Raw genomic sequence first — 57,671 nt, forward strand, 5'->3', positions numbered from 1 at the left:
AAATGTGTTGAGGCGCAGCGGTTGCTATACCGGTTGGGGGTAGAGCACTGTTTCGGTGCGGGCGGCGAGAGCTGTACCAAATCGAGGCAAACTCCGAATACCAATCGTTCAGGCAGCTAGTGAGACGGTGGGGGATAAGCTTCATCGTCAAGAGGGAAACAGCCCAGACCACCAGCTAAGGTCCCTAAATTGTGGCTAAGTGGCAAAGGAGGTGGGAGTGCATAGACAACCAGGAGGTTGGCCCAGAAGCAGCCACCCTTAAAAGAGTGCGTAATAGCTCACTGGTCAAGCGCTCCTGCGCCGAAAATGAACGGGACTAAGCCATGTACCGAAGCTGTGGACAGGAAACTGTGGTAGGGGAGCGTTCTGGGTGGGGCGAAGCATCAGCGTAAGCAGGTGTGGACTGCCCAGAAGTGAGAATGTCGGCTTGAGTAGCGAAAACATTGGTGAGAATCCAATGCCCCGAAAACCCAAGGGTTCCGCCGCCAGGTTCGTCCGCGGCGGGTGAGTCAGGGCCTAAGGCGAGGCCGAAAGGCGTAGTCGATGGACAACGGGTGAATATTCCCGTACCGTGTGTGGATTGTGCTGGGGGACGGAGGAGGCTAGGCCAGCGAGATGTTGGTTACTCGTGTAAGCGTTCAACGCTGTGAGGGACGGTGAAAACGTCCTGAGCCGAGGCGTGAGTCCGAGGGACTACGGTTCCGAAGTGGTTGATGTCAAACTCCCGAGAAAAGCCCAAACACGTTAAGCACATGCCTGTACCCGAAACCGACACAGGTGGGTTGGTAGAGGATACCAAGGGGCGCGAGCTAACTCTCTCTAAGGAACTCGGCAAAATTGCCCCGTAAGTTCGCAAGAAGGGGTGCCCCCGCGAGGGGGTCGCAGTGAAGAGGCTCTGGCAACTGTTTACCAAAAACACAGGTCTCCGCTAAGTCGCAAGACGACGTATGGGGGCTGACGCCTGCCCAGTGCCGGAAGGTTAAGGAAGTTGGTCAGGAAACGAAGCTGACGACCGAAGCCCCGGTGAACGGCGGCCGTAACTATAGACTTTTTGTAGTTACGTAAAAAAATCTGGCTATATGCTGGAAAATCCGGTGTATCTGATACTACTCGCTCTGATGGATGCAGGGCAGTGACAATGTACTCAGTGCGGACAATCAGCAGGAAAGATGCCAATGGATTCCAGACTCAAACCCATACCGCCTGAGATTGGGTATTATCTGGCAGGGTTTACCGATGGTGAAGGAAGTTTTAATATTTCCTGCCGTCCCCGCTCGGATTACCTAATTCCTTGGAAAATCTCCGTTAGCTTCAATGTATCTCAGAAAGACCGGGTAATTCTGGCTTTATTTAAGAGATACCTGGGATGTGGTACTTTGCGTGGTCGCCCCGATGGGGTTTGGTACTACGAAGTGACCCAGCTCCGAGCCGTAGTTGAGAATGTGATTCCGTTTTTTGAGCGGTTTCCCTTCCTCTCGGCAAAAAAGAAGCGAGATTTTAGCAAGTTCAAACAGATTGTGGCTTTGATGCAAAGACAAGCCCATTTGACTGAAGGCGGTTTGCGAGAGATATTGTCTATTCGGGAAGGGATGAATGACGGTGGTAAACGCCGTTACACCCATACCGAAATTCTGGAAAGTCTAGGCAAATCCTCAGAGACTATACGCCAGACATCATCTACGGATGGTGATGATATAGTCCGGTCTTCATGGTGACATGAAGGACTGGTGGGGGTAACTTCACCGGTCGCACTTGAACCTAATTTTTAGGTGGGTGTAACAAAAACGAACGGTCCTAAGGTGAATTGGTCGCCTTAGTAAAACTGAACCATATGCGGGAATATCCTCGTACAGCTTGGCTCTACTCGTCTAGTTAGGCACGGAAGTGATTTTTTAACTTCAGTTGTGCTGTTACGCTAGGCAGTTAAAATGAGCGAGACAGGGGGACAATCCGCAGGAAAGACCTGGAAAGCAATTTCCAGGAATCCCCAGAGACTTAATGTTCAGGTACGGCTAATGAATTTGGAAACGCAGTGGGTCGTTGGTTTTGTGGATGGGGAAGGCTGTTTTCATGTGAGCATTAATCCTCACAAGGAAATGGCGGTTGGGTATCAAGTGTTACCCGAATTCACTGTCGTGCAACACCAACGGGATGTGCAGGTGCTTCATGGCTTGAAAGCCTATTTTGGCTGTGGGGTGGTGCGGGTCAATCACGGTGACCGCATGGCCTATCGAGTCAGGAGTATCGAACATCTTGCTCAACGGATTGTGCCTTTTTTCCTCAAGCATCCGTTAAAGACGAGTAAAAACATAGATTTCCTGAAGTTTCGGGATGTGGTTTTACTCTGTCAGGCGGGTGAGCATTTGACGGAAGCAGGCATCATCAAAATTCAGCAGATCACTGCCCAAATGAATCGCAGTCGTACAAGATAAAGTCCAGCTTTGTTGGAAACAGCAAGGACAAACTGAGCGAAATTCCTTGTCGGGTAAGTTCCGACCCGCACGAAAGGCGTAATGATCAGAGCGCTGTCTCGGAGAGAGGCTCGGCGAAATAGACTTGTCCGTGAAGATGCGGACTACCTGTACCTGGACAGAAAGACCCTATGAAGCTTTACTGTAGCCTGGAATTGGGTTTTGGCTTGCTTTGCGTAGGATAGGTGGGAGGCTGTGAAGGTGCCCTTGTGGGGGTGCTGGAGCCAACGGTGAAATACCACTCTGAGCAGGCTGAGATTCTAACCCTGACCCGTGAGCCGGGCGGGGAACCGTTTCAGGTGGGCAGTTTGACTGGGGCGGTCGCCTCCTAAAAGGTAACGGAGGCGCGCAAAGGTTCCCTCAGGCTGGTCGGAAATCAGCCGTAGAGTGCAAAGGCATAAGGGAGCTTGACTGCAAGACCTACAAGTCGAGCAGAGTGGAAACACGGCCTTAGTGATCCGACGGCGCCGCGTGGAAGGGCCGTCGCTCAACGGATAAAAGTTACTCTAGGGATAACAGGCTGATCTCCCCCAAGAGTCCACATCGACGGGGAGGTTTGGCACCTCGATGTCGGCTCATCGCAACCTGGGGCTGTAGTCGGTCCCAAGGGTTGGGCTGTTCGCCCATTAAAGCGGTACGTGAGCTGGGTTCAGAACGTAAATCATTGCGTCACTGTGCAGTAATGTGCAGTAGCAAACCGACTAAAATCGGTAAAACCTTATTCTGGGCACCGAACCCTGGGGTAAGGCCATACCGAGGGTAAGTAGGATACCTGTACCATGTCGAGTCCAGAGGTATTGAGTTACATTGCTGGTTTTTTGGATGGGGATGGGTCTATCAATGTGCAGTTGGTGCGTCGTAAGGACTACCGGCTGGGCTATCAGATACGACCCAGTATTACCTTCTTCCAAAAACAAAAACATCGGGCGTTTTTAGAGTGGTTGCAATCAGTGTTTAGCGTAGGTTGCATCCGGGAACGCAAAGATGGCATGAGCGAATATAGTGTGGTGGATGTCAAATCAGTTGAAAGGATTTTGACGCAACTTCAACCCTATATTCGCTTGAAGCAAAAGCAATGTGATCTGATGTTGGAAATTGTGGCGGAACTGAAGCACTCTGCCCGTTTGTCCCCTCAGGATTTTTTGGCTCTGGCAAAAAAAGTGGATGTTTTTGAGGAGTTGAATGATTCCAAAAAACGTACCATCAAGTCTAGCCAAGTGGCGGAGTTTATGCGTGTACGGCATATCCTAATCCCGTAGAGACTGAGACCTAGGCTGGGCTAACCCCTCAGCGTAAGTCGAGAAGCCTTGTGGATCAAGGTATTCAAATGTCGGCTCCTGTTTTCGTTAGGGGTGAGAAACAGGATGAAGATATAGTCCATGCCCGTAGTGATACGGAGAACCATGCGTGAGACAGTTCGGTCCATATCCGGTATAGGCGTTGGAGTATTGAGAGGAGCCCTCCTTAGTACGAGAGGACCGGGAGGGACGCACCGCTGGTGTACCTGTTATCGTGCCAACGGTAAACGCAGGGTAGCCATGTGCGGAGTGGATAACCGCTGAAAGCATCTAAGTGGGAAGCCCACCTCAAGATGAGTACTCCTAGGTCACAGGCAGACGACCTGTTGATAGGCATCAGGTGTACGTGCAGTAATGCATTCAGCCGAGATGTCCTAATAGACCGTATCACTTGTTCATTGGGTGATTGACTATCTATCCCTATGCAGTTTTCAGGGTTTGGTTCAACTTTCCTGGTGTCTATGGCGCGGTGGAACCACGCCGATCCATCCCGAACTCGGAGGTGAAACGCCGCTGCGGCGAAGATAGTAGGTGGGTAACTGCCTGTGAAAATAGCACGATGCCAGGAAAATCTTCCCAAAGCCCTCTGGAGCGATTCAGGGGGTTTTGTTTTGGGTAGATACGGGTAGCTTGGCGTTAGGTTTTAGCCTTTTTGACCTGGTTTTTTATCAAGAAAGCTCAAGAAGTTTCTGGATCCCTTAGCTAGAGAAATTCATGGGGTTCCCCGGCTCACCCAGCCGTAGGTAGAGCAGAATTGGCAGAAGAATTAGGAGCATCAATACCACCGATAGAGCCGCTCCCAAAGGCCAATCCAGGGTTTTGAGAAACTGATTTTGCACCAGATTTCCCACCAGCAAACTCCGGGCACCACCCAAAATATCTGGGGTGACAAATGCCCCCACCGCCGGGATAAACACCAACAAACACCCCACGCCGATCCCCCGCATACTCAGGGGAATCAATACCCGATAGAGAATTTGCCAAAAATTTGCCCCTAAATCCTGCGCCGCCAAGACTAAATTAAAATCAAATTTTTCTAAGTTGCTATACAGGGGCAAAATCATAAATGGTAGATAGCCATACACCAGCCCAATCCAGACCGCCAATGGGGTAAACAACAGGTTCAATGGCTCGGAAATGATATTTAACCCGAGTAATATAGAATTAATCACCCCCCGTTGCCCCAAAAGTACCATCCAGGCATAGGTGCGTACCAGGAAATTTGTCCAAAAAGGGATGATCACCAATAACAAAAATACAGTGCGCCAGGGGCGGGGTTGGGTCACCAGCCAAAGTGCCAGAGGATAGCCCAACACCAGACACACCAGGGTCGTCCCCAAAGCTAACCCCAAAGAACGGAGCAAAATCTCCCCGTAGGTAGGGTTGAGCAAACGGGCATAATTTTCCCCCGTCCACTGCCACAGCACATTGCCATAGCCCTGTGAGGTGAGAAAACTATAGACCACCAGCAACCCCAGGGGCAGGAGGAAAAACAGCCCCAGCCACAGAACAGGTATGACCAGCAAACCCCGCCACACCCACCAGGAGCGATTCAACCTGCCTCCGTAATTTTACTGAGACGCATTTCCAGGAACCACAGATGACCCTTTTTAGGATAACCCTAGGCTGTGGCTAAATAGCGTTGTACCGTCGCCCGCAACTGTTCCGGGGTGGCTGGTTTTTCCATCACCTCATTCGCCCCCGCCAACCGTGCCCGTGCCCGGTCTAAGATGCCGCCATTAGCCGTCAACAGCACAATCGGCGTATCCTTCAGCACCGGGGATTTCCGCAGGAGCGAACAGACCTCCAAGCCATTCACCTGGGGGAACAACCAGTCCAGGAAAATCACAGCCGGACGGGTTTTGATCAACGTCCCCAACCCCCGCAACGGGTCTTCCAGGGTGACCAAATTAAACTGATCCCCCAGCGCCGCCGCCACATTTTGCAAACACGCCGGGCTATCATCCACACAGGCGACCACCGGTTTGGGTGCGGATTCCGTCACCTCAGGCAAAACCGGCGCTACATCCTCTAGTTCCTGGAGCCGGAAGTAGCCCTCCCGCACCAAAGCCAACAGGGACTGACCCACCAGGGGTAGCTGTGCCCCCGTCGCCACCGCCAAATCCCAGAAGGTGTGTTGCCCATCACACAACCGGGACAGGGTGAGATAGGTTTGGGCGTTCACCCGCTGTTCCAAACGGCGTTTTTCATGAAATTGGGGTGCCATATCCGGGGAAGTCGCCCGCAAACCCACCTCCTGCCACTGTTGCCAAACCTGTTCCACCCGCCGCCATTCCTCAGTTACCACCAAGAGGAGCAATTCCCCCGGCAGTCGGGCTTCCCCATCCCAGTAGCCCCGCACCTGACCGACCCCCATCTGCGCCAGGGTCACCGCCTGTGCCAAAGCAAACAAAACCTCCGTCACCGCCCCCCGGATCACCTGCTGGGCTTGCTCCTGGGTAATCTGCCGAGCCTCCACCGCCTGGGTCAATACGTCATACTCCCAAGCCGTCTCCGGCGCCCCCTGCACCCCCTGCAATGCTGGGGCAAACTGACCGGTCAACCGCCGCCACCGCCGATACCGATGCTGACCCCCGGTCGCAAATAGTAAACGTCCCCCCAGGAAAAACAACGACCACCGCTGACGGCTATCCCCCAACTGCAACTCCCCCGATAGGCGGTGCGTCTGCATCTTTGTCCACACGTCCGATAGGTGGGTCACTCTAAATGTTTGTCCTGACATTTCTGGCTTCTCCGAAGGTTGTTTCCGTAGGTTTACTGGCTCTACTGGTTGTATGGTAACAACTTTTTCAACATTTGGCGACATTTCTTAACAATTTACTCCTTAAAATGGGAATAGAGTCAGATTATCACGTCTTACAAAGGGTTACAACCCCGATTTGTACGACATTATACCTAGCTACAATCTTTATTTTGTATGTATAAGTTATTTATTTTATAGCCACAAAATTTACAAAAGCCATGCTCATCCCATGTCCCCAACGCCCCACCATCTCCCGATTTCAGTAAACATACCTAAGTATTTACCCGCACACGGAGAAAATTTATCCAATGCCGACCTGGGAAACCTTAAGTTTTTCCGTAGTATCCCGGAACCTCCCAAAATCTAGTGGTAAGTAGTCTGTTACAAATCCTTAACCTTACGACCGCACCGGCACCAATGGGCATTCCCCAGGAATCTTTCTTGATTAAGGAACAAAAATTTTCCAGAACCAAGGACGGGGACGGTGCCCTGCGACGAGCAGTGAGGAGTGAGAAGTGAGAAGTGAGATTCCCCAGAACCAAGGACGGGGACGGTGCCCCTGCGACCGCTAACTTTGAATTTATGAATTGATAGAGATACCCACAATTATAACAACAATAAAAGCATAATATAAATACAATATACAGCTTTTCCTGAAATGTTTACTTTTGTTAAGTTAATCTCCAACCACTCCTGGGCACGTGTTAGCTTCAAAGGCAGTTCGGTTCTAACGGGGAGCAGTCGTTAGAGGTAACGGGGAAAGTCCGGTGGAAATCCGGCGCTGTCCCGCAGCTGTGAGGGGAAATTTCACTCCCTAAGTCAGAATGCCCGCCGAGCGGTAAACCCAGAACATACAACATCTGCGAGGTACGGATGAGGAACGATTTACGGTCTTGCCGTCGGTTTTGGTTAGAAATTTTGAGGTTGTAGCGTCCCCTTGGCGCATTTTGAGGGGTGTTTGCTGGTGTCATGCTGACCCTTAGTCTGATTCCCAGATTGAGGTAATTTGGTATTTAACGCCAGTTTTGCAATGTGCCCCCAATTCTTCTGGAGTTTGGATGGGTTCTGGATAGGAACCTGGTTAATTTTGGCTGGCAATTTACTGAAATTTAGGACAATACATCATGACATTGGCTACAGCAACTTTGGGCTATCCCCGCATTGGTAAAAATCGGGAACTCAAAAAGGCATTAGAGGCTTTCTGGGGTCAAAAATCCGATGAAGCCACCCTCCGGCAAACGGTGCAACAGATCAGGTTAGCGAATTGGCAGACCCAAAAAGATGCTGGAATTGACCACATTGGCATTGGGGATATGTCGCTCTATGATTGGGTGTTGGATTGGATTGGGCGTTTGGGATTGATTCCCCAGCGGTTTCAGCATTTAGCGGGACTTGACCAGTACTTTGCGATGGCACGGGGACGGGAGGGGATTCCTGCCCTGGAAATGACCAAGTGGTTTGATACCAATTACCACTACCTGGTGCCGGAAATTGCCGCAGATATGGAACCCAAGGCTGATTTTGCCGAATTTTTGGCGGTTGTGGATCACGCCCAAAGGGTTCTCGGTTCACGGGCGGTGCCGATGATTCTTAGCCCCGTCACGCTGTTGTGTCTGAGTCGCCGGGAGGGGGATTTCCTGGCGCATTTGCACCGTTTATTGCCGCTGTACCGGGAATTGTTGACCCAGCTTGCCGCCCGGGGCACGGCGGAAGTGCAGTTCCATGAACCGATTTTGGTGACGAGCCAAGGGGTAGGGTTGCGTACAGCGATTGAGACCACCTATACCGAACTGGCGGCTGTCGGGGTTCCCATCCAGGTGATGACCTATTTTGATGACCTGGGGGATACCTATCCTTGGGTGGTGGCATTGCCGGTGGCGGGGATTGGTTTGGATTTCACCAGGGGCAGAAATTTAGAATTACTACAAAAGTACGGTTTCCCCAGCGATAAAACCTTGGGCGTGGGTTTGGTGGATGGGCGCAATATCTGGAAAATTCGTCCCCAGCGGGTGATGCCGATCCGAGAAGCAATCCAAAAAGTGACGAAAAATCTCCGCCTGCAACCCTCAGCTTCTCTGCAATTTATCCCCTACTCAGCCCAGCGGGAAACCAATTTACCGGCACCGCTTCGTCAGGTTCTCAGTTTTGCGGAGCAGAAATTGGCGGAAGTTGTCCTGTTGGCGCATGGGGGGGAAGGCAACGCAGAGAAACTCGCCTGTTTAGAAGCACAATGGCAGGCATTTGCCCAGTTTAGTCCGGCTAATCCGACGGTGCGGGAACGTCTGCATCAGGTAACCCCCCAGACCCTAGAACGTGCCCTGCCCTACGAGCAACGCCGACCCCTGCAACCCCAACTGCCCCCCTTGCCCACCACGACCATTGGTTCCTTTCCCCAAACCTCGGAGGTGCGCCAACTGCGGGTCAAGCGGAAGCGGGGGGAAATCACCCAGGCGGAATACGAAGCGGCGATTGATGCGGAAATTGCCCGGTGCATTCGCTATCAAGAGGAGGCGGGGTTGGATGTGTTGGTGCATGGGGAATTTGAACGCACGGATATGGTGGAGTTTTTTGGGCAACAACTCGCCGGGTTTGCCTTTACCGAGCATGGCTGGGTGCAGAGCTATGGCAGTCGGTGCGTGCGTCCCCCGATTATTTACGCTGATGTAGCGCGCCCTCAACCCATGACGGTGCGGGAGTTTCGGGTTGCCCAATCCCTCACCCAGAAAATCGTCAAGGGGATGCTCACGGGACCGGTGACCATGATCAATTGGTCCTTTACGCGGGATGACCTCCCTCGGCGGGAGCAGGCACTGCAAATTGCCCTAGCGTTGCGGGATGAGGTGGCGGATTTGGAGGCGGCGGGTGCCAAAATGGTGCAGATTGATGAACCGGCACTGCGGGAAGGGTTGCCCCTCAAGCGGGAGCGTTGGGATGAATACCTGTCCTGGGCGGTGGATGCCTTTCGGTTGGCGGCGGGGGTAGCCAAGCCAGAAACCCAAATTCATACCCACATGTGCTACTCCGAATTTGGCGACATCATGCCCCATATTGAACGACTAGATGCGGATGTGCTGTCCATTGAAAACAGCCGGAGCAATAACGAAACGCTTTGGCAAATTACGCGTGCGGGCTACAAGCACCAAGTGGGGAATGGGGTTTACGATGTCCACAGCCCAGTGGTGCCTACGGTGGCACAAATGGTGCATCAACTCAAAAGCGGCATCGCCCACCTACCACTCCAGCAAATTTGGGTGAATCCCGATTGTGGTCTGAAAACCCGCCGTTGGGAGGAGGTGATCCCGGCTCTGAAAAATATGGTGGCGGCGGCAAAAATCCTCCGGGAGGAGACCCATGCCACCCCTGAATGACCTCTGGCAGGGCAATTGCGGCTGTTGGCATCACCATTTCATCCGGGAACATTTCTTACCATTGGGGTACATAGCTTGGGACGGATTTCGCACCCAGGGGCGGGGGTTGGTGGTCTGTGGGGTGTCCCTTCCCCAACCGGAATGCTGGGACTGGCGTTGGCGGCGTGTTGGGTATGTCCTCCGATTTGTCCCCCTCGCCCGGATTCCCGCCTGTCTGTCAACCCTGCACGTGCTACCCGCCACTGTCCCCGATCTCCTGGCTAGGGTTCAGCAGTACCATCCAGGCGAGCAAATGCTCCTGGTACTCCACGCCAACGGGGATACGGGTATTTATGACCTGCAACGGTTGGCAATTGCGCCCGAGGAATGCTACCGCCAGGTACAACGGCGCTGGTCGGAATTTTGCCTGGAACCCCATCAGCACGGAGGTTTTTATGGACGATAGCGACTGGCAACAGGATTTCATTAGCAAAAATTTGCTGATCCTGGGCTACAACGCCTGGCTGGGCTACCGCCACAGTGGTCGGGGGGTGCTGGTCACCAGTACAAATGCGCCAACGGTGAGCATGGCTGGGGAATCCTTTGCCACCTACTTTGTGCAACGACCCCATTTGGCGGCGTTTTTGAATGCTTGGTTAGCCGCGCCAGACACGGCGATTTTACGCCACCATTTTATGAATGCCCACATTTTGGCGGTTGTGGATGGGTATGATCCCACGACGGAAGCCGTATTCCTGTTGGAATCGTTTAACCAAGTGACGTTTTTTTACCTCAGAAATCTGCCCATCCCGCCGCCCCAATGCTATGAACAGGTGTGTAAAAACTGGGAGGAATTTCACCCGGTTACTTGCTCTTTGCCGTAGCAATTTTAATCCTCTACCTTGGAGACAGAACTATAGCAATCCTAAATGAGAATAGAACAGGGGTCGCAGGGGCACCGCCCCCGTATTTGGTTCTGCGGAATTTCCGTTCGTTAATCAAGTAGGATTGCTATACACAACCTACAAAGGAGATTGCCATCGCAAAAAAAGCTCAGGGATGGGGTTTGGTTAATTGAATTAAGGTAATTGGGTTGAGGGGTTGCCAGCGGGTCAAATCCCCAACAGACAGGGAACGGGAAAGGCGAATATCCAGGGCGTGATACGACCAGTCCTGTTGTTTCGCCCAGCTTAAAACCAGTGCCTGATGTTCTTGGGTCGCCAATGCTAAAACCACGATTCCCCTTGGCGGTAAACGGGTATCTAATGCCTCTAAAATTGCCCTTAAATTGCCGCCACTTCCACCAATAAACACCCGGTCAGGATTGGGTAAATGAGTAAAAATTTCCGGGGCATTGCCGGTAATGACGGTGATATTAGGCACCCCTAACTGTTGACAGTTTTGGTGAATTAATTGCACCCCCATCGCATTTTTTTCAATGGCATAGACCGAACTTTCAGGTAGTAAACGGGCGATTTCAATGGCTACCGTACCTGTACCTGCTCCCACATCCCAAATCGTTTGCCCATCTTGTAACTGTAATTCTCCCAAAATTAAACTGCGAATTTCCTTTTTGGTCATCAAACCCAGCTGGTCGGGAAATCCATGAAATAGACCATCAGATAATCCTAATACTGGTAAAAAATTAGTATTTAATAATCGGGATGCCTCCCGCAGAAGTACCACGATATTAAGTGTATTTCTTTGATCATTTAACGCTTCATCGAGGGAAAGTAATTCAATTTTTTCATCCGCACTGCCCAACTGCTCACACACCCAAATATGATAAGAAATTGGTAATTTTAATTCTTGAATCACCTGGGCAATGGTGCGGACATTGTGGGTGGGGTCAGTGAGGATAGCAATTTTAGCCACCCCTTGTTTGAGCGGGGGGATTAAATTCTCCCAGGAACGACCATGAATACTCACAATTTGGGCATCCTGCCAAGGAATTTTCAAGCGACTAAACGCCAACTGGATAGCACTGACGTGGGGATAAAACCGGAGCGATTCCGGCGGAAAATGGCTGAGCAATAACCGCCCAATCCCAAAAAACAAAGGGTCACCGGATGCCAACACCACCGCCTGTTCATACCCCTGTGCCAAATGGTTTTTTAAGTCCTGAATACCCTGATTAAGATGCTCCCAAGGCAGATGCAGGGCTGGATGTGTCGCAAAATGGGCTAAATGCCGGGGAGTGCCGCATAAAATTTGCGCTTGATTCAGGGCAATTTGGGCATCTTGACTCAGCGAGTCCGCCCCTTCCCAGCCCAGACCAATGACATGAATGACCGCCGCCAAATCACGCCCACAAATCCAAATCCGTCACCGCCCCCAAATGACTGCCCGCCACCAACTTGGCATACTTCGCCAACACCCCACGGGTGTAACGGGGAGCCGGGGGTTGCCATTGCGCCCGCCGTTGTGCCAATTCCTCATCCGAAACGTGCAAGTGTAAACGGCATTCCTGGGCATCAATCGTGATCACATCCCCCTCCTGTACCAGGGCAATCGCCCCGCCCACCGCCGCTTCAGGGGACACATGACCCACCACCAGCCCATAGGTACCGCCGGAAAACCGCCCATCCGTAATCAACCCCACCTGATCCCCCAGCCCTGCCCCGATGATCGCCGACGTGGGGGACAACATTTCCCGCATCCCCGGTCCACCTTTTGGTCCCTCATAGCGGATCACCACCACATCCCCCGCCTGAATGCGCCCGGCGAGAATCGCCGCCAAACAGGTTTCCTCCGCATCAAACACCCGGGCTGGTCCCGTGATCGAGGTGCGTTTGATCCCCGAAATCTTGGCTACCGCTCCCTCTGTCGCCAAATTGCCCCGCAAAATCGCCAAATGCCCCTGGGGATACACCGGGTTGTCCCAAGGACGAATCACCTCCTGCCCCGCCGGGGGGTCATCCGGCACCGTCGCCAACTGCTCCGCCCACGTGCGCCCCGTAATCGTCAGACAATCCCCGTGCAGTACCCCGTGATTGAGCAAAATTTTCAACACCTGGGGAATCCCCCCCGCCTGGTGAAAATCCACCGTCACATACCGCCCGGACGGCTTCAAATCGCACAACACCGGCACCCGCTCCCGCATACGGGCAAAATCATCCAACGTCAAGGGCACTTCTGCCGCCTGGGCAATCGCCAACAAATGCAGTACCGCATTGGTCGAACCCCCCACCGCCATCACCGTGGCAATGGCATTCTCCAGCGACTTACGGGTAATCAACTGCCGGGGCAAAATCTGCTTTTCAATCGCCTCCACCAACACCTTGGCTGATTCCGCCGCACTGTCCAATTTTTCCCCATCCTCCGCCGCCATCGTCGAAGAATACATCAGGCTCAACCCCAGCACCTCCGCCACCGAGGACATGGTATTGGCAGTGTACATCCCGCCGCAGGAACCCACTCCCGGACACGCCCGCCGTTCAATTTCCAGTAAATCTGCCTCACTCATTTTCCCGGCACTGTAGGCACCCACCGCTTCAAACGCACTCACAATCGTCAAATCCTGCCCCTGATAATGCCCCGGTTTAATGGTTCCCCCATAGACAAAAATCGCCGGGATATTCAGGCGTGCCATCGCCATTAATGCCCCCGGAATGTTTTTATCACAACCGCCAATCGCTAAAATTCCATCCAAACTTTGCCCCAAACACACCGTTTCAATCGCATCCGCAATCACTTCCCGGGACACCAAAGAGCATTTCATCCCTTCCGTGCCCATGGAAATCCCATCGCTAATCGTAATCGTGCCAAACATTTGGGGCATGGCATTGGCTTGCCGCATCGCCGCTTCCGCTTGCAGGGCTAAATCATTGATCCCGGCATTGCAGGGGGTAATGGTGCTGTACGCATTGGCAATTCCCACAATCGGCTTGGCAAAATCCGCATCCGTGAAGCCCACAGCCCGCAACATCGCCCGGTTCGGGGAACGTTGGACACCGGCGGTAATCACCTGACTGCGGCGAGAATTGTTCATAAAATGACAGCACAAGGGCAGAGAAATACGTTAGGTTTCATCATACCATGAGTGGGGGGAGCGCTCTGGAGGATTTACGGTACTAGGGTTCACCCAACCAAGTCTGATGAAAGTAAGCTATTTTTTAGATTTAGGGCACCTCTATTGATTATGTCCACCACTGGGAGATTATTTCGTTAAAATATCCATATTCCCCAGAACCAAGACGGGGGCTACGCCCCTGCGACCCATTTTTTTTAGAAGTGCCCTTATGTCCACCAGTGGCAGATTATTTCACTAAAATGCCCATATTTCCCAGAACCAAGGGTGGGGGGTGCCCCCTGCAATCCATTTTTAGAATTGCCCTTTAATGTTCAAAAATCCCCTGATAATTTAACAGGTCTAAACTCACGATAGTCGGCACACATTGGAAACACTCTTGCGTCAATTCCCAGCGACCTTCCCGTTGCAACATAGCGGTTAACTTTTCCGCAATTTGAGGTAAGTAAATCACATCATTAGCCGCATAGGCCAATTGCTCAGGACGCAAAGCATCCGGTCGTCCCCAATCCGAGGATTGAGCCTGTTTATCCAATTCAATGCCCAACAGTTCTTGTACCACATCTTTTAGCCCATGTTTGGGGGAATAGGTGCGAGCCATTTTACTGGCAATTTTAGTACAAAAAATCGGTTGGACTCGGATATTCAAATGGTAACGTAAGGTGGCTAAATCAAAGCGAGCATAGTGAAAAATTTTGAGAATCTGGGGAGCTTCCAGCAGGGTTTGCAGATGGGGGGCTTGGGTTTGTCCCGGCAAAATTTTCACCAAAGTTGTCTGTCCCGCCGCATCACTCACCTGTACCAAACACAACCGATCCCGGGCGGGGATCAACCCCATCGTCTCCGTGTCCACACCCAATACGGATTGTTGTTGATAATGGGTGAGCAGTTCGAGGGATAAATCCTGTTCACAGAAATGGGATTGGGCGGCCATATTATTTCCCATATTCCTGGTCAAAAACCTGCCGATTCGGATAAATCTTAATAATCCGTTCGAGTCCGGTAATCTCCAAGAGGGTTTTCACCTGGTCAGAGGGCTGACACAGAGCCAATTCCCCCCCCACCGAGCGTAGGCTTTTCAAGGCGGCCACCATTGCCCCCAATCCAGAACTATCCACAAATTCCACCTGACTGAAATCCAGTAGCACCAGCGCCGCCTTTTGACTGGCAATCTGTTTCACCTGTTGGGTCAATCCATCTTTCGTGGTGGTATCCAAACGCACCGGCGGCACGACCACCTCTACGGGTAATTGGCTCATAATTCTAAGATTAATTGCTTTTCTAAACTACCATAGACCAAATTGGGTCAAAAATAAATGCGTTACGGACGGCCACCACTTTTCCCATAGCTCCCAGGTACGGGTCAGCAAGGCACGGGGACCAAGCCCAAAGCCAAATTGTAAAATTCCTAGGATCAGCCCAATGGTAAGCAGGGTTTTGCCCGTATCCACTGTCACTTTGATGACCCAACGCAACACCAACCAGACCAACAATAGGGTCAACGCCAGCAAAAGTATATCCCCAATGGTTGTTTTCATGAGGTGTAGTACCTCTCAGGGAACCAGTATCTTTACACAACTCCATCAATCTATTTTATGACGTATTTATGGCGTATTTGATCCCAGTCGGCTGTAACAATTTCAGATAATCTATGGGAATAAATAACCAAGTTATATAGCTATGCCAGGCAGGGGAGGAGAACCAGGGTAAAATTATCTGTAGAATTATAAGAATATAAAAAACTTACTTTTAAGGCTTAGCGTCAATGGGATTTTACACCACACTTCTGTTAATTTCAAAGTATAGAAATCCCACTTGATTAACGAACGGAAATTCCGCAGAACCAAATACGGGGGCGTTGCCCCTGCGACCCCTGTTCTATTCTCATTTAGGATTGCTATAGACCGTGATCAAGTTGCCTATGGTAATTATTTATTGCCAAAACCAAGGCTGGTCGGCTCAGGCTGGCATCCTGCGGTTCGGACTCAAGTATCTGGACAGCCATGAACCCTGCAACACAAAACCATTAAGATAGAGTTGCCATCTGGTGGTGCCTGTTATGCTTCGCCTTGAACATATTCAAAAAATTTACCCGACCGGTGAGGTGCTCAAGGATATTAACTGGGAAGTGAAAGCTGGGGATCGTATCGGTTTGGTCGGGGTGAATGGGGCGGGCAAGTCCACCCAATTAAAAATTATTACCGGGGAAATCGAGCCAACGGCAGGGCATATTATCAAGCCCAGTCAGTTCAAAGTGGGCTATCTGAGTCAGGAATTTGCGGTTGATTTCACCAGAACGGTTAAAGAGGAATTTTGGACTGTTTTTACGGAAGCCAATCAGATTCAAGCCGAACTGGCGGCAGTGAATGTAGCACTGGAACAGATTAAAGAAGGCGAAGATTTTCAGCCACTCCTCAAAAAATTAGACCGTTTGCAAAGGCGATTTGAAGAACTATATGGCTATCAACTGGAAAGTCAAATTGATGAAATTCTACCGGAGTTGGGTTTCACTCCAGCGGACGGCACCCGGCTCGTCGGTGAATTTAGCGGTGGTTGGCAGATGCGGATCAATTTGGGCAAGGTGATGCTCACCTGTCCCGATCTAATGCTATTGGATGAACCAACCAATCACTTGGACTTGGAAACAATTCAATGGTTAGAAGCCTATCTAAAGCAACAAAAAATTCCTATGGTTATCGTCTCCCATGACCGCACTTTTTTAGACCGATTATGTACGCAGATTGTTGAAACTGAACGGGGTATTTCTCGTACCTATTTAGGAAATTATTCCCAATATCTAGCCCAAAAGGCGGAAGACCAAGATGCCCAATTGAGTGCCTTTGAACGCCAACAAAAATATATTGAAAAACAACAGGTATTTGTGGAGCGATTTCGTGCCAGTGCCCATCGCAGTACCCAAGCAAAAAGTAGGGAAAAGCTATTGAATAAAATGGAGAAAATCGAAGCTCCAGCCAGTCAAGTCCGCACCCTTAAATTCAAGTTTCCCCCCCCACCTCGCAGTGGTAAATTTACAGTATCAATTAAAAATCTTACCCATGCCTATGGTGATAAAATCTTGTTTTTGGGAGCAAACTTAGAGATTGAAAATGGGGATAAGGTGGCATTTTTAGGGGCAAATGGTACTGGCAAATCTACCCTACTGCGCCTGATCGTTGGCAAAGAAATTCCCAACGAAGGGGATATTACCTATGGTCATAATGTGCAGATCGGTTACTTTGAACAAAATCAAGCGGAAGCTCTGGATTTGCATAAAACTGTGTTTGATACCATCCAAGATGAATTTCCCGAGCGGGATCATCAGGAAGTACGCAGTTTGTTGGGGCAATTTCTGTTTTCAGGGGATACGGTCTTTAAGAAGGTCAGGGACATCAGCGGGGGTGAAAAAGCTCGCCTTGCGCTGGCAAAAATGCTTTGGAAGCCGGTAAATTTTTTGATTTTAGATGAGCCAACCAACCACCTTGATATTCCTGCTAAGGAAATGCTAGAAAATGCAATTCAAGAATATACGGGAACCGTAGCAATTGTTTCCCACGACCGCTATTTTATCGCTCAAACCGCTACTAAGATTGTGGAAATTAGGGATGGATTACTGTATGTCTATCTGGGTAATTATGACTATTACCTAGAGAAAAAAGAGGAAGAGAAACGACAAGCCGCCGCTATGGCTAAACAGGGTAAAACAAAGCGTAAAAAATAAAAGTACCCCTATAGTAATCCGACTTGATTAACGACCAGCAATTCCCCAAAACCAAGATGGGGCAATGCTCTGCAACCCTTGATGTTATCAGTATAAAATCACAGTTAATTACCCTGAATAACCCTCACATTGTACTCTCAATTTTTATGCGGATTCAGCAACGCCTGGGTTCGTTAACCGATGCAGTCCAGCGGCGCACACCAATTCTTGGGTGTAGGGATGTTGGGGATGGTCAAGCACGGTTTGGGCGCACCCATATTCCACAATCTGCCCCCGTTGCAGAACGGCGATCCGATGGCAAAACTGCCGTGCCACCCGCAAATCATGGGTAATAAATAAAAACGTTAATCCTAGTTCTTGTCGGAGTTGCGCCAATAACTGCAAAATTTGCACCTGCACCTGGGCATCCAACATACTCACCGGCTCATCGCAAATTAATACTTGGGGACGCATGATCAACGCCCGGGCAATCGCCACCCGCTGTTGTTGCCCCCCCGAAAGTTGTTGGGGATAACGAGGTAGGTATTGCTCCGATAGCCCCACCTGGGTCAAGAGTTCCCGCACCATGTCCCCTGCCCGTTGCCCCTGGGCTAACCCGTGAATGCGTAAAGGTTCCCGCAGAATTTGCTCGACGGTCAAAAGGGGATTGAGACAGGCACGGGGGTCTTGGAAAATGATTTGTAAATGGCGGCGGTAGGGGCGAAATTGCCGAGCATTGAGGGGAATAATATCCTGATTGTGCCAAAATACTTGCCCCTGGGTGGGATGAATTAATTTGAGGATAATCCGGGCGCAGGTGCTTTTCCCAGAACCGGATTCCCCCACCAGCCCCAGGGTTTCCCCCGGTTGCAAACTAAAATTTACCCCGTCCAAAATGGTCAATTGCGGTACAGGTCGCCAGCCCAGCCGTTGCAGGGGGGTTTGCGCCGGGAGCGGGTAGGAATGTTTCAGCCCCTGGACGACCAAACAGGGGACAGCCGGGGTTAACGGCGGGACAGCCAAGGTCAGGTTGGCACCTCGCAGGGCTTGGGTGTAGGGGTGTTGCGGTTGGGTGAGCACTTGGGCGGTCATGCCCGCTTCGACAATTTGCCCCTGGTACATCACCGCCACCCGCTGGCAATACTGGCTCACCAAATGCAAGTCATGGGAAATGAGAATCAACGCCGGAGCCAAACGTACTAATAATTGCAGTATTTCCGCCGCCACCGTCGCATCCAAACTGGTGGTGGGTTCATCGGCAATCACCAAGGGGGGACGCAACAGCAACGCCAGGGCAATTCCCACCCGTTGACGCATCCCACCGGAAAGCTGATGGGGATATTGCCCCCAACACCGCTGGGGGAGTTGCACCGCTTCCAGCATGGCTAACCCGGTCGCTTTCGCTTCAGCTGGGGTGATGCGCCGGTGGGCATAGAGGGTTTCCCGCAGGTGCTCTCCCACCGTCATCAGGGGGTTCAACCGGGTCATGGGGTCTTGGAAGACGAACCCCACCTGTTCCCCCCGCAGGTGGCGCAGTTGTCGTGGGGACAATGTTAATAGGTTTACCCCGTCTAAAAGAATTTCCCCCTGCACCCGGCTCCCCTGGGGTAGTAAACGCACCAACGCCCTGCCCAGGGTGGATTTCCCGGAACCGGACTCCCCCACCAACCCCAGCCGTTCCCCCGGTGCCAAGGTTAAATGAATATCCTGCAACGCCCAGGGGGAATTGGGATAGGCGACCCAAAGATGCCGCACTGATAATAAAGGCTTTCCGGTTACACTGGAAGTCAAGGCGGTAGTTATCCAAGGAACTCTTCCATGAAATCATACGGGATGTGGGTGGGGCTGAGTGCCATACTGGTGGGGTGCCTGGGGGGCGCAGAGGTGACTTGGGCAAAACCCCGCCCAAAACCCGCCGACGTGATCGAACCGAGCGGTTTAGAGCCGATTTTGGGTCCTAGCCCTGCCCTACGCCAGGAAGTGGAATCCTTGAGCATCCCCCCTCAACCCGTCACCATTCCCCCCCTGGAAATCCAAGGCACCCCCCCGAACACCCAGGAAATTGAATTTCGCATCACCCCTGTCCAAGGCCCTGGGCAGGGTTCTGGACCCGTACCCGATTAACCCCTACTCCAACTCCTCCGCCAAGAGTTCCCCCAAAGCCGCCCGGGTTCGGTGGGCAAAGGCTTTCACATCCACCGTGCGGAGTAAGGTTGCCGCTGTCAAAAGTAATACAATTTGCGTACCAAATACCGGCACATATGCCCAAAAAGTCTCCGCCCCAAACCAGTTGCTCCCCAATTCCAGCAATCCGCCACCGCCCAAGGTCGCCAACGCCCGTGCCAACGCCTGTGCCAGTCCCCACGCCCCGATAAACGTCCCCGCCGTTTCCGCCAGGGTCAAATCCAGCATCAGGGTTAAAGCACCCGTGGTCGTCACCCCCGCCGCCACCCCAAAGGCAAACACCATCAGGGTAAACAGCCACACCTGCCCCACCCAGCCCGCCAACATGATGCCCAAAAATCCCAGAGCCGCCAAGCCACAGCCCAACATGGTGGTCGGACGTTTCCCCAGGCGGGGCACCACCCAAAACCCCGTCACCCCCAGCCCCAACAGCGTCCCCATCCCCCAATAGGCATTCAACCGGGTCGTGGCGGCAATCGGCATCCCAAACACCGTCCCCCCGTAGGGTTCCAGCACCGGCTCCTGCATAAATAAACCCAGGGTCATACACAGCAAAAAACTAAAAAATAAACCGGTTTGCGGACTAGCCGTCAACACTCGCAACGCCCGCCCCAGGGTAATCTGATCCTCCCGTTCCACCACCTGGGAGCGCACCCGATAGCGGGAAAATCGGGCTTCGATCCCCGCCGTCGCCGCCCATGCCAACCCCACCACCCCCAACGGCACCAGGGTAAACAGCCGGTTCACACTCCCCCGCACCACCGCTTCTGCCGCATCCAATTCCACCTGTTTGAGCAACCAACTGCCTGTGATTGCCCCCGCAATAATTCCCACCATCAACAGCGACCAGACCACGCCCACCAATTGGGAGCGGTTATCCTCATCGGAAATATCTACTAACAGCGCCGCAAACGGCGTAGAACTAGCACTCACCGCCAACCCATACAGGGCAAACCCCAACCCCAGCAAAGCCACCCACGCCCAGGTCACCCCCGTCCAGCCCAGGGCGATCTGCGCCGCCACCTGCCAGGTGATTTGCACCACCCCCCAAGCCAACAGGGCAAACACCCCCGCCCCCAGCCACACATAACCCGTGCGGTGCAGTCCCCCCACCGGATGGGCATCGGACATCTGCCCAAACCACACCCGTGCCGGTGCCACCAACTGGTGCATGGCAATCACCCCCGCCGCCACCAGAGGGGGAATCCCCAACTCACTGATCATCACCCGGTTGAGAATCCCCAACATCAACACCGACATCATCCCCAAACCCGCTTGGAATAACCCCAAGCGCACCATCGTCACCAAGTTAATCCGGGGATATTCGCCCATGCCCGTCACCTGTCTGAAATCGCCACGTTATCTATTATGGTGCAGATGCTCACGGTCAAGGGGGGAGTGGGCAGGAGGGTTGCTTAATTACTCAGAAATAACAGGAATAAAAAAATAACGGCAATAGAAATCACAGGAATCAACGACTAAAGCGGCACAGCCTCCCGGTTTTCAGAATCTCTACCTTTTTTCTTAAGGGCACTTCTAAAAATGGGTCGCAGGGCGTATCCCCCGTCTGTGGTTCTGGGGAATTGTTGGGCGTTTTTGGGAGAGTATAAACACCATAACCGTGTCCCAGTGTGATGAAATGATGCGATTAAATGAATATAATTCCCATAGTCGTATCTCTTCCTGATACCTGATGGTGCTTTGGCAACAAACGGCACGTTTGCGGGAGTCCCCCTGGGCAGAACCGGGCATTGGGCGGGGACGGCAGGCGGTGGTGCTGATGGTCGGTATCAGCCTGGTACTCTTTGGGGGGATTGGGAGCCGCTTAGCCTATTTGCAACTGGTAAAAGGGCAAGAACACCAGCAGATGGCGGATAGCAACCGCATTCGTTTGATTCCCAAACCCCCGGATCGGGGGCGGATTTTTGACCGGCAGGGACGGTTGTTGGCCGGGAGTCGCCTGTCCTATTCCGTGTTTCTCTGGCCGATTGCCCAACGCCCCCAGGAATGGCAAAAAACCCTCACCACCCTGGCACAACTGCTGGACATCCCGGAACCGGAAATGCAAAACCGCTTGGAAAAGGCGGGGTACTATTCCCCCTACCTGTTGCGGTTGGCACGGGGGATCGGCCCGGCGCACATCACCGCCCTGATGGAGCATAGCGACCACTTGCCGGGGGTGATTATCAATGCGGAACCCATCCGCTACTACGCCCACGGGGAGTTGTTTGCCCATGTCCTGGGCTATACGGGGGAAATCAGCGAACAGGAACTGCAAGCCCGCCAAGGGGAAAATTATCGGCTGGGGGATGTGATCGGGCAAATGGGGGTGGAGTCCGCCTTGGAATCCCGTCTGCGAGGGGAATGGGGGGGACAACAGGTGGAGGTGGACGCCCGGGGGCAGGTTTTACGCATCTTGGGCAAAAAGCCTTCGGTGGCGGGGCAGGATGTCACCCTGACCTTGGATTTGGATTTGCAAAAGGCGGCGGCCAAAGCCCTGGGCAACCGGCGGGGGGCGGTGGTGGCCCTTGACCCCCGGAATGGGGCAGTGCGGGCGATGGTCAGCTATCCGGGGTTTGACCCGAATATCTTTTCCGGGCGGGTGACCCCCCAACAGTGGCAGGAGTTGCAACGGCGCAGTTTTCCCTTTGTGAATCGGGCATTGCAGGCCTATCCCCCGGCCAGTACCTTTAAGATTGTGACCACGACAGCGGCTTTGGAATCCGGTCGCTTTAGCCCCAATACGGTGTTGGCCACCTTTCCCTTTTTGACCGTGGGGGGGATTCAGTTTTGGGACTGGAACCGGGCGGGGTTTGGGCCTTTGGATTTTGTCGGGGCCATGGCCTGGAGTAGCGATACCTTTTTTTATCAGATTGCCCTGGGGGTCAAAGAGCAACCGATTGTGGAGTGGTCCCGCCGCTATGGCTTTGGGGAAAAAACCGGGATTGAATTGGCGACAGAAGAGGCCAAGGGGCTGGTGCCGGATGAGGACTGGAAGCTGAAAACCCTCAAGGAACCCTGGTACGCCGGGGATACGGTGAATATGTCCATCGGCCAGGGGTTTATGCAGACCTCGCCCTTGCAGGTGGCGGTGATGTTTGCGGTGGTGGCCAACGGGGGGTATCGGGTGCGTCCCCATCTGTACGAAGCGCCGGGGGATACGCCCAGCCAGTGGCGCACACCCATCGGTCTCAAACCCACCACCGTTAATATTCTCCAGCGGGGACTGCGGCAGGTGGTCACCGGGGGCACGGGCAGTGCCTTAAATGTCAGCCATCTCCCCCCCATTGCGGGCAAAAGCGGCACGGCGGAGGACCCCCCCCGGCAGAGCCACACCTGGTTTGGGGCCTATGCCCCGGCGGATAACCCGGAATTGGTGGTGGTGGCCTTCGGGGAAAACTCCGGGGGCGGCGGGGGAAGTTTGGCTGGCCCCATGACCCTGCAGGTGCTGGAAGCCTATTTTGCCCAAAAGCGCAAGCAGGGCCGCCCATGACGGAAACCAGGGAGCCACACCCCCAACCGGTGATTTTACTCAGCAGTCGGGAACCGATCCTGCGCCTGGGACTCTCCCGCTGGCTGGAACAACAAAACCTGGCCCAGGTGGTGACCAGCGACCAACCGGGGGAGTTGCAAAATCTGTTGAGCGAACGGTTGCAACAGACCCAACCCCTGGTGAATTTGCTGGTGGTGGATTTGGAACTGGCGGACATCCCCCTGTGCCAATCCCTGCGCCGCCGTTATCCCCACCTGCCCATCCTCGCCCTGGGCCCCCCGGTGAGCCGGGATCAGCTATTGCAATTTCAACAACTGGGGCTGGCGGCCTACGTGGAACGCACCACCCCGGCGTACACCCTCTGGCAATGGATGCAGGCGATTTTGGGGGGCTATTCCCCCTGGTTGCAACCGGAAACCCTCACCCCCCGCTGGCGTTCCGAGTTCTATACCCAAGGCTTGGCGCAGATTGAAGCGGCGCTAGCGCAATGCCAACAATGGGCACAACGTCCCCGTCCCTGGCTGGCCACCCAGATCACCCGGGGGCGCATCCGGGAATTGCACGCCGCTCGCCGTTTGATCACCTGGCTGTGGCGACCGGGAGCCGTGTTGGCACCCCCCCCCGCCGTGGTGACCCCCCCCCCAGCCCTCCCCAGTGGGGAACGATGGAGCCGAGTGCGGCAAAAATTCAACCAACCCCTGACCAACACCAGCAATCTGCTTTTGGAAACCGACCTGCTCCGGTTTGAAAAACAACGAGAACTGTGGAATACCATTCTCAATCGGTGGGAAGCCCTGCTGGCGGAATTGCTCGAAGCCCGCCTTACCCCCGAAGAACTGCCCCCCCGTTGCCCAGAGTTGGTGGAACGGCTGTGGCAGGAAGCCCTGACGGATTTTGTCGGACGTTATTACACCATTGACGGACAGGATGTGCTTGACACCCTCCTGGCGCAGCGGGACACGGTGCGAGCGGTCATTTTGGATAAAATTCCCCTGGTCAACGACCTGTTTAGCTTTTATGTATTTCAAACACCCCTGGGCATTGATGGGGTCTTGTATGCGGCGAACAGCCAAATCGCCAGGGACCACGCCGCCACCCTCCTGGAAAATTTGGTGTTGCAGGTCGCCAACGGGGTGGTACAACCCCTGCTCAACTGTTTTCCCCACCATGAATCGGTGAAGCAACGGTTTTATCGGCGCAACCTGCTCTCCACCCGGGAAACCGAACGGCTCCGCAACCAACTTTCCCAACGCTACCGCTGGCAACGCTACTGGGACGAACCCCGGGCGATTTTTGAGAGTCGTTATCAACTGTTGCGGATTCAAGACCAAACGATTGTCCAGTACCCGGTGTATGCGGGGCGCACGGCGGAACTGGCGCAACTCCGGGGCATTCCCTGGCTGGTCACCCTCTGGTTGGAGTTTCAGGATGCGGTGGCACCCGTACTGCGGGCGGTGGCAAACTACATTGGTCGTACCAGCGCCTATCTGCTCACCCGGATCATTGGGCGGGGTTTGGGCTTGATTGGGCGGGGGATTTTGCAGGGGATTGGCAGTACCTTGCAAAACAATCGCTCCCAGGAATCCTCCCAACTGTAATCTTTCGTAACCATTTAGCCTCCTGAGTATTAAAACTTACTTAAGGCAGGGAAAGGGTCAGGATTTACTTTGCTCTAATTGAGAATAATATCTATTACTTCCAGGTATGGAATTGGTGTAAACGCCATTGATAGGCAAGGAGGTTCCGATGCGCCATCGCTGGGGTCAGGGGCAGAATCCCAGGCAAAATCAGGGGTTTACCTATGTGAATGATGCCACCACAAGCGGCGAAGGGTCGGGGATTGTCAGTACGTATAATTCTCAAATGATGCCCCTATCCCAAGTCCAGCCCGGGGAACGGGTGCGGGTGGTGCGGGTGGATTGCGGCGAGGCGAATCCCCGGTTGGTGGGCATGGGCATTACCCAGGGGGCGGTGCTGACGGTGTTGAGCCATCTGGATTCCGGTTCGGTGGTGGTGGAATGTCACGGTCAGCGGTGGGGGTTGGGGGCGGGGATGGCGGAGCGGATTGGTGTCGAGCGCTGGGAGGCGGCAATGACCAAGATGACCCTGGGGGAGGCGGCGATTGGCAGTCGGGTGCGGGTGGTGGGCTATGCGCCGGGGGCGGGGGATTACAAGCGGAAATTGCTGGGGATGGGCTTAACGCCGGGGACGATCCTGCAGGTGAAACGCCATGCGCCCTTGGGAGACCCGACGGAAATTGAGGTGCGGGGGTTTGCCCTGAGTCTGCGGAAAGGGGAAGCGGCGGCGTTGCAGGTGGTGCCGGTGGAGGGAGAAGCAAATTTAGGGAGCGATGGGCAATGAGCAAGCGGACGATTGCCTTACTGGGAAATCCCAATTGTGGGAAGACGACATTATTTAATGCCTTGACGGGGGCACGCCAACGGGTAGGCAATTGGCCAGGGGTAACGGTGGAACGCAAGGAGGGCATCTACAGGGATCAGGGGCAAACGGTGACGGTGGTGGATTTGCCGGGGATTTATTCCCTGGATGTGGCAGCGGGGGGCACGGGGCTGGATGAACAGGTGGCACGGGATTACCTGCTCAGCGGTGAAGCCAACCTGGTGGTGAATATCCTGGATGCCAGCAATCTGGAGCGGAATCTTTACCTGACGACCCAGCTTTTGGAAATGGGGGTGCCGCTGGTAATTGCCCTGAACATGATGGATCAAGCGGAAGGGCGGGGGATACGGATTGACGTGGCTGGTTTGCAACAGCGGTTGGGCTGTCCGGTCGTGCCTTTGTGTGCCCATCGGGGGCGGGGGGTGGCAGAACTTAAGGCAGTCATCCGGCAGGCATTGACCCAGCCGCAGGGGGCGGGGGTGCGCCCTGTTTATCCCCCGGTGATCGAGCAAGCCTTTACCGAACTTTCCCATACAGCAGGTCTGGGTTCCCCTTGGGCGGTGCTGTACGGGTTGCAAGCGGTGGATGGGGCGAACGTTGCACCGGTGTTAGAAACCCATCGGCAGGAGATTTTTCAAACCTTGGGGGAAGACATTGACCTCTTGGTTGCCGATGTCCGTTACACCTGGATTCGGGAGGTGATGGGGGCGACGGTCACTTTCGCTGGGCAGGTTAGCCAAACGCTTTCGGATCGGATTGACCGCTGGGTATTGCACCGGTGGCTGGGGATTCCCATCTTCCTCGGGGTGATGTACCTCATGTTCTTCGTGGCGATGAATGTGGGGGGAGCCTTTGTGGATTTTTTTGATATGGGGGTGGGCACGATTGCGGTGAAGGGCACGGCGCATCTGTTGACCCAACTCCATGCACCCGGCTGGTTGATTGGGCTGTTGGCGGACGGGGTGGGGGGTGGCATTCAAACGACGGCGACCTTCATTCCCCAAATTGGCTTATTGTTTGTCTTTTTATCGGTGTTGGAGGATTCCGGGTATTTGGCGCGGGCGGCGTTTGTGATGGACCGGCTGATGCGGTGGATTGGCTTGCCGGGGAAGTCCTTTGTGCCGATGCTGGTGGGGTTTGGGTGTAATATCCCGGCAATTATGGCGACCCGTACCTTGGAAAATCAACGGGACCGGTTGATGACGATTCTGATGAACCCGTTTATGTCCTGCGGGGCGCGGCTGTCCGTGTATGCCCTGTTTGGGGCGGCGTTTTTTCCGAGGAATGCCCAAAATGTGGTGTTTCTGCTGTACCTGATTGGCATTGGGGCGGCGGTGTTTACGGGTTTGGTGATGAAAAGTACCCTGTTACACGGGATGGCGGCTCCCTTCATTATGGAATTGCCGCCGTACCATTTGCCGACGCTCAAGGGGGTAGCCATCCACGCCTGGGGACGGTTGCAAGCGTTTATTACCAAAGCGGGGCGGATGATTATTGTGATGGTGGTGATTTTGGGCTTGTTAAATTCGGTGGGAACCGATGGTTCCTTTGGGAAACAGGACAGTACCGATTCCCTGCTCAGTGCGGTTGGTCGGCAGATTACGCCAGTATTTGCACCGATGGGGGTGCGACCGGAGAATTGGCCCGCAACGGTGGGGATATTTACCGGGACGTTTGCCAAGGAGGTGATGGTGGGGACGATGAATTCCCTCTATGGGCAGTTGGCGCAGGCGGAAGCGGCAGACCAAGGGGAACCACCGGCGGCATTTGACCTGTGGGGCGGTCTCCAGGAGGCAGTTGCCAGCATTCCCCAAAATTTTGCCGCCCTAGGGGAGCAGTTGCTTGACCCGCTGGGGATGGGGGTAGTCAGCAGGAGTGGGGAGCAGGAGGCAGTGGCGGAGGAATTGGGGGTGCAGACGACTACCTTTGGTCAAATGGCTCTCCGTTTTGGCAGTACCACGGCGGCAATTGCGTTTCTGCTGTTTGTCCTGCTGTATTTCCCCTGTGTATCGGCGACAGCGGCGGTGTATCGAGAAACCAATCTGGGCTGGACGGTGTTTGTCGCCTGCTGGACCACCGGGCTGGCTTATTGGGTCGCTACCTTTTATTACCAGTTCATGACCTTGAAGGAACACCCCGCACGTTCCCTGTTGTGGGTATTGGGACTCATCCTGGTACAGTTGGGGGTTTTGTGGGGATTGCGTGCCGTCAGTCGCCCCCGTTTGCGTCGGGTACCCGCCGGGAGGTAATGGATGCTTTTGCAAGACCTGCAAGGTTATTTACAAACACACCGGCAAGTTGCGTTGACCAAGTTATGTCAACACGTGCACATGGATGCCGATGCCCTCCGTCCGGTCTTGGATGTATTAATTCGCAAAGGGCGGGTGCGATACTTACACCAGCCAAAGTGTGGGGGCTGTCACACTTGTCAAGCCAGCGATTTAGAACTGTACGAGTGGGTAGAAAAACCACCCTAAAGGAGGAAACTTCCTAGGAGTTATTCACGTTTTTTCAGAGCCAGTGGATTGCATACAAATCAAATGTACACATTAGGAGGAAATGACCATGCTTTCACCGCAAATGATTGACAAACTCAACGCCCAGATCAACCTAGAAATCGCCTCATCCCATCTTTATTTACAAATGAGTTCCTGGTGCGCCCACCAAGCCCTAGAGGGTTGTGCGACCTTTTTGGAACAACACGCCGACGAGGAACTGATGCACATGCGGCGGCTTTTGAGTTATTTACATGAAACCGGTGCGTTAGCCGTTTTGGGTGCAGTCGAAGCGCCTCCTACGAGTTTTCCCTCCTTGACCGCCATGTTTGAGCAGGTTTATGCCCATGAGAAACTCATTACTGCCAAAATTAACGACCTGGTGCATCTGGCGAATACGGAACCGGATTACGCCACCCTGCAATTTTTACAATGGTATGTGGCGGAACAACACCAGGAAGAATTTTTGTTCAAAAGTATCTTGGATAAAATTAATTTGATCGGGGTGACGGGTCAGGGTTTATTCTTTATTGACCGGGAATTAGCCGCCCTTGCCACCAGTAAACAACCTGCAAATTTGCCCCAAGGGTAGTGCCATAGGGGTTATGGTTACCATCCAAAATCTCTACCGTAATGCCTATCCCCACCGTTGGCAGACAATAGCGCAAAAATTAGCAAACAACTGCTCAGCAATCGGGGTCATGACCGGCAATTTGGCAGTAACGGCTTCAGCCAAGGTTTCACAGCCCGTCGCTCCCAACACCTGCTCCAGGGCAGAGCGATACGCCGGTAATGGGCTCCAGTCCCGCACCGTCTGCGCCTCCACCTCCGAATGAAACTGTATCCCAAACGCATAGGCACCTACCGCATAGGCTTGTACCCGGCAGGCATCCGAAGAAGCCAACAGCAACCCCTGTGCCGGTAAGGTTTTCACCTCCTGTCCATGCCAATGCAACGCCAGGAACCGTTCCGGCAATCCCCGCATCAAGGGATGTTCCACCGCCGGTTTGGTCACATACACCTGCCCCAAACCCACCTCCGGTACGGACATCGCACCCACGTCACCGCCGAGGGCATCCGCCAGCAGTTGCGCCCCCAAACACACACCCATGTAAGGAATTTGTACATCCTGCACCACCCGGCGAATCCATGCCTTTTCGGTTCGCAACCAGGGGTACTCCGTTTCATCTGCCACATTCATTGGTCCACCCATCACCCAAACCGCTTGATAATTTTGGGGATCGGGGAGGGTCTCCCCCCGTTCCAATTCCACCAAATCTACCGCAATTCCCGCCCGCTCACACCAACGGGCAAAAGCACCCAACCCCTCCACCAACACGTGTTTAATTACTAAAAATTTCATTGCTTACTCCGCTTGAGCTTTTGATGCCTATTATAGGGTTTTCATGAGGTTTTAATGAACGGGTACTTGTAAAAAATAGGTCTCAAAATAATTCCTGCGTTACTATAGTAATCCTAAATAAGAATGGAACAGGGGTCGCAGGGGCACCGCCCCCGTCTTGGTTCTCAATAATATGGGCATTTTAGCGAAATCATCTTCCAGTGGTGGCAATAAATAGAGGTACCCTTAATTACTAAGAAAAAAATGGGGTTTTCCGGTTGATGAGCTAAGGGCAAAAATCACTGCCTAGAGATGCGCCATAAGCAAATGTTATATTGCATCATCGGAATTTGTATAAAAACTTCGTTGTGATCCATCCCAATTGTGTTTAACCTATGAAACATAGCTTGTTCTAAACCAGTGCGCTTTAGCTTCCTGATGCTGTTTTTGGTCAAGGGCTGTTCGCTCATTCCCGCAAAGGTGCTTAACCTGCTCTAGCAGTAGTTCCGCACCGGGAATTGGTTTTCTGGTAATGTTTACATCTACGATTGTTGTTGCCAACTTTTTGAATCCTATGAACCCAACGAAATCACTCCCAAATCGCCTGAACGACCCAGCTTCTTCCCAACTGGCTTGGTATAACTGGCTCAACAGTGGCCACATGATTCGGTTATTGGAAACCATCCAAGATTTTATTGTGATTTGCCTGTGTGTTGGGCTGTTTAGTTTCATGCTTCTCAAACTCTGGGAAATGGTTCTATCCTTACTCCCCCCCCTACAGTTTCAATTGGTAACCTCTGATATTTTATTCCTGTTAATTTTGGTTGAGTTATTTCGCCTACTTATTATCTACTTACAAGAGCATCGAGTCTCCATTGGGGTAGCGGTAGAAGTATCCATTGTCTCAATTTTGAGAGAAATTATTGTGCGGGGGGTTTTAGAAATTCCTTGGGTTCAAGGGCTAGTAACTTGTGTATTTTTGCTCGTTTTAGGAGTGTTACTGGTCATTCGAGTGTGGATACCCCCAACCTTTGATGGCATTGACCCAGAGCAATTTATTTCTGAATGGCATCGCTCTCGCCTTAGTAAAAGATTAGATAAGAAAAGTACTCCTTGACCATCCCGTGATGGGTAGCGCAAATCCTCAGCATCTCTACTTTGTAGCGATAAGTTGGTCGGTTGATGCAAATCAACAAAGCTACCCGTCAGCTACTTCACGTCTGAACGTACAAATTGTCGGATTTTTTGTAATGTTTGATCAGAATTCCAAAATTTTTGACCTTCTTCTTTTTCATAACCCTTACGCAAGACATACAGTCTATTTACAAATTAAGGGATACAAAAAACCTTGATTATTCTAAAAGCCCAACGTGATCAACCTGCGGCAAGCGGAATTCTAGCCGTATCCCATGACTACCTAAAAGACTGTAACATTTATAAGCGAGTATCTTCGTAACTAAAGAGTATGAGATTACTGATACAGTTGTCATGTAAATTCCTGCGCGTATTGCGTGATGCCACCAAGCACCTGAAACAATCTCTACAACCAATCGCTCGTTGTCATGGTAAATCACTTTCATTGCTAGAGATGTAAAGACTTAATATCCCGTGGTCAGACTGTAGGGTTGCCCCAACTGATGCAATTGCCGCACCAACAAACTCAAAAATAATCCCACATCTGTTACCACGCCAACGGACTCTAGGGAACCCCGGTCTGCCAATTTGGTCACCACCGCCGGGTTAATATCCACACAAATCAATTTCACCCCCGCTGGCGTCATATTCCCCACCCCAATCGAATGCAACATCGTAGAAAGCATCAAAATCATTTCCGCCCCTTTGATTAATTGGCTATATTCAGCTTGGGCTTGGATCAAATCCATGCGAGTTTCCGGCAAAGGACCATCATCCCGAATCGAACCCGCCAAGGAAAAGGGCACCCCCTGGCGAATACATTCATAAAAAATCCCCGACGTAATTACCCCCGCTTTCACCGCCGCCTCAATGCTCCCATAACGGCGAATCAAATTAATCGTTTTCAAATGGTGCCGATGACCGCCCTTCACCGCCCGTCCCCTCGACAAATCCACCCCCAGGGAAGTGCCATAGAGACTTTGCTCCAGGTCATGCACGGCAATCGCATTTCCCCCCAACAACGCCTGCACATACCCTTCCCGGATCAGCGTCGCCAAATGGGGTCCCCCCCCCGTATGAATCGTCACCGGTCCCGCCACCACCACGGTCTTCCCACCCCGCTCCCGGATACGGCGCAGTTCCCAGGCAATCTCCTCCACCACCAATTCCACCCGCCGCTCGCTCGATACCCCCGATTCCATGAAGCCAAATTCCTGACCCCGTTCCTGACTTTGTTTGTGCAACGTATGAATGCCATCCACCCCACACACCACCCGGTCGCCCACCTGCAAATCCCGAATCAACCGGCACGTGGCACTGTCTTCCGTGACCACGATCACCCCGTCCATGCGCTGGTTTTGCACCCGCCGCCATTGGTTTTGGTGGTAAATTTCCGTCGGATAAATCGTTGTCACATAAAAATCCTCCGGCGCCACCCCCGCTTGCGTCACCACTTCCAACCGTACCGGCGTTTCCGGCGCATCCGGTAACCGGGCACCCAGGTCAATCAAATTATTCAAAATGCTGTCCAACAGGGCTTCCGTCGGTGCCGAGACCCACAGATGAATCACCGAAGGGTCGGGACGATGGGCACCCAAATTAAACTGCTCAATCTGAAAACTGCCCCCCCCATCCGCAATCCGATCCAACGCTTCCGTGAGCAAATTGCTGTCCACCAAATGCCCCTGGAGGGACACCAACCGCTTGGCAACCCCAGCCACCGAGGGCGTTCCCGCCACCGGCTCATCCAGGCGCAGGGTCAAACATTTCGCCGCTCCCCCCGCTTTGAGGAACTCACTCAAATCCGTAGTGATTACCCTAAAATCCAACGTTTGCAAACGCTGTTGCAGTTCCGCACTCATGGAATTGGCGATGACCACCCGGTCAATTTCCACCGCATTGCAGGCAAAATGAATCGCATCCGCTTCCCCAACAGGAATCCGTTTTTCCGGGGGAATTCTTAACTCAATTAAATGATTGGAATAGGTATCAAACGCCGGGGGATAATAAAGCAAATAGCCATCACTCAAGGGACAAAAACAGGTATCCAAATGGTAAAAACGCTTATCAATTAAATGTAGGGATAGCACTTCTAAAGATAACCACTTCGCCAAATAGGGATGGGCTTCCAACATGGAGCGAAACCCATAGCCCGCCCACAGCCACCCATGCCCCCGGTCCAAAAGGGCATCCCCCGCCCCTTCAAACGCAGTTCCCTGGGGCAATTCCAGCACCTGATACCCCTGGGCGGTGAACCAATCCCGAAAATAGGGCTGTTCCCCCTGCCGTTCCGGGTGATAAAATTGGCTCAATACCACTGTCTGATTCACAATCAAACCCGCATTGGCAGTAAACACCATATCCGGCCAACCCACAGCGGGGGTGAGGCATTCGACTTGGACATATTGGCTAAGAATTTCGTATAGTTTTTGCCACTGATCCTGCGCCCGTTGTTGCGAAGAACGCTGGACATTCCCTTCCATCCAAGGGTTAATCACATAGTTCACCTGGTAATGATCCGGTGGGCACATCAGATAGCGCAGACGATTCATAGATAACAGGGTTAAGTACATTTTTTATTCTACCCCCAGAGTCGCCCCAAATTCAGGAATAGGGGGTAAAAATTTTGATGCAATTCCTTGGTCAATCATCTATAGCAATCCTACTTGATTAACAAATAGCAATTCTCCAGAACCAAGTACGGGGGCGGTGCCCCTGCGACCCCTATTGTATTCTCATTTAGGACTGCTATATTCCTAGTCATGATTAGTTCTCCTAAACTTTTGAGCATGAATCGTTGGGATAAATGGTATAAAAGAATACATTTACTCAGGATGGCAAGGGATTAAATGTTGGACTGGATGATCTTCTCAACTACAATTTCAACCCCACTCTCGAACAACTAAGCAATCTCAATTTATGGGCACCTCTATTTATTGGCACCCATTGAAGGTTATCTGGCTAAAATGCCCATGCTATCGAAAACCATACACCGCTAATTTTCAATTTTAATTTTCATTTCAATTTAATTTATACAGGTGCCCTATATTTGTTCTGCCGAACCGCATTGGCTCGATATTTCTTTCATTAGTCCCTTCACCTCAATTACGAAATTTTCCAGCCGTTTTATGCTATGCACCGAAATCCAGCGTTTGTTCAGGGGATTTTTCGTGAGATTGTCCGTTTGATTCAGTAGTTCCGCATAGTTTTGTTGAATTGAGCGATAATCACTGGATTGACAAAAGGATAAACTTGAACTTGGATCACGTTTAACGCTCGATAACAAAGCTTTCAGACCCCCAGCCTTAACGATTAACAATTTTGCTTTATTTTGTTGGTTTGTCGCATCAATCATCCATATCGTCCCCAGGGAGACTAAACCAATTGCCGTGATTAAGATAAATTTTTTCATACGGATACCTGCTGTTAATTTACTCTATAGCAATCCTATATAGCAATCCTACTTGATTGACATTAGCTTGCGTGCCGTAGGCATACAAAAATTCCGCAGAACCAAGGACGGGGGCAGTGCCCCTGCGACCGCTATTCTAATCTCAAATCATATTGCTATATCATCTCGCCTGTACTTCAGCATACCAGTGTTCCAATCAGTAAATGTTCTATGACCATTGATTCTCTGAGTATCAATCAGATGTGATGGCTAGGTTGCTCCCCCACTTGTTGTAAAATTTCTGCACATTCACGAAGCATATTTTCTGTATTAAAATCACCAAGTAATTTCTGGGCATTTTGGGTGTATTGTTGCCCCAGTTCTGGGTGTTGTAAAAGCTCTTGCATGACTGACCGCAATATATCTGGAGCATGGGGAGGAATTAACCGCCCGGTAATTTTATCCTGAACTAATTCCGGTGTCCCCCCCACCCTGGTGGCAATCACAGGGATACCCATGATCATAGCTTCCAGCACAATATGGGGCAGTCCCTCGTAAGTAGAATTAAGGATAAAAATGTTACAGCTTTTCATCAAAGCCAGTAATTCGGCTTGACTTTTTTTACCGGTGAAATAAACTCGGTTTTGTAATTGTAAATCCCGCACCTGTTGTTCCAGTTTTTGCCGTTCGGAACCCTCCCCAACAATCAACAACCCCACGTCCGTTAAAGGGGCAATCGCTGTAATGATTTCATCAATGTGTTTCCAGGGCACCAATCGCCCCGCCGTCATCACTCGATATTTGGTGGTTAAGGGATTCGCTATTGCTGGAATAACAGCAGGTAACTTAATCGCATTGTATATCACCGCAATTTGATCAGGATGTACCCCCCATCCCTGGACAATTTTAGCAAGATAATGACTGGGCACAATCACTCGTTTTGCTTGGCGAATGGCTTGATTTCTACACCACCGAAAAAAGTTAATGCGTATATCTGAGCTTGGGGTCTGGAAATTATCTAAATTCATTTGCGTCCAGCCCCGCCGCACCGCCCGTTCCCAGGTGGTATCCCCGACAATTTTAGCCACCCAAGGTTTTTGTAACTTATGACACACCTGCGCCACTTCCCACAGCAAACCATTTCCATAAACCACATCTGCTGACGCTAGGTAAGGTTCCAATTTTTGTTGATAATAAAAACTCCGCCCTAGCCAGTTGATGCGCCGGTTCAGCCGCACCACGGGAAAGGGATATTCCTGGTCATAGCCCGTTAAATGCTCCGGTTCACTGCTGGTGATGACCGTGACCTGATGCCCCAAATCCTGCAAACCCTGCGCCACCACCGGCACATAGGTCGCTGGTCCCCCCACATCCGGCGGAAAAATGCCGGTAACCATCACCATTCGCACTCAAATTGCCTAAATTAACTACTTAACTACGCAAAGTCACCGCATAGGCATCCACCAACGCCTGCCGCACCTGGGTTTGTACCGGCTCGACTTCCTGATCCGTCAGCGTCCGGTCGTCTGCCCGGTAAATCAGCCGAAATGCCAAACTGCGCTGACCCGCCGGTACCCCCTCGCCCCGGTATTCGTCAAACAAAAATACCTGCCGCAGTAAAGGTGCCCCCGCCCGTCGCATCACTTCCATCAGGTCGGCTACCGGCACCGTCACCTCGGCAAAAAATGCCAAATCCCGGTCAGAAGCAGGATAGGTGCTGTAGGGCTGGAAGCGAGCCAGGGGCTGTTTACTCACCACCGCAGTCACATAATCCATGTCCAGCAAAAGTACATACACCGGCTCAGGAATATCCTGGGTTTGACACAGGTGCGGATGCAGTTGCCCAAACAGCCCCAAGCTATGGTCATCCAAATGTAATCGTGCCGTGCGACCGGGATGAAAGCGTGGGTCTTGGGTATCCCTTGTCCAAGTGGGGCTGAGATTCAACCCCTGCAACAGTCCCTCCACCAAACCCTTGGCTTCGTACCAGGTCACCGGCTCCTTGCGTAACCAATGCTCCGGCGTGCCGCCCCAAATCGCTCCCAGTTGGGTAAATTCCCGCTCCTGTTCACCATTTTTCACAAACACCCGCCCCAATTCAAATCCCCACAACGCCCCATTCTTTTGCTGAATGTTATAGGTAAATGCCTGGAGCAAACCCTCTAATAAATCCGTCCGCAATGCCCCGTATTCCGCCAACAGGGGGTTGTGCAGATGAATATCCCCCGTTTTCACCAGGGAATAGTGCATCAATTCATTCAAGCCATAGCCCCGGCACAATTCCCGCACCCGCTGATGTACCTGTTCCGGGGGGGGATAGCCGCCTACCTGCCCCGTACCAGGCAATGTATTGACAAAGTGATCGTAACCCACCCAGCGGGCGACCTCCTCAATCAGGTCAATTTCCCGCTCAATATCCCGCAGGCGATAGGGGGGAACCGTCACCCGCCAGCCTTCCCCGGTCGGCTCTAGGGTAAACCCCAGGGCGGTCAACGCCTGAGTGATGCTCGCATCCGTTAACGCTCCGGTCGTGGTCTGACCCAGCAGGGCTTGCACCCGTTGGCGGCGGAGTGTCAGCACCCGGGGGGTTGTATCCCGCTGTTCCCATTGCCCGACCCCCACCAGCTTGGCTCCCGCCCATTCCGTGAGCAGTTGCACCGCCCGCCCCCAAGCCAACGGCACATCCGCCGGGTTCACCCCCCGTTCATACCGTGCCGAAGCCTCCGTGCGTAACCCCACCGACCGGGCGGAACGACGTACCACTGCCGGGTCAAAAATCGCCGCCTCCAGCAAAATTGCCTGGGTTTGTGCCGTCACCTCCGTCTCTGCCCCCCCCATCACCCCCGCCAAGGCAACGGGTTGGTCATTGGCAGTAATCACCAGGGTTTGCGGGGTCACGTCCCGGGTCTGGTCATCCAACGTCCGCAGGGATTCCCCCGGTTTTGCCAAGCGCACCCCCAGGGTCAAGGCACCATTTGGGGCGAATTTCCGTAACTGATCCGCATCAAAGGCGTGGAGGGGCTGTCCCCATTCCAGCAGGACATAGTTGGTAATGTCCACCACGTTATTGACGGAACGAATGCCCGCCCGCTCCAGGCGTTGTTGCAACCAGGTGGGTGACGGGGCGATCTGAACCCCAGCAAATTCCGTGCCCCAATACACCGGACACGCCGTGCCATCGGCAATATCAATCTTGAAACTCGCAGGGGGCATGGGCACTGGGGGCACCTCCGGCAATTGCACCGCCACCCCAAACAAAGCCGCCACTTCCCGCGCCATCCCCACCATACTCAGGGCATCGGCTCGATTGGCAGTGGAAGCTACGTCCAAAATCACATCGTCCAGACCCAACAAGGGGCGCACATCCTGCCCTAATGTCAATCCCGGCTCCGTAAAGATGTGAATCCCAGGGGAATTTTTCGCCAAACCCAACTCACTCAAGGAACAAATCATGCCGTGGGAATCCACCCCCCGTTTCTGGGCAGGGACAATTTTTAGGTCAATACACGGTAAATACGTTCCCACCAGCGCCACCGGCACCAGGGCATCGGCACGCACATTCGCCGCCCCGCAGACAATGGTGAGGGGTTCCCCCTGTCCCACGTCCACCCGACAGACGCTCAATTTATCCGCTTGGGGATGCGCCTCCCGCCGGAGAACCCGTCCCACCACCACCCCATCCGCCCAGGTGCGCCGGTCTTCGATGTCCTCGACTTCAAACCCCGCCACCGTCAGCCGTTCCGCCAATTCCGCCACCGTCAGGTCACTCGGCAGTGCCACCAATTCCCGCAACCAATTTAGGGAAATACGCATGACGGGTTCACCAATCGCCATTGCTCATTATAGGAGCCACCCCGCCATCTCGCACGCATCCATCGGGGTTCGCTGACCTCACTCCCCCAAAGCCCGCTTGATGGGAGCCAACGGCGGATTATCCAACACCTGCAAGGGCAGGGCAGCCCGACTCAACTGACGGGCATAGGCGGCGGTCAAAAATGGGGCAAAGTCCGCTTGCTTAGCCACATACACCTGACTAAACGCCAACGCCAACACCTTCAGATACATCTGCGCCACCTCTGGAGCCGAACCAACCACATCCACCGGCAGGGGTATGCCCCCCTCACTCGCCCCCAGAATGGAAAAATGGCTGGCTCCTTCCATGATTGCTAAATACCGCTGAGAACTCCCGAGCCAGGTAAACGGCATAATTTGTTCATACAAAGACGGGGCGGCAACGTCCTGAGTGGCGGTCACGAAAAACGTCGGGATTTTCACCTGCGCCAAACCACTCGCCCCAAACAGGGCACTGCCCACCGGGTTGACCGCCATCACCGCCACCACCCGCTCATCCCGAAACTGCACCGGGGGATTGGGCAAACGTCTGCCGGGACATTGTAATAGTAATGACAAGTTAAGGCTCACCCCTTGCAGGGCATCGGTGCAGACTTGGGTCAAATTCGCCATATTTAACCGAGCACCTGCCACCGCCAACCCCGTGTACCCCCCGTAGGAATGCCCAAGCACGGCAACCTGTTTCAGATTCAACGCCTGGGCAAAGGGGGATTGGGTAGCTAAGGTATTCAAGGCAAACGTCACATCCAGGGGACGATTCACCAATTCTTCCGGGACGATGTACTCCGGCTCTGTCCCCGCCAAAACCCGTTGCAATTTTTGGGCATCACTGCCGGGATGTTCGGGCAAAATCACCCCAAACCCATAGGAAGCCAAATGCTGTGCCAAGTACGCAAAACTCTGGCGGCTTTCCCCCAACCCGTGGGAAATCAGAACCGTCGGGGCATTCTGGCGGTTGGGTAAATAAACGGTTACGGGGAGGGGGCGTTGGCGGTTGGGGTCATTGAGGGTGAGTTCCTGCACCTGCCATGGGAAATTCCCTGGCTGGGTGAGGTTGGGTAAATTGGCGGGCAGTCGCTGGCGTGCCTGTTGTAGAAATTCCTGATTTAATACCGTGAAAACCCCATTTACCTGGGCGATGTAGCGATTCACCTGGTTCATAATTGCCAAGCCCCGCACCAAATTCAGGCGCATGGTGGCACCAGGAAATTCCCGTAGCACCTGCAAAAACGTCACCCCACCCGGTTGTTTCGCCGCTTGCACCAGGGCGGTTTTCACGGCGGTTGCCCCATTCTCCCCCCGTTCGGTCTGCACCACCTGACCCAGTTGAGACAGGAGCACCTGCCCAGTGGATGTACCAAACACCCGGGCAACCGTATCAACAGTGACGGGAATGGGTTGTTTGAGGGTGACGGTCAGCCGTTCCAAATCCTGGGGGGGCACTTGGGCGACAAAGGGCTGAAATTTGCTGGGCACCTGCCCGGTTTTGATGTAGGTTTCTAGTTCCGCCACCGCCACCGGAAATTCCAACCCCCCAAAACTGAGGATAATGGTATCTGCCGCCTGTACCTTCACGCCAATCAGGGAAAACAGCACCGCCCCCGCTACCGACCAACCCCACCGTCGCACGATTCCCATAAAATTTGGGGCAATCCCCCACCGGAAACTCACCCTAGCAGGATAGCCTTTTTTGCCCTATGGTTCCCCGGCTTCCCCCTTTGATTGCCCAACTGCGACAGCTTGCCCAGGGCTACCGGGGTTTTCATACGCCGGGACATCAGCGGGGGCGGGGGGCACCAGCTATCTTGCGGGAATGGTGGGGCGAGGCGGTATTCACAGCGGATTTGGCGGAACTTCCCGGTTTGGATAATTTGGGGCAACCGACAGGGGTTTTGCGGGAGGCTCAGGCACGGGTGGCGGAGATTTTTGGGGCGGAACACACCTGGTTTTTGGTGAATGGGGCAACGGCGGGGGTTTTAGCCAGTTTGCTGGCGGTGCATCGGGAAAATGGGTGTGTGATTTTGCCCCGACAGGTGCATCAATCGGTGATTCATGGGTTGATTTTAACCGGAGCGAAACCAATCTTTATCCTGCCGGAATGGGATGCACAACAGCAGGTATGGGGGGGGATTGATCCTGGGAAATTAACAGCAATTTTAGCGTCAAAAAATCATAGTTCAATCAATGCCTTGGTGTTAAATTCTCCCACTTATAAAGGGGTGTGTGGTGCGGTTGCCGAATGTATTGAAATTGCCCATGAATATAATGTTCCGGTAATCGTAGATGAGGCGCACGGTGCCCATTTTCCCTTTCATCCCCAGTTGCCGGATTCTGCTTTAACTTTAGGGGCAGACCTGGTGATTCATTCCACCCATAAGGTGCTAACTTCTTTAACCCAATCGGCACTCTTACATCAGCAGGGGAATCGCATTAATCCCCAACAGATTAGCCAATGTCTGCGCCTGGTGCAATCCAGTAGTCCCAGCTATTTACTTTTGGCTTCTTTAGTCGCAATGGCAGAACAAATGGCAGACCAGGGGGAAGCTTTATTTGATCAATTATTAGCCCAGATTGCCAAATTTATACCAGCAATTAACCATATTCCCGGTTGTCATACCTTAAAAATTAACCCTAATCAAATTGGTTTTACTGCCCAAGACCCCACCCGTTTAGTGATTCAAACTCAGGCATTAGGCGTGACAGGGTTTATGTTAGATGAACTATTACATGAACAGTATAAAATTACAGCAGAATTTCCCGATTATGCCGATTTAACTTTTATTTTATCCCCCAGCCATACCGAGGCAGATTTGCAGATTTTTGTGCAAGCCTTGCAGGAAATTAGCACGAACCGACCAGCACAACCATTAACTGCGCTTCCCCCATTGCCAGCGGTGACTGAAGCAGTGATGTCCCCTAGAGAGGCATTTTTTGCGCCCCAAAAGATGCTTCCTTGGCGTGAGGCGGTGGGTCAGATCAGCGCAACTACGGTCAGTCCTTATCCGCCGGGGATTCCCGTACTCCTACCGGGGGAATGGATTACGCCCGAGGTGGTGGATTATCTCCAGGAACTTGACCGATTGGGGGGGCAGGTTGTGGGGGTTGAGATTGACCAAACAATTGCGGTGGTTAGTAACTGGTAAACATCCGAATCAAATACCCCAAAGCCATACCGATAATCATGGCAACCAACTGACCCGAACTCACAAAATTGTTCCAGGCATTGCTAAAATCCGCCAAAATATCTGGAGTAGCTTGTTGGGCAAAAATGACGCAGATACCCAATGCCAAAACCCCAGGGTAAAAAATGTTTTTGGGGGTCATTCGCTTCATCGCCACACCTCACATAATTGATTCCCGACCATTCATAGAATAAACGTAAGCCTTGGGTTTCGTAAATTAGGGGCATGACTTAGATTGGTTTTTAGTTAATCATACCTTTTGGGATTCCTGGGACGGTCATGGCAGAGGCGGGGCAACAATTTCTCCATTGGGTGCTGACCCGAATCATCCCCGGTTGACCCGGTGTTTGCTTGGTTCCAGGCGTTGGGTTAGGGGGGACTGTTTCACCTGCTATTTTGGGGGCTTGCGGCGGAACAGGCGGATAAACTCAATCGCCAGACCAAGGGTTCTGGTATCCCCCGGTGCTTGGAAGCCAGGGCACTCAAATCTGAGGGTGAATTCATCCGTGCCCTGAAAGCGTGGCAATTTGACATGGGCTTCGTAATCCTGCCCAAACACCCGGTCGGCGAGAATTTCCACCTCATTGACCAACATACGGAAGCAATGCCCATCCGCAGGGGTAATCGCCCGCAGTTTCAGGTGGAGCCAACGGGGGAAATCGCCTGGCTTAAAGAGAACCGTAAGGTAAGCCTGGGTCTCAGTCCACCGCAATGGGCGGTTGTCAATGATTTCGATGGGAGCAAACCCTGCCGAGCGCAACCACACATCATCCCGCTGGGCTAGATCAAATCCCGACTGCCACCGGAGTCTCTGGGGTTGGCGGAGAAGGCGGATAAACTCAATCGCCAGACCGAGGGTTTTGTCATCCCCTGGCATCTGAAAGCCAAGGCACTCCAATCTGAGGGTGAATTCATCCGTCCCCTTAAAGCGTGGCAATTTGACATGGGCTTCGTAATCCCGCCCAAACACCCGGTCGGCGAGAATTTCCACCTCATTGACCAACATACGGAAGTTTTGTCCACCCGCAGGGGTAATCGCCCGCAGTTTCAGGTGGAGCCACCGGGGGAAATCCCCTGGCTCAAAGAGAACCATCAGGTATGCCTGGGGCTGAGTCCATCGTAAGGGGCGGTCGTCAATGATTTCGATAGGATCAAACCCCGCCGAGCGCAACCACACATCATCCCGCTGGGCTAGATCAAATCCCGACTGCCACCGGAGTCTCTGGGGTTGGCGGAGAAGGCGGATAAACTCAATCGCCAGACCGAGGGTTTTGTCATCCCCTGGCATCTGAAAGCCAAGGCACTCCAATCTGAGAGTGAATTCATCCGTCCCCTCAAAGCGTGGCAATTTGACATGGGCTTCGTAATCCCGCCCAAACACCCGGTCGGCGAGAATTTCCACCTCATTGACCAACATACGGAAGTTTTGTCCACTCGCAGGGGTAATCGCCCGCAGTTTCAGGTGGAGCCACCGGGGGAAATCCCCTGGGGCAAAGAGAACCATCAGATACGCCTGGGGCTGAGTCCACCGTAAGGGGCGGTCGTCAATGATTTCCACAGGATCAAACCCTGCCGAGCGCAACCACACATCATCCCGCTGGGCTAGATCAAATCCCGACTGCCATTGGAGTCTCTGGGGTTGACGGACAAGGCGAATAAACTCAATCGCCAGACCGAGGGTTCTTTTATCCTCCGGGGCTTGGAAGCCAAGGCACTCCAATCTGAGGGTGAATTCATCCGTCCCTTCAAAGCGTGGCAATTTGACATGGGCTTCGTAATCCTGCCCAAACACCCGGTCGGCGAGAATTTCCACCTCATTGACCCACATACGGAAATTTTGTCCACCCGCAGGGGTAATCGCCCGCAGTTTCAGATGGAGCCACCGGGGGAAATATTGTGGCTCAAAGAGAACCGTAAAATAAGCCTGGGGCTGAGTCCACCGTAAAGGGCGGCTGTCCTTAATTTCCAAGGGTTCAAACCCTGCCGAGCGCAACCACGCATCATCCCGCTGGGCCAAATCAAATCCCGATTGCCACCGGAGTTTTTGCCGCTGACGGAGAAACGCATTCGGGAAGGGCTGCCGGTGCAGGACAGGTTTCGCCCTGAGGGCAGAGAGTAAGGAAAACCAAGTCCGCAGTCCACTCTCCATCTGAGCCATACGAATTTCCTCCACCCGCTGGGAAAGGGCGTTCAGTTGGGCGGGAGCATCCAGCAGGTCAACGATGAGGCGAGCGGCACCCTCAGGGTCACTCAGGGCAAACAGGGGAATGCCATCCGTGCGGATCAGCCCACTCAGAGCTTCGATATTAGCGACCAGCGGGGTACCATGAGCCAGTGCCTCAAGGACTTTGATTTTCGAGCCAAAATTATTCTCAATCGGCGCAATGAAGAGACCACAGGTGGTGAACTGACGTTGCACCTCTGCCTGCGAGGACTGACCCAGAAAATCCACGTTGGGTCGTTGCCAGTCCGACGGTACCTCCTCGCCACTGGCACCAATGATGGTGATGCGAACATCTGTAGCGATTTGCTCCAAGGCGGGCGCAAGCGCAGTACAGAGCCAACGGACGGCAGTAAAATTGGGGTAATGGTTAATGTTACCCACAAAAAAGAGATTACGGTTGCCCTGATACCGCCAACGCTCCGGTCGGGCCCCCAAAACCGGTTTAATCACCGTGGTACGCTCCGCCAGCGGGGCCTGCTTGGGAATGTCATGCTCGCTCAAAACCACCCAGCGGTCAGCATTCGCCAGGACTTCCCGTTCAAAGCATCCGAGGCGCCACTCGGCCAACCAGGAGTCAGCGGCATTCTGGGGTAAACGACCAAGCTGTCGCTGATGGCGGAAGAATTCCTGTTCACGGTTGAGATTAATCACCACCACGGGCACCTGAGCGTGGAACGCCGATGGCACGAATAATGCCGTATAAAGGTAATCCAGGACGATGACATCAGGTCGAAAACGTCTGACAGCATCGCAGAACAGCCAATCAATTTTGAATTGTTGAAAGGCCATTAATTCAAACGGAAAAGCCCACTGGGGGTTGCCACCAAGACCCAGCCAGGCGGTGGGGGTGAAACCGTGCGCAACTCCCCAGCCCCTAATCGCCCTGGTCAAGGGTATTTGCTCAAATTCTGCCCCCACGGAGGCCACGAAATCGGCAGAACTCCCATCGGGAGCCATGACATACAGGCGCACACCAGGTAAAGCGCCCAGTCTCCGCACGTGTTCCTGGCAGACCATTGTCCCGCCGCTGGAGGAGTCCAGGGGAACAATCGTACAGAACAAAATCCGCAGTTCCCCATCCAGGTGGAGTTTTGTGGCATCCAAAGCCGCCGTGAGGGTCGTGACTTGCTGACGTCTTTGCTCAAGCTCAGTGGTACAAACATCGGCATAGCGTTTGGTGGCATCCAAAGCGGCAGTAAGAGCAGTGACCTGCCCCCGTAAGGAAACCACCTCCGGGTCGTAAATCCGGTAGTTATCCAGGACATTAACCGGTGCGGCAAAGGCTTTGATCAGATAGGCACTTTCCTCCCGCACCCAAAAATCATTGACCCCATCGAAATAGGCAAAAAGATAACGGTTCGCCGCCAAAATATCTTGCCAGACCGCCGTTACTCGCTGGTTCGTATAGGGTAGGGAACTTTCAATGACCAGGACTTCGGGGCGATGCCGTACCCAATCCGCCGCCCGGATGATGGCATCTTCGGCTCCCTCCGCATCAATCTTGAGAAACTGGATATGCCGACCAGGCGCATAGGTATCCAGCAAAGCAGGGAGTGTGGTCAGGCGCACCTTCACTTCTTGGATTTCCCCCGCCCGTTCGCTCACCACCTCTGGTACTGTGCCGAGTAGGGTGGAAGTACCCGTGTTGCCGGAGTGGACGTAGAATGTGGCTTCCCCCTCCCGATCCGCCACCGCCATCTCGACGTTAATATCCCGGGCACGCTCTTCCCGGAGCGCCAAAATACCCTCACCCGGCTCGACATTGATGCCCGACCACCCCTGGTCATAAAACCACCGGGTCACGGAGGCATGGGTGGGATGATGGGCACCAATATCCACATAAAACCCATCGGTCACGTAGGGAAAACAACGCCGGAGCAACACATCCTCCAAGTTTGGCGTGTAACTCGTCATCGGTTGCCGCAGACCGGAGAACGTATCACCCACCTCCTGTCCAGGGGCGAGGTAAATATTGTTGGGCGTAACCCGATGCCAACGCCGGTATCCATAGGCATGGAGGAACTGATCAAGCGCTGTGGTGCCAAACAGGTCTTCCACAACCAGAACCCGGGGTTGATAGCGATTCAAATCCAAACCCCGCAGACATTCCAGTTCCCATCCCTCCGTATCCAGGGTGAGTACATCAATGGTATGTAGATCAAGGATATTAGCGAACAGCGTATCCAGACGCCGCATCCGCACAGAAATTTCACGGGTGGTAAAGTGCCCGGTTAACCTTTCAAAGAGGTGCCGATAATCATCCCGGATGCCAAGGGAGGAGAATGATTCATAGGTAATCGCCCCCCCCAGATAATCAATATCAGTCGCTTGCACAAGGGTAAACGGCACCGCATCCGCATCCGCTTCGCCGCAGGCAAACTCCAGAATTTCATGCCCCCTAGCCCGGTGCTGAGCCGCAAATATGGGATTAGGCTCGATGCTGATCACCCGCCAACCCGCCCGCCGAAACAAATGCCCCAAAGACAAAAAATCCGGCGACGCCGCCCCAACTTCGACCATCACCCCCCGAAAATCCGGTGGAAAGCAGGCATGAAGCACCAACTCATCCACCTTCCCCTCCGTGATCAAGGCGGCTGGCAGAGGTATATTGCTATTCATATCCATAGTTTATTGATCTAACTTCGATAAACAGGAATAGTAATACTGCACTGTAGATTACACAAGGGTTTGGAAGTCCGCAATAAAACTTTATGAATGTGGGTAAGAACAACATCGCCTAGACATTCCTGATACGGATTTTAAGCATGGGCACTTCTAAAAATGGGTCGCAGGGGCGTAGCCCCCGTCTGTGGTTCTCAATAATATTGGCATTCCAGCGAGATAACCTTCTGGTAATCCAAATAAATAGAGGTACCCGCATGGTAAAAGATACCACCAATAGAACGCCAACTTAGCAACAACTTTACTCCGATGTCATCATCATGTTCACCAGCGCAGGCAGATCAACAGAGGGCGACCAATGCAGAGAATTGATTGTGGCCGGATCACAAAACAAGCAGGCATATTCTGCCTTAAACCCCTCTTGAAAAACCACATATTTTTGCCAATCCAAGCCGACAAACTCAAAACATAATTCCAACCAGTCTTGTATGCTGTAGGGAATACCAGAACCAATCACAGCCTCATAAACATCATCTTGGGAGACTAAAGTTAATATCCCTTCCACCACATCTCCAGCAAATGTCCATTCCTTGCGTACAGAAATATCCCCCATTTCCAAAATATCCCGTCGCCCAGCCACAATATCTCGCACAGCCCTGACAATTTTCTGGCTCACATGATGGGGTTTCCGGCGGGGACTTTCGTGATGAAATAGATAACCAACATAGACCTGTAGCCCCAAAGAACGAAAATAGCGAGCGGCATATACGGATTGAATACGGCTCAAGGCATAGGCACTCGTGGCGAGAAAAGGGTCTTTTTCAGAAATTGCACAACCCCTATTAACAAACTGTAATCCACTGCCGGTAATAAATACCTTCGTTCTTGGCGAGTACTTTAAGGCTGCTTCCAGTAAATTCATGGTTCCCGTGCAGATCGTATGATGATTTTCCAATAAAGCCGAGTGCTGGGTCGTCGAATGAGCGGCTAAGTGAAAAACCAAATCAGGCACGTGGGATTCCATAAGCGCTTTTACCTGCTCATAGGAAGCAATATCTACGCTAATTTGATCCTCACCACTTCCCGAGCGGGAGATGCCAATGACGTCAATTCCTCTACGGCGGCACGATTCCGATAGATAATAGCCATCTTGACCATTAACACCAAAAATCAGAGCCTTCATACATTGATTTTTTCAAAAACCGCCATGCCAAAGGTGTATTTCATGTCAGGATGAGGGGCATAGTAACCATACTGAATAACTGGTTCACCAAGTTCCCAATCCATTGCGTTGACCAGCCTCAGTCCATAGCGATTACAAACCTCAATCAGTTCACAAACCTTTTGCTTATCTAGGGGTTGCCACGCCAAATTATAGAGCCGTATCGGCGGAATAATTTTAGGTTCCCAATAGTCGAAAGTAACAAACAGCCGACCTCCAACGTGAAGCAAGCGACTCACTTCGACAGCAAAACGCTCAAAATCTACCTCATGTTCCAGGACAGAAAGACAAGAGATATTAGCAAAATGTTCAGACGGCAAGCCCGTGTTCATTAAATCTCCCTTGAGATACTGAACCCGAGGAATAGGGACATCCGGATCGCTAAGGTCAATCCCGTACAAATCTCCTTTGATATTCTTAAGTGCTAAATTCTTGAGGATATAGGAATCTGAACTCCCCATATCTAAGAAATTACCATCTCCAACCTCTGAAATAATATGAGCAATATCCCAATCTTTACACGTGAGATTATGGGATACAAACCCATTGCGATGCAAAAATTCCGTACACTCAAGAACTTCACTTCGAAATTTTAGAAATTTACATAAATTTGGCGCAGGAAATTTAATCTCTAAGGAGCATCGTTCTTTAGCATCAGGAATAAATAGGGATTCCTGTTGACTTACATCCGCCTTAAGCAATAGCCAGTCAGCGTCCAGACTCTTTTCAATTTTGTAACCAATATTATGTAAAAACTGACTTAATAACTCAGAGGGTTTATCCTGCAAAATGATAACCGGTTTATGGGTCAAAATTGTTCTCATGGCACCTTCAAGAACCTTTAACCCGCCACCATCTGCACTAACCTTCAATAGACTTACTGGATGAGTAATCCCCATATCATCAAGAGTTATCGCATATATCTCTTCACCAATCTGAGATACATTCTTATCCACCACCCGACGAAAATAAGGTCTGACATTATGAAGATTATTAGCGACTAAAGTCTTCTGCAAAGCATGAAATAAATATTCATCAGACTCAAACGCCAAAACCTGACCCTGACTACCCGTAATTCCTGCCAAGAGTACCGTAGTTTGCCCAAAACGAGTGCCGACCTCAATCACCGTAGAGCCTGGGTGGACATACGTGCGGGCGACCTCAATGACCGCAGGCGACTCCAATTTACCCAAACGAATTTTAGAAGTGACAGCTCGCAACGTTCCATCAAACGGTAAATAATATTTGCCATACGCAGTGGTATATAGCACCAAAGGACGGTCTGCAAATCGCTCCAACGGTAGTGTCGCTTTAATATCAACTAGTTCAGTCCCACTACCATCAACTCTTGGGAATGCAACGAGATTGCGGTCTCTATCAGGGACTTCTATGTTATCCAACACTTGGTAATAGCGGGAAATCGCTAAGTACTCGGGATAATCTTCAATTTTTCCCGAAAAAATAGTTTTTTGCCGATGATGAATACGGAAGATCGCTAAATTATATGGGATATGACAACAGACCATTTTCGCCCTTGCCATCCGTAGCCACAGGTCGTAGTCCATACCAAAATTTAAGTTTTCATTGAGCATCCCGCCAGCAGTTTCCCATGCACAGCGGCTCCAAAATACCTCTGGCCCCATAAAAAATTTCCCACTCAGCCAGTCACCACCAAAATCTAACATTGACTGGTAAGGAAGTGGTAGCAACTCTAGCACCGGAAGACTACAATGGTGAGTACTCAAAATCGATCCATTGCGGTCTTGTATTAATTGACAGCCTCCCACAACCAGATCACACCGATAGGTATCAAAAGCGATTGCAACCTGTTTTAGAGTATCAGGTAAATGCTGGTCATCACTATTTAACCACGTCAAAATGTCACCAGTTGCCTGCTTAAAACCCTTGTTCAAAGCATTAGTCTGTCCCTCATCCGGTTCACTAATACAGATACTTATTTCAGACTTATAACGCTCAAGAATCTGTTTCGTATTATCCGTGGAATCCCCATCTACAACAATATACTCCAAGTTGGGATATCCTTGTAAAATGACTGAGCGAATAGTTTCTTCTATATATTCACCATAATTGTAGGAAGGCGTAACAATGGAAATTTTTGGCCAAGGCCGACCGGAAGGTAAACAATCAGGAAATTCTTTAGGTGTGTAATTCCATGGCCAGAGATACTCTTGAGTATTTACATTATTTGAATTGTTTGAATTAGTTTCAATCGGCAAAACAACCTGTGCATTTTCAGAACCCGTGCCAGGATCAACACTATCTAAATTACCAAAAGCCAACTCCATAGCCCTTTTGAGCCGCTTCAAAAAGTTGGAGTGTCTCCAAAAGAGCATAGATTTAAATAATTGCTTCAGTTTATTCATGATATTTTCAAGGGTTGACTTGAATCATAATTGACAATGTGAATTTCCGGTAGGGGGAAAATCATTGCTGTCCCTTTACGGAGCATTTCTTCCTCTCTTTTAAGAAATTCTTCCTTGAAGTGCCAGGGCAAAACCAAATAGTAATCTGGTTTCATCGCACGGGATTCGGCTTCGCTAATAATTGGAATATCAGTTCCTAAGGTGTAGGCTCCAAACTTATCGGGATTGCGGTCAGCCGCATAGTCGATCAAACGATTGTCAATACCACACCATTGTAGAATAGTATTACCTTTTGTAGAAGCTCCATAAATGTGAATTGTTTTATGGTCTTTCTTCATCATCTTCAAAAGTGATATAAGACGCTCCCGATGAACATTGATACGGTCTTGGAAATTCTTGTAGGGTTTATCCATATCTAACTCTAAATCAAACTCTTCTTGCCGCAGTTGCTTAATCCGCTGTTGCGCCTGATCATTTCTAAATAAAAAATTATTGGCATGAGTGGCATAACAACGTATGCTACCACCGTTAATATCATTTAGCTTGATATCAAAGATTTTTAATCCCGTTTTTTTCAGTAGATACTCAATAACTGCTAAACTGTAATATTCCAGATGTTCATGACAAATCGTATCATAGGAATTCATCTCCAGCATTTTCGGCATATAGGAAACTTCAAATATCCAAACGCCTCTCTCAGAGAGTAGTCTTTTAATTTCATGACAGAATTTTACTGGGTCTTCGAGGTCATAAAACATGGCAATAGAAGTAATGACATCAAATTTCTTACCATTGACTTTTTTGGTTAATTCTTCCGAGGGAAATGTATCCTGAACAACCTCAATATCGTCCCCAACTTCTTGGGCAACATCGGAAGGGTCTATACCAATTTTGACATAGTTTTTAGGATAATTCTTAAGAAGGGTTCCATCATTACAACCAATGTCTAAAACCCAAGCATCATACTTCTGAACTAAAGCTTGGGCTTCTTCAGCAATAACCCGCAGATGGTCTCGCATGGTCTGATTTGTTCCAGAACGATACCAGTATGATGAATATAAAATTTCAGGAGGGACGCTATGCTCCATCTGCAGAAGACCACACGCATTCTCATCCTTTGTAGGGTCACAGCGAACTAATGATAAAGGGATTCTACGCAGTGGAGGTTCTTCTTTCCCCGGCTTAACAAATGAACCTTGGAGATACTGTTCACCCAAGTAGATCACTGGAGTCAAGTGAGATGAGCCACATATTCTACAGGTACGGCGGTGAACTAGGTGCATAATCTTTGGAGTTCAGGAAGTTCTTAACAGGGGGTATTGTGTTTAGATCGTACAATAAAAGAGTAAAAGTGACTATTTATTTTATCAATACATTGATTCCTTTCTAAATTAAGAATAGCTAGTTGCTTGACAACCTGATCCTTCTCACTAACAGGAACTTTCTCGAATTCATAGACTTTCTCTTGCTCATGCCAAAGTTTGCAGTTGATTTCAGCAAGTTCAGAGAACACCTCTCCAAGACTTCCTGAAATTTCACGAACTTCATTGCCGACTCCACTATACACTTTGTTGGCCTCAAAAGTCAGACGGTCAAGAGGAATTCTACCCGTCACAGCATCATAGATAAATTCATCAATCTCAGCCTTCAACTGCTGTTCCTGCTTAGATAGGCTTTCAAGCTTACCAGCATCCTGCGTATGCCACTGTTTTAACTTTACAATTGTTAACTTATCGCACAAAGACCCCATGGTTTCAGACACGTCGAGCTACCCTTAAAGTTAAATAGTGGCGAAATGTACTGTACCCTACTGCAAAGCACTCTGTCAAGAGGCAACTATGAATCTTGTGCCGACGGTTAAGAATAAGGATAGGGTATTGCATTCAAAAATGGTTCTAAATTGTAGCCAGACAATGATACCAATAGGATTGGTGACAAAGCTCTTATAGAATGTTACCAATAAAGTAAAAAGTAATGATAGTAATCCTAAATCACAACGGAATGAAGTGAATATTGGTCTATAGAACCTGTTTGCAATTATACTGGGAGAAAGAAATTACAGGTAGAGCAATGACATACACAACCAATTTAAGCGCATCACAATTTGAGATTTTAGACCAATATCTACCAAAGAGTAAGACAAAAAAGCATGTAGTTTCAAGGCATGCCATCGTGAATGCCATCATGTATCAGCTCAAAAATGGCTGTCAATGGCGAGACTTACCTCGAGATTTCCCCAAGTGGCAGACTGTGTACTCTCAGTTTCGGCGATGGCAAAATAATGGTACTTGGGAAAGGGTATTGGTAGCATTGGAGAAAATTGAAAGAGAGAGATTAAAAAAAAGAATATCCTAGCTTGCTCATAGGGGACTCTATGTGTGTGAAGAACACAGATACAGCAGGCATTGAAACGAAAGGATTTTGTCACTATAAATGCACTAACGGAATCAAACGGCATTTATTGGTGGATACTTTAGGGAATCCCTACTTTATCTTATGTAGTAAAGCAAGCCTGAGCGACAATCATGGATTATTAGAAATAATAAGAGAGCATAAACAATTCTTTTTAGAACTGCCTCAAGAGGTAACAATTTTACTAGATAACGGCTATCAAAAAAGATATTTAGAAGAAGAGATAGAAAAAATGGAACCACTTTTGCGGAATAAGATAATCATTGAGATATCAAAAAAAATTACACCGGAACAGAAAGCCAAATCGAAGAAAGAGAATCCACAGAAGCAAGGATTTGTGGTGATTGCGAAGCGATGGATAGTAGAAAGAACCAATGCGTGGATAAATCAATGCAGAGTATTATGGAAAAACTGTGAAGGCTTAATCAAGACAAGTCAAACAAAAATCAGAATTTGTGCCATACGCTTAATCCTACGTAGAATCGCTTAAAATGATTGCAAACAGGTTCTATAGCAATCCTACTTGATTTACATTAGCTTGCGTGCCGTAGGCATACACAAAGTTTCCAGAACCATACACCGCAGGTGCTTCTTTTACGGAGGCGGTGCCCCTGCGACCCCTATTTCAAATTTGTTTAGGATTATTATATCTGACCTTCCCCATATCTAACCACAAACATCACCCTAACACAAATGACACTCATCTAAAAATAGGAGTATTAATTGCTCTGACTGGATTTCACACTGATTGACTCGAATAAATTCCTGTTTCTTCTTATTTTTTTACTACTTCTGGCTCTGCTTTGGGGTTTACTTTCTGAGACCTCTTCCAGGTAATGCCCGCTTCTAAAAACAAGTCATAATAACTTTGTTTAGATTGATAAATTACATCGTAATTCATGTCAATATGAGTTATTAGTTCATCTAAATTCCAATAATCTTTTGTTTGTATCCAGGCAATGATTTCCTGTTTTTCTGCTTCTGATAGATAACTTTTTTACCATGATAACCGAGTTTAAGTCCCTCAATTCCTTTTTCATAAAACTCTTGTTTCCAGCGAGTAATAAATGACTTGTGGATTTTTAATAATTCGGTAATCTCGCCATAAGGTTTGCCTTCTATAGCCATTCTTACCGCTAATGCCCTTTTCAGTTCTCTTGCATCAGAAGTACTGCGGATAAATTCTCCTAAAAGAGCAACCATTTCTGGCTTTGTACAGGTCAGCATTCTTACCTTCTCAGTGGTGTCTCTCACAGTTTAATTAGTTAGTATAGCCCACTTAACCGTTCTAAATCAAACTAGGATTGCTATAGATCACTTGAAATTGCTCTATCGGTGCTGGGATAATTTTTTGACCAAGTTTTTTTCACAAAAACATTACCATATTTTACAAAAGTTTATATTAATGACACTAATTTACTCATTTTTGGGTAGATTGAGGATAGACATCACCGATTTCAGTAATTATACTGAAAATCATCTGGACATGGGGGCTAAAAAATGGGCAAGCCAATTGGGGAATATCTGGTGGAAGCGGGTCTGTTGGAGCAGTCACAGGTCGAGATAGCCTTGCAAGAACAGCGGCGAACCGGGCGTAAATTGGGGGAAATTATCGTTGAGCATGGTTGGTTGCAGGCGCAGACCATTGAGTATTGGATGAAAAATGTGATCATTCCTCACCGCCGGATCACCCAACCCCCTCAACCGAAACCCGTTACCAACCAAGTATTTCCGCCCAAACCTCCCGTTCCACCCCCCTTGCCCCGGGTGAAGCCGCCGGAAGAAACCCTGGTGATTGGCGTGGAGCAGATTTCGATTCCGCCGCAGGTGAAACCCCCAGAACCTGCACCCAAAATGCAAAATATCCAGCATCAAGAAACCCTGATCCTGGAACTTAAGGACTTGCCGCCCCTAGACTAGCCCCACCAATTGGCAACTCAAATCCCAGAGCCGTTCCGCCCGTTTTTGATCCGTCGCCTGGGCGGACAATTTTTGGACAAAGGGTTTTCCGTCCTTGCGTTGCCGATTGCCCCAACTCCAATGCACCCCGGACTCTTGAAATGCCGGGTCAGCCACCACCTGCGCCACCCGCTCCCCGGCTAATTCTTGGGAAACATAACCGCCGGTGATGTATTTCTGAAACCAGGGAAACACTTTCTGAAACAGGGGATAGCTGTGCCGAAACAGGGGCGTATCCGCCACACAACCGGGGTAAAGGGAACTGAAGGTAATACCGGTGGACGCATGGTAACGCCGGTGCAGTTCCCGGGTCATGATCATGTTGCACAACTTACTGTCTTTGTAAGCCTTGCCCGGTTTGAAACGCTTGCCGTCAATCATGCTAATCGGGGCTTTGAATCCCGCTTCTAAACCCGCTAAATCCCCCAAATCCGCCGGAGCCGGGATGGGAATTCTACCCCCCAATTCCTCCGAGTTGGCGGTGACCGTGCCCAGGACAATTAAACGCCGGTCGGGTTCGGGACTGTTACGCAAATCGTCCAGCAAAAGTAATGACAAAAGAAAGTGTCCTAGATGGTTGGTCGCCACGCTCAATTCGTAACCTTCGGGACTGCGGAGGGGTTCTTTGAGCAGGGGCATATATACAGCGGCATTACAGACCAACGCCCGCAGGGGACGGTGCAGATTGCGAAATTCCTGGACAAATTGGCGCACGCTGGCGAGGGATGCCAGGTCTAAATGAATGATGGTGTACTGCTCAGGGTTGAGGTTGAGGGCTTGGGCGGCTTGGGTCATTTTTTGCTTGTCCCGGCAAGCACAGACGACAAACCAACCCCGCTCGATCAGGGCTTTGGTGGCATACAATCCCACCCCAGAAGAGGTGCCGGTAATAATCACAGTCGGTGCGGCGGTCATAGGTGATTACGCAAAAAAGTGCTGCACTTAAAAATTCTAAAGGGTGATTTTGCTCCGGTGATAAACCGTTATGAATTGTTAGATAAGGGAGGAAAAATTTAGCGAAATGTTGCACTTTGGGTGTAGGCATGGGAGCGGTGATGCCAGCGCTATCCTAACATTATGAAAAATATTGTGAAAAATTGTGAAAAGGGCTTGTAGGGTGAGGGTATCCGCAAAACGGGCTAGATTAACCCGATGCACGTCCCAGACATTGCTCCCGTCCTTGGTTTTTCTTAACATTGGTTCACTCATCGGGTAGGATGGCATATTTTTGCTCACTCAAAACGTATTGGGTCGCAGGGCACCGCCCCGTTTTGGTTTTTTTAACATTAAGTTCACTCATCGGGATTGCCCCGTCGTTGGTTCTTTTTAACATTAAGTTCACTCATCGGGGAGGATGGCATATTTTTGCTCACTCAAAAAATACTGGGTCGCAGGGCACCGCCCCGTCCTTGGTTCTTCTTAACATTGGTTCATGAATCGGGTGGGATGGCATATTTTTACTCACTCAAAACGTATTGGGTCGCAGGGTGCTGCCCCGTTCTCGGTTCTTCTTAACATTGGTTCATTCATCGGGTGGGATGTCATATTTTTACTCACTCAAAACGTATTGGGTCGCAGGGCATTGCCCCGTTCTCGGTTCTTCTTAACATTGGTTCATTCATCAGGTAGGATGGCGAATAGGAAATGAAAAAATGCCCAACTTTATGACAACGCCTGTGGCTACCTCTTGGTGGGAAGTGGAAGTTGAATGTCTGCCCATGCTGGAGGAGATGACCTTTTGGCGGTTGCAGGAATTGGACTGCCGCAGTACCGCTACAGTCTATGGGGACGGCTGGGTGCGGATCACCGCCTACGCCCCCCAGGGAGAATACGGGGTTCAACATTGGGAAGCATTACAAGGACTCCTACGGGAGGATGCCCGGGAAGCCGCTCTGCCCCCACCCCGGGTCCGCTGGCAGGAAATTGACAGCCAGGACTGGTCGGAGCATTGGAAACGCCATTGGCAAGCCCAGCCGGTGGGAGAGCGGTTTTTGATCCAGCCCGCCTGGTTGCCGGTGCAAAACCCGGAAAATCGCCTGGTACTGCGGCTTGACCCCGGCTTTGCCTTCGGAACTGGCAGTCATCCCACCACCCAGTTGTGTTTGGAAGCCCTGGAAATGCGGCTTGACCCCCGCTGGGGGCGCACGAACCTGGTGATTGCCGATATTGGGTGCGGGTCGGGGATTTTGGCAATTGCCGCCTTGTTGTTGGGGGCAAAACAGGTGTATGCGGTGGATACGGACCCCCTGGCGATTGGGGCAACCCGCCAAAACCAATCCCTGAATCAAATTGAGGGGGAACGGTTGGTGGTGGAACAGGGGAGTTTGTCCCGGTTGGCGGAACTGTTGACCCAACCCCTGGACGGCTTCGTGTGCAACATTTTGGCGGAAACGATCATGGACATGACCCCCCGGTTTCGGATGCTCGCCCACGCTAAAACCTGGGGCATTTTGAGTGGTATTATCCAGGAGCAATTGACTGCCGTCACCCAGGTCTTGGAGGAACAGGGGTGGACCGTGGCGGCACTGCGCCAAAGCCAGGATTGGTGTTGTTTGAATATTCGCCCTGACCCGGATTACACAGGAACGACAAACTCAGTGATACAGTAACAGTAATGGTGGGGCATTTCTGAGGTGGTTTATGTCAGCGGTACTGAGTCAACTGCAAGCGGCACCGAAGGATCAGGTGATCCTATACCAACCCTTTTTACCGGCGGGAAATAAACGGGAAACCCTGCCCTTTGCCCTGACTTTGTACCGGCTGGGCAATCTGGAAGGGGAACGCTATGTGGATGGGGGGGAGGGCATTCCCTTCGTGGCGACCTGGAATGTTTCCAATTTACCGGCGGATTTGAGCCGTTGTCAGATGCAGTTTGAGGGGAATCCCGATTTGACCTACGATATGGTGCTGGTGAATTTTGAATTTGTAGGGTTTTTGGTGGATTTATTGATCCACTACAAGCGTAGCCAAAAGGTGGATTTTCCCCAGGATTTCTACCGCCGTTTGCTCAACATCGCCGACGACAAAGATAAGAAACCTACTTCCACCGTACCCCCCGCCTAGCCCCACCAGGCGCAAATTGCCGATGAACTTAACGTAAAAAGCTGTTCACCAACCACAGGATCAGAAAAATTCCCCAGCTAATCGCCGTGTTGGGAGGCAACCCCAGGCTGAGGCTGAGCAGGACATTTCCCACCACCGCCCCCACCACTAATCCCACCACCGTCAGCAGGAGTGCCCGCCCAAAGCGGTTTTCCTTGCGGTTGAGAAAGTACAAACTAGCCGCAATCCCCAACGCCACCGGCAAAGCGGCATTGGCACTCACTGCCCACGCCCAATAGCCCAACCCCCCGTAGGCGAGAGCGGGCAAAGCCACATCCTGGGCACTGGGGGTATCCACAAACGAGCGTAGATGTTCTGCCCAGGCAGGGAGGGTAACGGTGCGGGTGTCATTTTTTTCCGCCGTGGCGACCACATTCCGCTCCGCATAGCGAATCCGCTCCGGCACCTTGATCCGCCCCTCTTGTCGTTGGCGCAGGCGGTCCATCAGGATGGCATCGTAAGCCATTTCCACCGCCTGGGTGCGCCGGTCATCCCCCTGGCACTGACTCAATAATTGGGCGCGCGCCGCTTGCACTTCCTCGAAGGAGGCTTCCTCGCTGACCCCAAGTTGCGCATAGGGATTGGTTTCGCTCATATCGCATTACGATAAATCCGGGTACTCCTAGCCTACTCCACCCAAGGGAGGGACTACAAGTTAGGAAAACG

Annotated in this window: 41 protein-coding genes, 2 rRNA genes and 1 riboswitch (1 of these 44 cut by a window edge); of the genes, 19 read left to right on the plus strand and 24 right to left on the minus strand. The window is 51.4% G+C overall.

What is annotated here, in order from left to right; translation table 11 throughout:
* A 23S ribosomal RNA gene (locus MLD66_RS12230) occupies positions 1–4,168 on the plus strand (it extends 836 nt beyond the left edge of the window).
* Positions 4,169–4,220: 52 nt separating this feature from the next.
* Positions 4,221–4,337 (plus strand): 5S ribosomal RNA (gene rrf, locus MLD66_RS12235).
* 130 nt (positions 4,338–4,467) lie between these two features.
* Here rrf and MLD66_RS12240 read toward each other — a convergent pair.
* Entirely contained in the window at positions 4,468–5,325 is an 858-nt protein-coding gene (locus tag MLD66_RS12240; RefSeq protein ID WP_247218268.1) for an ABC transporter permease, read from the minus strand.
* Positions 5,326–5,390: 65 nt separating this feature from the next.
* Positions 5,391–6,596, minus strand: coding sequence for a response regulator (locus MLD66_RS12245; protein ID WP_339396996.1), 1,206 nt, complete (start codon positions 6,594–6,596; stop codon positions 5,391–5,393).
* A gap of 642 nt (positions 6,597–7,238) precedes the next feature.
* Positions 7,239–7,384: riboswitch (cobalamin riboswitch) on the plus strand.
* Positions 7,385–7,657: 273 nt separating this feature from the next.
* Here MLD66_RS12245 and metE point away from each other — a divergent pair.
* Genes metE through MLD66_RS12260 form a run of 3 tightly spaced genes read left to right on the plus strand, consistent with a single transcriptional unit; the run spans position 7,658 to position 10,764 of the window.
* Positions 7,658–9,901 carry a 5-methyltetrahydropteroyltriglutamate--homocysteine S-methyltransferase gene (gene metE / locus MLD66_RS12250; RefSeq protein ID WP_247218273.1) on the plus strand — a complete coding sequence of 748 codons (2,244 nt, stop codon included), beginning with the start codon at positions 7,658–7,660 and terminating at the stop codon, positions 9,899–9,901.
* Entirely contained in the window at positions 9,885–10,346 is a 462-nt protein-coding gene (locus MLD66_RS12255; RefSeq protein WP_247218275.1) for a hypothetical protein, read from the plus strand. The genes metE and MLD66_RS12255 overlap by 17 nt, the downstream gene beginning before the upstream one ends.
* Entirely contained in the window at positions 10,336–10,764 is a 429-nt protein-coding gene (locus tag MLD66_RS12260) for a hypothetical protein (RefSeq protein ID WP_247218277.1), read from the plus strand. The genes MLD66_RS12255 and MLD66_RS12260 overlap by 11 nt, the downstream gene beginning before the upstream one ends.
* 169 nt (positions 10,765–10,933) lie before the next feature.
* Here MLD66_RS12260 and cbiE read toward each other — a convergent pair whose 3' ends face one another.
* From cbiE to MLD66_RS12285, 5 genes are all read right to left on the minus strand, one after another.
* Positions 10,934–12,181 carry a precorrin-6y C5,15-methyltransferase (decarboxylating) subunit CbiE gene (gene cbiE, locus MLD66_RS12265; RefSeq protein WP_247218280.1) on the minus strand — a complete coding sequence of 416 codons (1,248 nt, stop codon included), beginning with the start codon at positions 12,179–12,181 and terminating at the stop codon, positions 10,934–10,936.
* Between the two features lies 1 nt (position 12,182).
* Positions 12,183–13,871: a dihydroxy-acid dehydratase gene (ilvD, locus tag MLD66_RS12270; RefSeq protein ID WP_247218282.1), complete on the minus strand. Its 1,689-nt coding sequence runs from the start codon at positions 13,869–13,871 to the stop codon at positions 12,183–12,185.
* Positions 13,872–14,217: 346 nt separating this feature from the next.
* A complete protein-coding gene (locus MLD66_RS12275; RefSeq protein WP_247218284.1) occupies positions 14,218–14,844 on the minus strand; it encodes a ribonuclease H-like domain-containing protein in 627 nt (208 codons plus the stop codon).
* 1 nt (position 14,845) lies between these two features.
* Positions 14,846–15,169 carry an STAS domain-containing protein gene (locus tag MLD66_RS12280; protein ID WP_247218286.1) on the minus strand — a complete coding sequence of 108 codons (324 nt, stop codon included), beginning with the start codon at positions 15,167–15,169 and terminating at the stop codon, positions 14,846–14,848.
* 27 nt (positions 15,170–15,196) lie between these two features.
* On the minus strand, positions 15,197–15,448 hold the full coding sequence (locus MLD66_RS12285; protein ID WP_247218288.1) for a hypothetical protein: 252 nt from the start codon (positions 15,446–15,448) through the stop codon (positions 15,197–15,199).
* A gap of 521 nt (positions 15,449–15,969) precedes the next feature.
* Here MLD66_RS12285 and MLD66_RS12290 point away from each other — a divergent pair.
* Positions 15,970–17,628 (plus strand): ABC-F family ATP-binding cassette domain-containing protein, encoded by a 1,659-nt coding sequence (locus tag MLD66_RS12290; RefSeq protein WP_247218289.1) that lies wholly within the window; start codon positions 15,970–15,972, stop codon positions 17,626–17,628.
* 144 nt (positions 17,629–17,772) lie between these two features.
* Here MLD66_RS12290 and MLD66_RS12295 read toward each other — a convergent pair whose 3' ends face one another.
* Positions 17,773–19,398 carry an ABC transporter ATP-binding protein gene (locus MLD66_RS12295; protein WP_247218291.1) on the minus strand — a complete coding sequence of 542 codons (1,626 nt, stop codon included), beginning with the start codon at positions 19,396–19,398 and terminating at the stop codon, positions 17,773–17,775.
* 27 nt (positions 19,399–19,425) lie between these two features.
* Between MLD66_RS12295 and MLD66_RS12300 the strand changes: the two genes are divergently transcribed.
* Complete coding sequence (locus tag MLD66_RS12300) at positions 19,426–19,731, plus strand: hypothetical protein (RefSeq protein WP_247218293.1); 306 nt, start codon at positions 19,426–19,428, stop codon at positions 19,729–19,731.
* Positions 19,732–19,734: 3 nt separating this feature from the next.
* Here the strand turns inward: MLD66_RS12300 and MLD66_RS12305 are convergent, their stop codons facing one another.
* A complete protein-coding gene (locus tag MLD66_RS12305; protein WP_247218295.1) occupies positions 19,735–21,123 on the minus strand; it encodes a BCD family MFS transporter in 1,389 nt (462 codons plus the stop codon).
* Between the two features lie 361 nt (positions 21,124–21,484).
* Between MLD66_RS12305 and mrdA the strand changes: the two genes are divergently transcribed.
* From mrdA to ftnA, 6 genes are all read left to right on the plus strand, one after another.
* Positions 21,485–23,284: a penicillin-binding protein 2 gene (mrdA, locus tag MLD66_RS12310; protein ID WP_247218297.1), complete on the plus strand. Its 1,800-nt coding sequence runs from the start codon at positions 21,485–21,487 to the stop codon at positions 23,282–23,284.
* The gene (locus MLD66_RS12315; protein ID WP_247218299.1) at positions 23,281–24,882 is read left to right on the plus strand and encodes a DUF3685 domain-containing protein; all 1,602 of its coding nucleotides are present in this window, start codon (positions 23,281–23,283) and stop codon (positions 24,880–24,882) included. Before mrdA ends, MLD66_RS12315 begins: the two co-directional genes overlap by 4 nt.
* 148 nt (positions 24,883–25,030) lie before the next feature.
* A complete protein-coding gene (locus tag MLD66_RS14570; protein ID WP_281438465.1) occupies positions 25,031–25,645 on the plus strand; it encodes a FeoA family protein in 615 nt (204 codons plus the stop codon).
* Positions 25,642–27,933 (plus strand): Fe(2+) transporter permease subunit FeoB, encoded by a 2,292-nt coding sequence (gene feoB, locus MLD66_RS12330; RefSeq protein ID WP_247218301.1) that lies wholly within the window; start codon positions 25,642–25,644, stop codon positions 27,931–27,933. The genes MLD66_RS14570 and feoB overlap by 4 nt, the downstream gene beginning before the upstream one ends.
* Positions 27,934–27,936: 3 nt before the next feature.
* Entirely contained in the window at positions 27,937–28,161 is a 225-nt protein-coding gene (locus MLD66_RS12335; RefSeq protein WP_247218303.1) for a FeoC-like transcriptional regulator, read from the plus strand.
* An 88-nt stretch (positions 28,162–28,249) separates the two neighbouring features.
* Positions 28,250–28,771, plus strand: coding sequence for a non-heme ferritin (ftnA, locus tag MLD66_RS12340; protein WP_247218304.1), 522 nt, complete (start codon positions 28,250–28,252; stop codon positions 28,769–28,771).
* Between the two features lie 45 nt (positions 28,772–28,816).
* Here the strand turns inward: ftnA and MLD66_RS12345 are convergent, their stop codons facing one another.
* On the minus strand, positions 28,817–29,542 hold the full coding sequence (locus MLD66_RS12345; protein WP_247218306.1) for a type 1 glutamine amidotransferase: 726 nt from the start codon (positions 29,540–29,542) through the stop codon (positions 28,817–28,819).
* Between the two features lie 640 nt (positions 29,543–30,182).
* On the opposite strand from MLD66_RS12345, the gene MLD66_RS12350 reads away from it, so the two are divergent.
* Positions 30,183–30,638, plus strand: coding sequence for a phosphate-starvation-inducible PsiE family protein (locus tag MLD66_RS12350; RefSeq protein ID WP_247219116.1), 456 nt, complete (start codon positions 30,183–30,185; stop codon positions 30,636–30,638).
* Between the two features lie 481 nt (positions 30,639–31,119).
* Here MLD66_RS12350 and MLD66_RS12355 read toward each other — a convergent pair whose 3' ends face one another.
* The 5 genes from MLD66_RS12355 to MLD66_RS12375 all read right to left on the minus strand — a co-directional run bounded on the left by MLD66_RS12355 (position 31,120) and on the right by MLD66_RS12375 (position 39,569).
* Complete coding sequence (locus MLD66_RS12355; protein ID WP_247218308.1) at positions 31,120–33,207, minus strand: TIGR00300 family protein; 2,088 nt, start codon at positions 33,205–33,207, stop codon at positions 31,120–31,122.
* A 491-nt stretch (positions 33,208–33,698) separates the two neighbouring features.
* Entirely contained in the window at positions 33,699–34,067 is a 369-nt protein-coding gene (locus MLD66_RS12360; protein ID WP_247218310.1) for a hypothetical protein, read from the minus strand.
* Positions 34,068–34,303: 236 nt separating this feature from the next.
* The gene (locus tag MLD66_RS12365; RefSeq protein ID WP_247218311.1) at positions 34,304–35,449 is read right to left on the minus strand and encodes a glycosyltransferase family 4 protein; all 1,146 of its coding nucleotides are present in this window, start codon (positions 35,447–35,449) and stop codon (positions 34,304–34,306) included.
* A 28-nt stretch (positions 35,450–35,477) separates the two neighbouring features.
* Positions 35,478–37,859: a phenylalanine--tRNA ligase subunit beta gene (gene pheT / locus MLD66_RS12370; protein ID WP_247218313.1), complete on the minus strand. Its 2,382-nt coding sequence runs from the start codon at positions 37,857–37,859 to the stop codon at positions 35,478–35,480.
* 78 nt (positions 37,860–37,937) lie between these two features.
* Entirely contained in the window at positions 37,938–39,569 is a 1,632-nt protein-coding gene (locus MLD66_RS12375) for an alpha/beta hydrolase (protein WP_247218315.1), read from the minus strand.
* Positions 39,570–39,595: 26 nt separating this feature from the next.
* Between MLD66_RS12375 and MLD66_RS12380 the strand changes: the two genes are divergently transcribed.
* Positions 39,596–41,041 carry an aminotransferase class I/II-fold pyridoxal phosphate-dependent enzyme gene (locus tag MLD66_RS12380; RefSeq protein ID WP_247218317.1) on the plus strand — a complete coding sequence of 482 codons (1,446 nt, stop codon included), beginning with the start codon at positions 39,596–39,598 and terminating at the stop codon, positions 41,039–41,041.
* On the opposite strand, the gene MLD66_RS12385 is transcribed toward MLD66_RS12380, so the two are convergent.
* The 6 genes from MLD66_RS12385 to MLD66_RS12410 form a co-directional block, all read right to left on the minus strand.
* Positions 41,028–41,231 (minus strand): hypothetical protein, encoded by a 204-nt coding sequence (locus MLD66_RS12385; RefSeq protein WP_247218319.1) that lies wholly within the window; start codon positions 41,229–41,231, stop codon positions 41,028–41,030. The genes MLD66_RS12380 and MLD66_RS12385 overlap by 14 nt on opposite strands.
* Before the next feature lie 240 nt (positions 41,232–41,471).
* On the minus strand, positions 41,472–45,923 hold the full coding sequence (locus tag MLD66_RS12390) for an FkbM family methyltransferase (protein ID WP_247218321.1): 4,452 nt from the start codon (positions 45,921–45,923) through the stop codon (positions 41,472–41,474).
* Positions 45,924–46,227: 304 nt separating this feature from the next.
* Positions 46,228–47,109: a GDP-mannose 4,6-dehydratase gene (locus MLD66_RS12395; protein WP_247218323.1), complete on the minus strand. Its 882-nt coding sequence runs from the start codon at positions 47,107–47,109 to the stop codon at positions 46,228–46,230.
* Entirely contained in the window at positions 47,106–49,532 is a 2,427-nt protein-coding gene (locus tag MLD66_RS12400; RefSeq protein ID WP_247218325.1) for a glycosyltransferase, read from the minus strand. The genes MLD66_RS12395 and MLD66_RS12400 overlap by 4 nt, the downstream gene beginning before the upstream one ends.
* A complete protein-coding gene (locus MLD66_RS12405; protein WP_281438466.1) occupies positions 49,529–50,815 on the minus strand; it encodes a class I SAM-dependent methyltransferase in 1,287 nt (428 codons plus the stop codon). The genes MLD66_RS12400 and MLD66_RS12405 overlap by 4 nt, the downstream gene beginning before the upstream one ends.
* Positions 50,816–50,838: 23 nt before the next feature.
* Positions 50,839–51,294 carry a hypothetical protein gene (locus MLD66_RS12410; RefSeq protein WP_247218328.1) on the minus strand — a complete coding sequence of 152 codons (456 nt, stop codon included), beginning with the start codon at positions 51,292–51,294 and terminating at the stop codon, positions 50,839–50,841.
* 594 nt (positions 51,295–51,888) lie between these two features.
* Here MLD66_RS12410 and MLD66_RS12415 point away from each other — a divergent pair.
* Positions 51,889–52,434: a transposase gene (locus MLD66_RS12415; protein ID WP_281438412.1), complete on the plus strand. Its 546-nt coding sequence runs from the start codon at positions 51,889–51,891 to the stop codon at positions 52,432–52,434.
* 434 nt (positions 52,435–52,868) lie between these two features.
* On the opposite strand, the gene MLD66_RS12420 is transcribed toward MLD66_RS12415, so the two are convergent.
* Positions 52,869–53,198 (minus strand): helix-turn-helix domain-containing protein, encoded by a 330-nt coding sequence (locus MLD66_RS12420; RefSeq protein ID WP_247218330.1) that lies wholly within the window; start codon positions 53,196–53,198, stop codon positions 52,869–52,871.
* A gap of 246 nt (positions 53,199–53,444) precedes the next feature.
* Between MLD66_RS12420 and MLD66_RS12425 the strand changes: the two genes are divergently transcribed.
* Positions 53,445–53,864 (plus strand): hypothetical protein, encoded by a 420-nt coding sequence (locus MLD66_RS12425; protein ID WP_247218332.1) that lies wholly within the window; start codon positions 53,445–53,447, stop codon positions 53,862–53,864.
* On the opposite strand, the gene MLD66_RS12430 is transcribed toward MLD66_RS12425, so the two are convergent.
* Positions 53,856–54,818 (minus strand): protochlorophyllide reductase, encoded by a 963-nt coding sequence (locus MLD66_RS12430; protein WP_247218334.1) that lies wholly within the window; start codon positions 54,816–54,818, stop codon positions 53,856–53,858. The genes MLD66_RS12425 and MLD66_RS12430 overlap by 9 nt on opposite strands.
* Positions 54,819–55,567: 749 nt before the next feature.
* On the opposite strand from MLD66_RS12430, the gene prmA reads away from it, so the two are divergent.
* Positions 55,568–56,512 carry a 50S ribosomal protein L11 methyltransferase gene (gene prmA, locus MLD66_RS12435; protein WP_247218336.1) on the plus strand — a complete coding sequence of 315 codons (945 nt, stop codon included), beginning with the start codon at positions 55,568–55,570 and terminating at the stop codon, positions 56,510–56,512.
* A gap of 31 nt (positions 56,513–56,543) precedes the next feature.
* On the plus strand, positions 56,544–56,966 hold the full coding sequence (gene ebsA / locus MLD66_RS12440) for a type IV pilus biogenesis protein EbsA (RefSeq protein ID WP_247218338.1): 423 nt from the start codon (positions 56,544–56,546) through the stop codon (positions 56,964–56,966).
* Between the two features lie 28 nt (positions 56,967–56,994).
* Here ebsA and MLD66_RS12445 read toward each other — a convergent pair whose 3' ends face one another.
* Positions 56,995–57,600, minus strand: a complete 606-nt coding sequence (locus MLD66_RS12445) for a CPP1-like family protein (RefSeq protein WP_247218340.1) — start codon at positions 57,598–57,600, stop codon at positions 56,995–56,997.
* Positions 57,601–57,671: the final 71 nt, after the last annotated feature.

This window comes from Synechococcus sp. C9 (genome assembly GCF_022984075.1).
In the GTDB taxonomy this organism is placed as follows: Bacteria; Cyanobacteriota; Cyanobacteriia; order Gloeomargaritales; family Gloeomargaritaceae; genus Gloeomargarita.

What these genes read in the sequence shown, in the direction of transcription:
- MLD66_RS12245 (WP_339396996.1), bottom strand. Translation starts at nt 6,596, where the DNA reads ATGTCGCCAAATGTTGAAAAAGTTGTTACCATACAACCAGTAGAGCCA.
- metE (WP_247218273.1), top strand. Translation starts at nt 7,658, where the DNA reads ATGACATTGGCTACAGCAACTTTGGGCTATCCCCGCATTGGTAAAAAT.
- MLD66_RS12255 (WP_247218275.1), top strand. Translation starts at nt 9,885, where the DNA reads ATGCCACCCCTGAATGACCTCTGGCAGGGCAATTGCGGCTGTTGGCAT.
- MLD66_RS12260 (WP_247218277.1), top strand. Translation starts at nt 10,336, where the DNA reads ATGGACGATAGCGACTGGCAACAGGATTTCATTAGCAAAAATTTGCTG.
- ilvD (WP_247218282.1), bottom strand. Translation starts at nt 13,871, where the DNA reads ATGAACAATTCTCGCCGCAGTCAGGTGATTACCGCCGGTGTCCAACGT.
- MLD66_RS12275 (WP_247218284.1), bottom strand. Translation starts at nt 14,844, where the DNA reads ATGGCCGCCCAATCCCATTTCTGTGAACAGGATTTATCCCTCGAACTG.
- MLD66_RS12280 (WP_247218286.1), bottom strand. Translation starts at nt 15,169, where the DNA reads ATGAGCCAATTACCCGTAGAGGTGGTCGTGCCGCCGGTGCGTTTGGAT.
- MLD66_RS12285 (WP_247218288.1), bottom strand. Translation starts at nt 15,448, where the DNA reads ATGAAAACAACCATTGGGGATATACTTTTGCTGGCGTTGACCCTATTG.
- MLD66_RS12290 (WP_247218289.1), top strand. Translation starts at nt 15,970, where the DNA reads ATGCTTCGCCTTGAACATATTCAAAAAATTTACCCGACCGGTGAGGTG.
- MLD66_RS12300 (WP_247218293.1), top strand. Translation starts at nt 19,426, where the DNA reads ATGAAATCATACGGGATGTGGGTGGGGCTGAGTGCCATACTGGTGGGG.
- MLD66_RS12305 (WP_247218295.1), bottom strand. Translation starts at nt 21,123, where the DNA reads ATGGGCGAATATCCCCGGATTAACTTGGTGACGATGGTGCGCTTGGGG.
- mrdA (WP_247218297.1), top strand. Translation starts at nt 21,485, where the DNA reads ATGGTGCTTTGGCAACAAACGGCACGTTTGCGGGAGTCCCCCTGGGCA.
- MLD66_RS12315 (WP_247218299.1), top strand. Translation starts at nt 23,281, where the DNA reads ATGACGGAAACCAGGGAGCCACACCCCCAACCGGTGATTTTACTCAGC.
- MLD66_RS14570 (WP_281438465.1), top strand. Translation starts at nt 25,031, where the DNA reads ATGCGCCATCGCTGGGGTCAGGGGCAGAATCCCAGGCAAAATCAGGGG.
- feoB (WP_247218301.1), top strand. Translation starts at nt 25,642, where the DNA reads ATGAGCAAGCGGACGATTGCCTTACTGGGAAATCCCAATTGTGGGAAG.
- MLD66_RS12335 (WP_247218303.1), top strand. Translation starts at nt 27,937, where the DNA reads ATGCTTTTGCAAGACCTGCAAGGTTATTTACAAACACACCGGCAAGTT.
- ftnA (WP_247218304.1), top strand. Translation starts at nt 28,250, where the DNA reads ATGCTTTCACCGCAAATGATTGACAAACTCAACGCCCAGATCAACCTA.
- MLD66_RS12345 (WP_247218306.1), bottom strand. Translation starts at nt 29,542, where the DNA reads ATGAAATTTTTAGTAATTAAACACGTGTTGGTGGAGGGGTTGGGTGCT.
- MLD66_RS12350 (WP_247219116.1), top strand. Translation starts at nt 30,183, where the DNA reads ATGATTCGGTTATTGGAAACCATCCAAGATTTTATTGTGATTTGCCTG.
- MLD66_RS12355 (WP_247218308.1), bottom strand. Translation starts at nt 33,207, where the DNA reads ATGAATCGTCTGCGCTATCTGATGTGCCCACCGGATCATTACCAGGTG.
- MLD66_RS12360 (WP_247218310.1), bottom strand. Translation starts at nt 34,067, where the DNA reads ATGAAAAAATTTATCTTAATCACGGCAATTGGTTTAGTCTCCCTGGGG.
- MLD66_RS12365 (WP_247218311.1), bottom strand. Translation starts at nt 35,449, where the DNA reads ATGGTGATGGTTACCGGCATTTTTCCGCCGGATGTGGGGGGACCAGCG.
- pheT (WP_247218313.1), bottom strand. Translation starts at nt 37,859, where the DNA reads ATGCGTATTTCCCTAAATTGGTTGCGGGAATTGGTGGCACTGCCGAGT.
- MLD66_RS12380 (WP_247218317.1), top strand. Translation starts at nt 39,596, where the DNA reads ATGGTTCCCCGGCTTCCCCCTTTGATTGCCCAACTGCGACAGCTTGCC.
- MLD66_RS12385 (WP_247218319.1), bottom strand. Translation starts at nt 41,231, where the DNA reads ATGAAGCGAATGACCCCCAAAAACATTTTTTACCCTGGGGTTTTGGCA.
- MLD66_RS12390 (WP_247218321.1), bottom strand. Translation starts at nt 45,923, where the DNA reads ATGAATAGCAATATACCTCTGCCAGCCGCCTTGATCACGGAGGGGAAG.
- MLD66_RS12395 (WP_247218323.1), bottom strand. Translation starts at nt 47,109, where the DNA reads ATGAAGGCTCTGATTTTTGGTGTTAATGGTCAAGATGGCTATTATCTA.
- MLD66_RS12400 (WP_247218325.1), bottom strand. Translation starts at nt 49,532, where the DNA reads ATGAATAAACTGAAGCAATTATTTAAATCTATGCTCTTTTGGAGACAC.
- MLD66_RS12405 (WP_281438466.1), bottom strand. Translation starts at nt 50,815, where the DNA reads ATGCACCTAGTTCACCGCCGTACCTGTAGAATATGTGGCTCATCTCAC.
- MLD66_RS12425 (WP_247218332.1), top strand. Translation starts at nt 53,445, where the DNA reads ATGGGCAAGCCAATTGGGGAATATCTGGTGGAAGCGGGTCTGTTGGAG.
- MLD66_RS12430 (WP_247218334.1), bottom strand. Translation starts at nt 54,818, where the DNA reads ATGACCGCCGCACCGACTGTGATTATTACCGGCACCTCTTCTGGGGTG.
- prmA (WP_247218336.1), top strand. Translation starts at nt 55,568, where the DNA reads ATGACAACGCCTGTGGCTACCTCTTGGTGGGAAGTGGAAGTTGAATGT.
- ebsA (WP_247218338.1), top strand. Translation starts at nt 56,544, where the DNA reads ATGTCAGCGGTACTGAGTCAACTGCAAGCGGCACCGAAGGATCAGGTG.
- MLD66_RS12445 (WP_247218340.1), bottom strand. Translation starts at nt 57,600, where the DNA reads ATGAGCGAAACCAATCCCTATGCGCAACTTGGGGTCAGCGAGGAAGCC.